The organism is Metabacillus rhizolycopersici, from assembly GCF_020075705.1.
The window spans coordinates 1-57671 of sequence record NZ_JAIQUM010000023.1 but is presented as its reverse complement, the minus strand read 5'-3'; the positions used below and the strand labels follow the sequence as shown (position 1 = coordinate 57671).

Below are 57671 nucleotides of genomic sequence, written 5' to 3'. Positions count from 1 at the left end.
CCCTAATTTATAACGATGTTCGTATAATAGCGGGTGAACAGTCGATAAAGCTTTTGTAAGCTCACTCACTTTTTCATCCTGGCATTCATAATAATAAAATACCAACAAATTACAATACGCATGTAAATTTCCAGGATTACGTTGAAGAACGGATTGCAAAAATTCCTTGGCTTTATCAATTTCCCCTACGTAAAAATAAGCTAGCGATAAGTTATTATGTGCTGACCAAAATTCAGGGTATTCTACGACAATTTCTTCAAGTAATATAATTGCTTCTTCAAACTGACTATTTTCCAAAAGTGATTTTGCCGCGTCCTGTTTGATAATCAAATCATCTGGATCCTTTAAGAATGGTTCATCACCGTCATCTTCCATTGTAAGAAGGTCAATAAGATCTTCGTTATCCTCTATAAATTCACCGAATGGCTCTTTGTTTGCATATTCTTTAGCACACTTGTATGCTTCATGGAATAATCCAAGATGTGCGAAATTGTTCGCCATAAAGTAGTGACACTCCGTCATTTCTTCATCAACTTCGGCAAGTATATATGAAAGCAATTCATTTGCTTGGCTATACTTTCCCATATCTGTATAAATTGTCGCGAGCTGGGATAGTTTAACTGAGTCTTTCGGATCTAACTCAACTGCTCGTTGCAAATATTTAATCGCTTTTTGATAATTTTGTTCACGATAAGCCTTGAGGCCCCTAGTATAATAATATTGTCCATCTTGGAGAAACGGGACAACCTGTGCTTTTGGTTGTTTTTTGCTCAATTGTTTTCCCACTGAAATCCTCCATTTCATTCATTTCACCGTACGTAAGTATACCATAAGATATGTGTCAACAATAGTGGTTATAACAAAGTAGCAGAACTAGTAAAATGGGGTCGCGGCGAAGTTTGGCGAGTATTTGGCACGTTTTAGCGAGTAATCAATAGGACGGGGCTCTGAAACTGGATAATTCTCGAAGACAAAACTTATAAATTCTGGTGATATCAAAAGGCTGTTTTCGCAAACTTTGTTGCTATTGTCATATAGAATGCCATCAACAGTGACCAGCTCGGCTCCAAATTTCAGAAATCGGGCACGAAAATCCATTATTGTCCGCTTTTGCTTTTTTTCCTTAATTAGGGCTTCTCCCCCACAAAAAACAACAATCATTTAGAAAACAGCCTTTCTAAAAAATTGTTGTTTTTAAATATATATCACTTAAAATCAGACACAGATTCGGACAAAAAATCTCGAATATGGACTATTCATCTTTTCGAGTGCTGGAGCCGGACTTAGATAACAAAGTAAAAAAATATCCCATTAGACCATTTTACTAAGACCAAAAAATCGAAAGGGCAACAAAGCACCTTTCGATTTCCCCTTTACGGATGAGAGATAATCATTTCCGCTGACCCTTCTATGTGAAATTCTCCTAAACCACTTGGTAAAATAAAATGACTTCCCTTCTCGAATGAATAGCTACCCTCGTCTGTCACGATTTCACCAGTTCCAGATATAACACTTCCTATTAAAAATGGTTTATCTTGCGTAAAAGTAGCAGCTGTCTTGATATCCCATTTGTAGACAGAGAAATACTCACTCTGAATGAATGTTGTAATCGTACCACCAGTCATTTCTTCTGTAATAGGTTTTACAGAAATATTCCTATGTGGTATAGTTGTAACATCGATTGACTTTTTAATATGTAAGTCTCTCTTGTTACCTTGTTGGTCAACACGGTCATAATCATATACACGATATGTTGTGTCTGAGCTCTGCTGCGTCTCTAATATAAGAACGCCCGAGCATAATGCATGGATTGTTCCACTTGGTACATAGAAAAAATCACCTGGTTTTACTTTTATACGATGCAGTAGGTCATTCCATTCGTTGTTATTAATCATCTCAACAAACTGCTCTGTTGAAATTGCATTATGCCCAAAGATTATTTCAGCATTTTCTTCACAGTTAATCACATACCAGCATTCTGTTTTACCAAGTTCTCCATTTTCATTTTTATTGGCATATTCATCATTAGGATGTACTTGAACAGAAAGGTCATTATTTGCATCTAAAATCTTTGTCAGTAACGGAAATACTTCACCTTCGAGACTCCCGAATAGTTCTCGATTTTCTGACCAAAGTCTCTCAAGTGTCTTCCCTTTAATAGGACCATCACTTACTGTACTTTGACCATTAGGATGTGCAGATACTGCCCAACACTCCCCAGTCAAATTAGACTCGATATCATAATGAAATTCTGTTTTAAGCTTTTCTCCCCCCCAAATTCTTTCTTGAAAAACTGGAAGTAAAAATATCGGTTGCTTCAATTAAGACACTCCCTTTGTGATCGAATTATTTTAAGAAAAAGTTCATACACTTTTGACAGGTTTTACATAGAAAATTGAATGTACACTAACAATCTTTCTTTTTAGGTAAAATTCTACTAATTTATTATTCTTTCAATTAACAATTATGAAAGTGATAGAGTGCACCGATTTGCCCTGCAAGATTTTTAAATTTACATACATCAATCTCAGTCATTTCAACGATTTCTGGACGAATTTTCTTTAGACGTTCGTTGATATGATTTGTGAATCCTGATTGCTCACTTATTCCACCACCATACAAAACTTTTTCTGGTGCTAATGTATGTATTAAATTAGCAGTTCCTATTGCAATTGCATCAAAAAATGCTTCTACTTCACCTTGTACGCAATTATCTTTTTTATGATAGTGATCGAATAATTCTTCACCGGTCAGTTCTTCACCTGTTTTAAGAAATACTCGATTAAGTAAATTCCAAGTGGATCCTAATCTACTAAACGTACTCGTTTCAACAAGAGTATCTAATGATTCGGTTGAATTCATGATCATGAGTCCAACTTCACCAGCCATTCCCTTTTTTCCACGTCTCAATTTCCCGTCTAAGAATATTCCTCCACCTATACCAGTTCCTATTGTCACACATATGAAACTATTACATTCTTGTGCATTTCCTTTCCACTTCTCGGCTAAAGTTGCACAATTCGCATCATTTTCTAGCTCAATTGGTAAGCCAATATCAGCTAGTTCTTCCTTGATACTTCTTCCAATAAAATCAGTTACTTGACCAGCATAATGAACATAACCACTTTTTACATCAACAGCACCTGGTACACTTAATGCAACTCCATTAAGCTCCCATTTGTTTTTATACTTTGTCGTTGTATCAATGATAAATCTAAATATTTGCCCTTCTCCTTGTGGTGGTGTGGGGCTTGAAGAGCTCTCTAAAACATTAGCATGTTCATCCATAACTGAATATTTTACTGATGTTCCGCCAACGTCATAGACTAGATACCTTTTCATCACATACTCCTCTTTTCTAAAACCCATTACTTTCCACTAACTTCTTGAACCAATAACCACTTTTCTTAATCGTTCGCTTATAGTCATTCTGTAAGTCTACTGAAATCAAACCATACCGATTTTTATAGCTGTTTAACCAGGACCAGTTATCCATGAAGGTCCATACATGATATCCTTTTACATTGGCACCTTCGTTTAATGCTTTATGGATCCACTTTAAATGATCTTCGTAAAAGGTAATTCGATAATCATCTTGAATCATTCCGTTCGCATCCTTAAAGCGTTCTTCTGATTCAACTCCCATACCATTTTCCGAAATGAAGCATTCAATATTCCCATAGTTTTCTTGGATGTTTTTTAAAATATCGTAGACACCCTTTTCATAAATCTCCCAACCTCTGTATGGATTCACCTTTTTCCCTGGCATGTCATAATGATCAAAGTATCGTTCTGGCATGAACGGAGCATTCGGATTTGGCATATTTTCCTTTGCCTTAACTCTTCGTGGTTGATAGTAATTAATCCCTAATAGATCAACTGTATTTTCACGGATAATATCCAAATCTTCAGCTTCATACTTCGGTAAAAAGTTTTCTTCCCGCAACATGTCAATTAGCTTCTCAGGAAACGTGCCTTTGACTGATGGATCTAGAAAGGAACGGTTAAATAGCAAATCCGCTTTTTCAGCAGCAGCTAAGTCAGCAGGGTGATTACTCCTTGGATAAGATGGAGTAACATTCAATATAATTCCAATTTTTCCTCCAAGCTCTTTATCATGGTATGCCTTAATTGCTTTCGCAGAGGCTAATACAGAATGGAACGCAACTTGAACAGCTTTTTCAAAATCACAAAGTGCTGGATAATGATGTCCATATAAATAACCGCATTCTACAGGTACGATTGGCTCATTATGTGTGAACCATTTCATGACTCGATCTCCAAAATTCTCAAAGCAAGTAGAAGCATATTCCACATACGCATCAACGACAGAGCGACTTTCCCAACCACCCTCTTCTTGCATAGCCATAGGCATGTCAAAATGATAGAGATTCACAAAAGGCTCTATCTCATTTTCTAGTAAGGTGTTAATGATGGTATTATAAAAGTCAATCGCCTTCTGATTTACTTCTCCACGCCCCTTTGGAAACATGCGGGACCATGAGATAGAAAAGCGAAAACTGTTATGGCCCGTTTCTTTCATGAGCAAAATATCTTCAACAAATTTCGTATAAAACAGTGAAGTGTTATCAGGTCCAATCCCTTGATAAAAACGATTCGGTTCTGCTTCATACCAGTAGTCCCATATATTCTGCCCTTTACCATCCGCTCCCGAAAACCCTTCCATTTGTGTTGCAGATGAAGCAGATCCCCACCAGAAGTCTTTAGGAAACACGTATTTATTCTTTTCTATTTCTGTACTCATTTTTAACCCTGCCTTTCCTTAAAAAGAAAGCAAGTCGGAAAAATAGATTTCCGACTTTACCTCCTTTGTTAATTGATTGAATCTATTAGTTGTTTTTCTTCCACTCATCATATTGTTTTTGCATTTCTTCAAGCACTTTATCTAATCCTGCTTCTTTAAACTTCTTATTTGCTTTTGGTAGATATACCTCAGGGTCAACACTACCAGTTAAGAGAGGAGGTGCGAATTCACTTGCAACGTTTGAAATTGCTGCGATTTCTGTACGAACTGGATTCGTATCAAAATAGAAACCTACTGTTGGTGCTTTTACAGAAGCATCATTGAATTTTTTGAACACTTCCCATTTATCTTGAGGATCATTTTCATATAGCTTAAGAATGAAATGATTTCCTAGAGAGAAACTTGGCATGTTGTAGTTATCTACACGAGCTGGAAGGTCTTTAATTGTACCGTTATCAACCTCTTCGTAATGTACACCTTCAATGCCTCTATCAATTAAGTTACGAAGATATGGATCTGTATTCAATAGATTTAAGAACTCCATAGCTTTCTCTGGATTTTTTGAAGTTGCTGAGATTGCTTGGATCGCCCCTGTTACAGAGTTGTTAAATGTAATCGGATCATGCATTGGTTGAACCGCTACATCATAACCTGCTGAACGAGACCAGATTAATTCCGCATATGGCTGATACATCTCTTTACGTACGAACCAGTTTTGTACTTCTAACGGCCATGGATCTGTACTTGTTGCTGCATCTGCTTTGATATAACCAGCTTTATAGAATTCATGCATTGTTTTCAACGTTTTCATCATTTCATCTGATTCAAAGATATTAATTACCTTACTTGTATCTCCTTCTAAAGGAAATGCAAACGGCAATTCATCTTCTAATACGTAATCAAATGGTAAATGTGGTTTAAAAGTTGCAATCGGTGTGAAGTCTGGCTCATTTTCTTTCACTGTTTGCAATAATGGCTTTAAATCTTCTAACGATTTAACGCTTGAAATATCCATATTGTATTTATCAACGATATTTTTATTAAATACGTACACACTTTGCTGACCTACTTCTTTGTTAGAAGGAATACCGTAAAGCTTTCCATCAATTTTTGCACCTTCTATGAATGCTGGATCAAGTGCTGCTTTTAATTCTTTTCCATGTGTATCAAGAAGGTCATTTAAGTCTTTAAATGCTCCCTTTTGTGCATTTAACACATAGTTTCCACCTTGAGTATAAGCAATATCAAAAGATTCACCTGAAGCAATCATAACTTGCATTTTTTGATCATAATCGCCCCAGTCAATTTGTCTCATTTTAACAGTTGCGTTAATTTTCTCTTTCGTGTATTTATTTACTTCTTTCATTACTTTATCAACATCTTTTTGAGGTGTCCCAATTGTGTACCAAGTAATTTCATATGGTTTATCTCCATCAGCTTTACCACTCGTTTTATCCGCTTTCCCACCACTACATGCAGATAAAAAGGTAGATAAACTTAACAATAGTACTAGAAAAATTGCCAGCTTCTTATTCATTGTAAAACCTCCCTTTTATTTATCTATTTCAAAAAACATTTATTCCTTAACGCCACCAATTGTCAATCCACTAACAAAGTATTTCTGGAAAATTGGATATGCAATCGCTATCGGCAAAGTTGAAATAACAACCATTGCCATTTTTGCAGCATCTTGAGGTATTGCACTTAATAAATCATTTTGTATACCGCCTGCTAACGAATTTTGCGTTAAAAATTCTATGTTGTTTTCAATTTTCATCAACATTGACTGCAGCGGCACCAAGTGCGGTTCATCAATGAACAACAGTGCATTAAACCAATCATTCCAGTAACCCAATGTACTAAAAAGGGCAATGGTTGCAAGACCTGGTAATGAAAGTGGAACAACCATTTGGACAAAGATTCGTAATTCACTTGCTCCATCAATTCTAGCCGATTCCAAAATGGATTCAGGTACAGACCTTTGGAAAAAGGTTCTCATAATTAAGATATAGAATGCGTTCATTGCAAGTGGTAATATCAATGCCCAAATAGAGTTACGTAAATGTAAAAACTGTGTTGCTACTATATAGAAAGGAATTAACCCTCCACTAAAAAGCATGGTAAAGAATGCCATAAAAGTAAAGAAACCGCGGTATTTAAATTGCTTTCTAGAAATAGCATAGGCATATAAAGCAATCATTACTACACTGAAGAGTGTTCCAAGTACAGTTACAAAAATCGTAATCGTATAAGATTGAAGTAATTGATCCTTCATTTGCCACAAGTATCGATATGCTTCTAAACTCCAAACTTCAGGTATAATCTGATATCCATTTCGCGCTAATGTTTTCTCATCCGTTAAAGAGATGACGATTACATATAGAAATGGAAAGACACACATGATAGAAAACGATCCTAACAAAATATTCATCAAAACATTAGGAAACCCCGTTAGACCATGAGGTGTGTACTTTTTCTTACGTTTACTTTTTTTGTTCGGTTGGTTCGGTTGGTTCGGTTGATTCACTTGTTTTTGCACATTCACTTTGTTTAAAGGAGTAGGTTGGGAGCTTTTTGGATTTGGTATCATTGTCATTTGCCACAAAACTGTGGACGCCCTCCTTTCACTCTCAATTTTTTAAAATAGGGCATATTCTTTCTCAACCTTCTTAACAAGGTAATTTGTCAGCATGACTAATGTAAACCCAACAACTGATTGGTAAAGACCAGCTGCAGTACTCATACTAATGTCCCCCATTGTCGTTAACCCTCTGTATACATACGTATCTATAACGTTTGTTACTGAATATAACGTACCGGAATCACGAGGAACTTGATAAAACAGACCAAAGTCTGCACTAAAAATTCTACCAATGTTTAAAATCGTTAAAATAACAATCAGCGGTGTTATCATCGGAATCGTAATATTACGGATTTGTTGCCACTTATTTGCACCATCGATCATAGCAGCTTCGTAATAGTTTTTATCAATCCCAACTATGGCAGCTAAATAAACAATACTTCCATAACCAATACCCTTCCACATACTTGTTAGAACGATAATAAAAGGCCAATATTTCGCTTCGTTATACCACGATATCGGGTCTTCTACGCCAAACCATACGAGTATATTATTAACCAGACCTCTATCCACGCTTAGGAACGTGAATACGAAATAACTAACAACAACCCATGATAAAAAGTGTGGAAACAGCATTCCTGTTTGATAAATTTTTGACAGTCTCTTATTTGCCAGCTCACTTAGAACAATTGCTACAAACACTGCTAATATAAGCCCTAAAACAATAAAGACTAAATTATAAAGAATCGTATTTCTTGTAATGATCCAGGCGTCATTTGTAGTAAATAAAAACTTGAAGTTTTCAAAGCCAACCCAATCACTATTTAGGATACTTGCAAAAAATCCATTCGGATCATATCGAAAATTTTTAAAGGCAATGACAGTTCCAAACATAGGAAGATATGCAAATAACAATAGCCAAATGGTTCCCGGTAGAACCATGAATAGCCACATACGATTTTTATAAACATCTTGGAAAAAACTCTTGATACGACTCATACAGACCCCCCTCTCTCAATTTGAAAACCCTTACAACTATAGTTTAAGAAAAAATGGAAAATGTATAAAGTCAACAATATTAAGATTTACTGTACTTATTAAATATTCGATCGTAAATATAGCCTTTTTTATCATTATGTTGATTCTTTCGGGCTTAAAGACTCACCTCTAAAACAGAAAAAATCCCGAATAACGGGATATCAAGAATTGATATTCATTGCTTTCCAAGCCGAGGGAGTAATCCCCACAACCTTCTTAAACTGTTTATAAAAATAAGCCGAATCCGAATAACCCACTTGTTTTCCAATTACTCCAGCCTTTAAGTGTGTCTCTTTCAACAATTGTTTTGCTTTTTCGAGTCTTAAATGATTCATGTACTCAGAGAATACTAAGCCAGTTTCTTTCTGGAATAGTTGGCCTAAGTAAATCGAATTTATATGAAATTTATAGCTTAATGTTTTCAAAGAGAGTTCTTCATGAAAATGTTCTTGAATATATTGCACAACACTGTGAATAATCGGACTTCTCTGCTCAGATTTTTGCTCTAATGCTCTAAAAGTTCCTTCAATAAAATCAATAAGAATATCCACTAAAAGTTCAATTGAATACGCCTCTAAGATTCGTTTCACAATACCAACTGTTTGATCATTGGCATGTGACAATACTTCTTTTTGGATAGACGTAACAATTTCAATAGCAAACCCTCTAATCCTAGTTGGAGCAACCTTTTTAGTAGATTTATTAATCTCAGCAAAGGAATCTTTGATCCACAAAAAAGCCTTTTCTTGTTCTGAACCAACAATATATCTCTTTAGATCATCCAATTTATACGAAGTAGACAGACTTGCTTGCATATACTGCTTTGTTAATTCATCTGTTATGAGTCCACTTTCTTTAACTACTAATCGAAAGCTAGATAACTCTTTAGCACGTTGGTAGCTCTTATACAATTCATTTGTGGAGCAAACAGATGATCCAACACTAATATGATACTTTCCAGAAACATATCCAGCAAAAAGCACATTCAATTCATCTAGTTTTTTCTTAAAGTCATCTTCACAATTAGACGAAACTAAAAGGATAAGTTCGCCATCTGGATTAATAATACAGACAGACTGAAATAACTCCTCTACTCTTCTTCGGAAAAAGGAAATGTTTTCATGTTCTATCTCACTTGATATTTGCATTAAAACAACAGCTAGCTTCTGGCTATCAAACTCCAAACTGTATAACTCTACTCTTTCACGCCATTCTTTTGCATCGATGTCTTGATTCAGGCTTCGCCAAATTGTATTATCTCTTAAAATAGTATACGCTTCTTCATCATTTGTAGATTTCTCAATTTTCTCAACACTATTTTCCAATGTTGAAATGAGTTCTTGCTCATTGACTGGTTTTAATAGATAATTTTCAATTCCTAGCTTCATTCCTTTTTTCACATAGTCAAATTCTTCGTATCCAGATAAAACGATACATTTTGTATTAGGTTGACGTTCTTTCAATGTACCAATTAACTCTAATCCATCCATTATAGGCATCGTTATATCAGTTAATACTATATCAACATGGCACGTTTCTAACTTTTTAAGAGCTTCACTACCATTAGAAGCTTCGCCAACAACTTTAAGTCCATAATCTTCCCATGGTACCAGCGCTTTCATACCTTCAATAATAAATGGTTCATCATCTACTAAAAATACGTTATACATGTTGTATCTGCTCCCTCCTTGCTGCCGGAATTCTAACGTCTACTCTAGTACCTTCTCCTTCAATACTATTAATCTGAATTCCATACTCTTGTCCATATTTTAATTGTATTCTTTGATGAACATTACTCAGCCCTATGGAGCCCTCAGAGGTGGTAGCTCCTTCTACTAATTTCGTTTGAATAGCCAATAGTTTATCTAGTGGAATACCGTTCCCATTGTCTTCTATTACAATTTCAATGTCCTGATGAATTCTTTGAACTTTTATTAGTAATTCATTATGATTTGTTTCTTTTTGGAAGCCATGAATTAAATAATTTTCAACAAGCGGTTGAAGTGTAAATTTGAGAATTTTTCCGTCTAAACAAGTTTCTGGAATCTCGTACGTAACGTTTAAGCGATTAGGATATCTAATCTGATTTAAACCTATATACTCCTTAACATGTTGGATTTCATCAGAAATTTGAACGATTTCTTTACTACTTAAAGAATAACGAAATAGTTGACCTAAACTATAAATCATATTACTAGTTGGTTTAGATCCGTCAGCTATAGACTTCATGCGAATAGCTTCTAATGTATTATATAAAAAATGTGGCTGGATTTGCGACTGAAGCGCTTTCATTTCAGCCTCTCTTTGGCGAATATTTAATACATATACGTCTTTAATGTACATATTTAAGTCGTCTAACATATCATTGAAACTTTCTGATATAGTCGTTAACTCGTCTTTTTCTCTACTATCTGGTATTCTAATTTGCAAGTTTCCTCCTTGAACTTCGTGAATGGCCGTTTCTATTTTATTAATTCTTCTAGAATAAGATCTCATGGCAAAATAGGTTACAGCAATGGCAATACAGGAAAGTAAGACTGTAGATAAGAACATATACTTATGAACAATTGTGGCTTTCTTAATATCATTCTCGGGGATGAAACCTACATATAAGTAACCCATGTAGTCATCAGCCACTGTATTAATATAGTAGTTTTTCCCATTCCACTTTACTTTCTTAAAGTTCGTTTCAAATGCTAAATTTTTCAATGGTTCTGGAACGGTACTATTACCATTGTCTGACGAATAAAGATAATTCCCATCACGCTGAAAAATATGGACTGTTCCTTTAAATTGGGATTTCCTCAAACGAATCAAATCTTGCATCCCCGCTATATCATAAAAAACCGTCAGATCCCCTAATTTTTTAAGGGTCGTGGGATCATTAATGGCACGAGATATTTGAATATTGTTGAAGGTACTTTTTTCTTGCTCCCACTTAACTTGCTGAAGCTGTAAATCATCAAGATGACCAGTTAGATTTTCTTTCTCTGGCATTTTCTTATCCATATATTTATTCCACTTATAGTGGTTATAAATATATACATACTCTGTATCAGAGCTTGTACTTTTTAAACTCACTGCATTGATATCAGAGTCTTGACTAAAATACGCTTGAAAAAATGTATTAAGGTTGTTTGGAACAAAAGAAGAGTTCTCACTGTACATATCTAGTCGATACGATAAATAGGTATCATAATCAGACTGCAATGCAAATGCAATATCATTAAAAATCAGATCTCTGGTTAAATATAATTCTTGCATAACATTTTTTATATGCTCATCTTTTCTCTGGAGATAATATTCAACCCGTTCTAGTGTTCGTGTACTTGCGTCCATTTCTTTCTGAATGATAACTTCTGTATAATAGCGTGATAATACAAGTAGTAACACAAACATTGTAAGAAGGATCGTTGCGGAATAAGTGATCAAAATTTTGCTGAACACTTTATTCGTTAGCTTCTTCATAAGATTACTCAAAAACATTCCTTCTATCCTCCCATGCAGACTACTAACTCAACCACTATTCTACTATATTTTCTGTTGGAAAGTGAAGTTAATTCACTTCCCAACAGAGGGATATATAGTTTATAAAAGATTATCTTATTTCATCATGGAAATAGACTACTATTGTTTTAATTTCATACGGTTTAATTTCTAAGTCGATATGTCCAGTTTGTTTCTCGCTCTCAACTTGTTCCATTAAGTTTGTTTCATACCATTTTTTAACGTTTCTTGGGAATTCAATTGAGACATTTCCTCGTTGTCCTTCATACTCATGAAGGCGAATAATTACTGAGTCATCACTCTCATTTTTCTTGATCGCATCGACTTTAACATGATCGTTATTAAGATACATAAACGAGCTTTCTTCTGGTAAAAATCCACCCTGTACTACTTTCAATGGATTATTTAAAAACCAAGCTTGCTTGACTGTTTGCCCAACTCTCCAATCTCCTTGATGAGGTAGCAATGAATACGTAAACTCGTGTTCTCCTTGATCTGCAGTTGGATCAGGGTAGGTTGCTGCTTTTAGCAAGGATAATCGAATCGTTTGGTCTTTAATGTCATACCCATATTTGCAATCATTTAACAAACTCACTCCGTACCCTGTTTCAGAAAGATCTGCCCACTGGTGTCCAACTGTTTCAAATCGTGCCATATCCCAGCTCGTATTCCAATGTGTCGGTCTCTTAACATTACCAAATTGTATATCATACGTTGCTTCGATTGAACGAATATCAACTGGGAATGCTACTTTCATTAACTTACGTTGTTCATGCCAATCCACTTTTGTTTTATAATCAATACGTCTATTTTGAGCATAGAAAATCATATCTTGTTCAATTAAAGAACTTTGATACTTCCATTTCGTCCGAATGACAATACGAAGTGGACCGTTTTCAACAACTTCACTTGATACTACTTCACTGATTTCCTCCATTTTTTCTTGGTAATACAAATCAATATCCCACGCATCGTGTGCCAATGGTTTATCTTCGAAAATTTGGAGGACATTCCCTTTTTCCTGTTGTGCTAATACTTCACGATTAGCTTCTTTATCAAAGATACGAGTCAGTTGAAGAGAGTCATTCCATTCAACTAGATAAAAAGGTGTTTCTAGCAACTTTTCATTAATAACAAATGGTGTATTATTTTCTACGATAGGATCTTGTTTGAATTGGATTTCTACTGCACCAAATTGTTTAGTCTTATCTAATTCTACTAACCAACCATTTTCAGTTCGTTGACAATTTAGATTTTCACCTGAACCTGAAGTCCATCCTCCAACCACATCATTCGTTTGATCGTATGGGATGAAAATAGTTTGTTGATCTTGCCAACTTGTTGCATTAAAGACTGTATACGTTCCATGCTTAGGTTCAATAAACTCATTGAAATTATTTTGATCAATTTCGAGTTGAATATCTTCTGCTTGTTGATATTCCACTTTTGCATCTTCATATACTTCCTTAATCGATGAACCAGGAATAATATCATGGAATTGATTTCGTAAAATAATCTTCCAACCTTCATCAAGCTGTTGCTTCGGATATTTCTCCCATGAAGATAAAAGAGAGTTCCACACAGACAACCACTCTGATTCTCTATAACTCAACTCGAGTTTTCGATTCATTCGCTTTACGTATGCTTGACTCGTATAAGTTCCTCTGTGATATTCAAGGTACAATTCTCCATCCCAAGTGTGAACATACTCATTTGTATTCGCAATATTTTCGTGTAATTTTTCGAAGAACTCTCCGGCTTTTGTCGTTTTTACTTTTGGTAGTCCTGGCATATTTTCGAATCTGCGACGAAGCTCAATCATCTCTCGATTGACTCCTCCACCACCATCACCATATCCATATGAAAGAAGTAAATCTTGGTTAAGATCTTTATTTCGGTATGAATTCCATGCACCGTTTACAGTTTTTGCAGTAATCAGCCCATTATATGTGTAAAACCATGAATCATCCGAATTCCAAGGTTCCGGAGTGGTTACAAAATGAGTTAGGATTTCTGTCCCATCAATTCCACGCCATTGGAATGTATCATTTGGCATACGATTGTACTGATTCCAGCTTATTTTAGTAGTCATAAATGTATCGATTCCTGATTTTTTCAAGATTTGTGGAAGTGCCCAGCTATACCCAAATACATCTGGCAGCCATAAATATTGGCAATCTACATCAAATTCCTTCTTGAAAAATTCTTTTCCATACAAAATTTGTCTTACTAGTGATTCCCCACTAGGAATATTACAATCTGCTTCTAACCACATTCCACCTTCAGTTTCCCAACGGCCTTCTTTTACACGTTTCTTAATTGATTCATAGATTTCTGGATAGTCTTCTTTAATATATTCATATAACTGTGGCTGTGTTTGAAGGAAGTAATATTCAGGATATTGTTCCATTAATCTTAAAACAGTAGAAAAAGATCGAGCAGCCTTTTCACGTGTATGTTTTAAGCGCCATAGCCAAGCAACATCAATATGTGTATGACCAACACAATGAATGGTCACAGGATGATGTTTTTCGATTTCATTAAGACTTTTATTCAATTCCTCGCTAGCAATCTCACAACTACGATAAAATACTTCATTACCTGGTTTACTCCAATTAATTTTCAAAAAGGCTTGATTCAATGCTTTTATAATTTCATGCTTTTCTGGTCGGTCATCACCAAGTTCTTTAATTGTTTGCCACGCTGCTAGAGATGTATAATATAAATCATCTACAGCCTCGTCTAACCAAGCAACTTGAGCCACCTCAAGTGTATATGTTTGCTCCCTCGGCTCTCCACCGCCTTCAAGTCCAGACCAAAGTCTGAAATCTAATTGAACAGTGCTTCCTATTTCAGTTGGTGGGAAAAATACTTCTTGATGGTTAGAATCAACACCTTGGTATGGATTTCCATTTAAGTATAATAATGATTCGAAGCCAGAATTGTTTCCTCCACCTGTACGTCCAAAGTCAAATAAACCAACTACTTTTCTATCAGTCCATTCTGCCGGAATTTGAACATCTGCATGTAGCCAAAGATAGCGGTCTCTCCCCGTCCATTGGTCTCTTATTTGTAAAGTTGATTCACCCATTTCCTTAGGAGGATATGTACCTACTTCACCCTCATCCTCAATTGTACGAAACGGACCAATCTCAATTCCATCACGATAGCGGTACTGCGCCAATTCTTGTATTCTTGCTTCTAGCTTTCTTTCTACTAAAAACATATAAATCCCCCATTCGTATATTAATTTATACTTTCATTGATCTCCATTTGTTTATTTACTTGTAAATGTTGCTGTTCTAAAGTTTTAAACCTTTTTATACACACATTCATAATCCAATATGCAGGTAGGACACCTAAAATAAAAGGTATAAGCCCCGGCATATTCGTGATTAAATAGCCAATAAAATACAAACCGATACCAATCAATAATGTGGATAAAGGACTAATAAGTGAAATAATAAATGATTGTTTTAAGTACTCCTTTATTGAGTATTGATAATGTACATAGATAGGAAAAAAGTGCACAATAGCATTCAAATATAAAAGAATGATAAAGCTAATAAAAACATAAAGGATAACGGAGAACGTTCCTTCCATAGCTTCAGCAATTCTTAAATCGATATATAAGAGAAAGCCAATCGCTGCAAAAATCAGCCCAATACAATTTGAACGGACAAACTCTTTTTTAAAGGTTTCTTTAAATGTTTTCCATATGGAAACATCTAGATCCCCCGTCTTCCACTTTCGTGTAACTGCAAATAAAGCAACAGTCGCAGGCATCATACCAAAAACACCTAGTCCAGCCACAATAAATACAAACCAAAGAATATTTGTCCATACTAACCTAACAATCCATTCACTTACTTCTTGTAACATTTGTCCCATGTTTTTCATCCCCAATTATTTTGGTAAGAAAAGGGGATAAAATCCCCTTCCCGATTCTACTACTGCTTAATATCCATATGCTTCGACTTCAAATATTCTAGTTGCTTGGTCCCCACCTTGCGTTGGTTGTTGGACAGAAAAGCGAATATATTGAGCTTCTGTCGTTGTAATGGGATGTTCTGAGATAGCAGCTGTATTATTTGTGACATTCACGGCTTTCGTCCAATTCTCACCATCAAGACTTACCTCAATCGTGAATGCCTTCGTATTAAAGGCTGCTGGCTCGCCGCCTGCTTCAGCATGTTTGACAACAAATTTTGATAGATTAAATGCCTCACCTAAATCGACTTTTAACCAATGATTTGCACCAATGGCACACCATTTACTATTATTCGTCACGATTCCATCAATCGCGTACTTTGCTCCTTCAGATGAAGAGCATTGTCCACTAGCAGTTGCGGTTTTGTTCTGTGCAACATTCGTAATGTTTTTTGCATCCTTTGAAACTGTAATAAAGCCTTCTTTTGTAAGAACATCCTCTCCCTCGCTATTTTTAGCGATTAGGGTAACTGAGTATATTCCTTCTTCTTCATACGTGACAATTGGATTATTCTCCGTACTTACTGTCGGTGTACCACCTTCAATTTGCCATTGAACTTTCTCTGTCGCTTCAGATGAATTGTTGAAAAATTGGATCTTTTCACCTGGTGCTACAACTGTTTGATTTACACTAAAGTCTGCCTTTGGTTGTGGGTACGCAGGCCATTTAAACATTACCTTCGCAGCTCCGCCTCGAACAAAATCAGTCGTTACAGCTACAACTTCTAGAGAAGTTTCTTTTTCCTTACCGCTTCTTCGTAAGTTAGAGATGTAGTACGCATTGTTTGGAACAGCTCCGATAAATTCCTTTTTTCCATTAGGAAGTTTACGATAAATCTCATAATGCAGAATATCTTCTTCCACTGACTTCCATGATAATTCTAAATCAGCATATAGCCCCTCTGTGAAAATTGGATTTTTCACATTAGCTTTCTTTGGTACATCTGGGATTTCTTTATCGCTATGTTTATTTGTAACTTTAATTTCTCCAATGTTGATTTGATAATCTTCAATTGCTTTATCACTCTCGAAGAATAGAGAAATCGTTGCAATTTGTTTTCCCTTATACTTGTTTAATTTCACTGTTTCTTTCATCCATTGATTTCGGCTCTTTTTCTTAACATCAAAAAACACAAAATCATCAGGCTGATCTACAAAGCTTACACCAAGCTTCATATTAGGATCTTTCACATCAGTTTTGTAAGTTACAGAGATCTCTGTATCCTTTTCAACTGGTAGATTCGTTTTATAAAGCTTCACATGTGTCGCATTTTCTTTCGTTAAATTTCCAGAAACCTTCAAAGAACTTCCACCGTAAAATGCTGTCTCCCAATCGAAGTCAACATCTAGAGGCTCTCCTTCGCTATCCTTTAACCAGCGCCATGTAGGTAAAATATCTTGTAAACTACGATTATTCCATTCTTCTTTACTTTGTATAGCACCATCTACTGCAAAGAATTTCCCACTACCTGTATTAAAATGGGTCACAAACGGAAGCTCCTGAATGGCCGTTTTTGTATCAAAATAGTGAGCCATTCCTTTCCAGTCTCCATTTTCACCAGTCTTGCGAGGATCTCCAGCTTTTCCAGTCCAGAATTCCTGTTCTTTTTGATAGAATGCTTCCATTGTTTCAGTTGTTTTAAAAGCCCAGTCTGGACGGTAAATCCCTAATGAAGTCAATGGTTTTTGTCCTTCTGGGAAAATGCCTTTCCATGGAATGTTTGTGTCCGTTCCATTTGCCTCGACATCAATGCCAGTATATAGTTCATATGGACTTCTACCAATTTCTAGTGCCTTATCATGAGAAGACTGTTGATTCGTCCACCAGAAATTTAAAAACATACTGTCGGAAATTTTGTCATTACCATCTTGTAAAAACATTTTATTACGATCTGTTAAGTGATTTTGCCAACTAATTGCTCCGCTTTCAACCATTGAGTCATACCACATAATGTGCATGTCTTTTTTCTTATTGTCTTGAAGATATTTTAAAAACTGTTTTGTTTTTTGAGCAGTTTCTCTATTTCCACCTGCTGTTTCTTGGTTGATAAACCAGCCATCAAATCCGTAATATTCAGCAACCTCTAACAGTTTGTCAGCAGCAGGAAATGATCCATCCTCACGCTGTACAAGCATTTGGTCTACCCATTGTGCTTGTCCCCCGTAAGCTGTTGGGGGAAAGAAAACATTTCCTAAGATTGGAACGCCATTTTTATGAGAAGCATCAATTACATCAGCACTTGGAGGAGTAATAATTCCTTCTCCAGCAGAACCTGCCCAATACACCATTAAATCAACATACTGCCAGTAGCTAAAAGTATTGGCAAAAAATTCATTTCCACCTTGAGATGGAACCCCACTCGTGTTGGGATTTAATGCCGATAATGCAACCAATTTTGCTTCTGACTGTGACGTTTCATTTACACTGAAAACAACTTCTCTATCAGCTAATGGCACAGTACTTTTGTTATATACAGCGTCAGGATCACTTTTTGGACTCCATTTTAATAATGTTTCAGGATACCAATAAGATGATTCCGGCTGTTTTGCAAAACCTGTAATCGGAAGTACACAAACGATAAGCAAACTTAAGAACGCAGTGATAAGACCATATCTAATTTTCAACAAATTTCCACTCCTGTTATTAAGATCATTTTCTCCAACCTCTGTAACAACCAAGATGCGGTAATGTTTCTTAACTTAGATGCTGTTTTCTTGTAGCTTTTTATAAAGCGGACTACCTTTAACTGCAAAACCACATAAACTTAATACAAATTCACTAAACATCGAATTTGCCCATGAGAACCACTCTCTCGTAAATTCTTCTGGTTGATCTGCATTAAAGCCCTCATGCATAAATCCAGTTCCACCATCTGACTGCTTCATCATCTCCAAAATTCTCTTTTTATCAGAAGCATCTGTAGATGTCATCCCCTCAATTGCTAATGCAATATGCCAAATATAATGATCTGGTGTATGGGGACTTCCAATTCCATTGGCCACTTTTCCTTCATAAAAGTATGGATTATCCCTACTTAATAAAAAGCTACGAGTATTCTGATAGGTTTTATCATCAAATTGGCACCAGCCAAGATATGGAGCTGCTAGTAAACTAGGAACGTTCGCATCATCCATAAGATTACATCTACCCATTCCATCTGTTTCATAGACATATAAATCTCCATAAATCGGATGATCTAACACTGCAAATTTTTCTATTCCTTCTTTTATCTCAGAAGCTAGTTGCTCACATTGCTTTGCAAGACCTTCGTCTTTTAAAACTTCTTTACAAATCTCTGACGCATAACCTAGTACTACTACCGCAAACATATTTGCAGGTACTAAATAACCATATAGACAAGCATCATCACTTGGTCTAAATCCACTCCAAGTCATTCCTGTTCTCGCAGTTTTAGATCCTTTTCCATCTCTGTTCAGAGTATCTGATTGTCTTACATCCATTCTTTCAAAGCTATATGATGATTCATCCTCATGATTTTGTTCTACTTTCCAAACACGCAAAATCTGATTTAATGCTTTAATAAATGTGTCATCAAAGTAGGACGTTCTTCCAGTTGACTTCCATAAAAGATAAGCAAGTTGAATCGGATAGCAAAGTGAGTCAATTTCATACTTACGTTCCCATGTCATTGGTGACATATCCGTTTTATCCTCTTGATGGCCTTTTCCATTAGCGATTTCATTGAAAGCATTTGCATATGGGTCATGAACGATATAGTTCATTTGACGACGGACAACACCTTCAATTAGTTTCGCCATTTCTTCGTCTTCTTCAGCAGCAAGTAGATATGGACGTACTTGGGCAGCAGAATCTCTTAACCACATTGCTGGAATATCACCTGTAATAACAAATGTTGTTCCATCCTCTTGTGGCTTTAATGTTGTTTCATACGTATTAACAAAACATTGTTCAAACATTTCCTGAAGTTTTTTATCTTCAGGAAAATGCTCCTTCACCTTTTCAATTAAACGTGATAATGATTGTGGGATTGTTGTTTCAGTGTTCATTACCTTCACTCCTTCACTTGCCATCCAAGGCTAATAATTTCAAATGGTTTTACTTTTTCTTGAATTTGCGTATTTTCATACTGCTCTTTCACACTCTCAATGATCGTACTCTTATAACTAGTTGTACCTTGCATTGGTTGAGCAATTATCATTGTTTCTTTTTCAGATGTGTTAAACCAACGAGCAATTACATCATCTCTTTCCTCCGCTAATTTAATAGAAGAGATTGCTAACGATTTACCTTCCCAAGTGAAAAATGTCTTTTCGGTTGGAAGTATCCCCTCATGCACATCTGTTTGTACAGCAATCACAGGTACTTGGAAGTCATACGCCTCTTTGAACGCCTCTGACTCAACCACAGTCCCCTCGTGAGGGATAACCATCCATTCTGCTTGGTACGTTCCAATACATTGAGCCTCTGGTGTCGGAAATAGACCCCAATCCCCTAACTCAGAAGTTGAACGTAGAATCGTAACGGCGATTGTTTGTTGTTCCTCAAGGATTTCATACTCATGCAATCCTTTATTTGCAATTGTCATCCCATGCTTACCATCTGTTACACTTACAAAAGCCTGTTGATGATGATCGAAGCTCGGATTCTCCCACTCTCTTTCAGGAGTATTAGGACGTTTTACTACTTCAAAAATACTATCTGCGTAGTGTTCATTCGTAGTTAAATTCGTTGGGAAAAGAACACGTAAACGATGATCCTTTGCTTGGTTTTCAATTGTAACCTTAACAGAAGGTCCCTTCGCTTTTTGATCTAACTGAATATGTGTAGTTAAACGAATGGTTACATTTTCAGAAGATCGACCTGATTGTCTGTCCTTATGCCAAACTAATCGTTCCTTTTCTTGTTGAAATTGTTCATCGGCTTCTTTTGGAATCTCCCACTCATGAACAAGTTCTATAACGGAACGTAATGAATGGTCTTCAACTACTCTTATCTCTGCCTTCAAATCTTTCGTAGTAAGTGGAACTTCACCATTCGGCTTTCTAAACATATATTCGTTACCAATGTCACCGCTATTTTCATAGATTCCTAAACCTTCAAAAGTTTTCCCAGTCTGTTTGTCAGTCAATGTATACGAACCATTTTCATGAATCAATAAATGGACATATTCATTCTCCATTTCATGAGCACCTCGATTAATCGATGGCTGTTCATTCAAGTTCGTTTCCGTGGCAAGTTTAATATAATATGTTTTATACCCATAGCCCGGAAGAGATTCAGCTAGGAATGTTAATTTGATCGTTCTTGCATAATATGGACGTCGGAAACCATCCTCAGGTAGGTCATATCCAAACCGAATACCAAGATCCTCTGTTTTACAGACATGTTCCGTGCCATTCTTATCAACCAAATGAATACTAGGTAAATCCTTCGAACGAAGAAAATCTGGAATCTCTGAAAAAGGCATCTCTGAAAAATAGACTTTTTCTAGTTCAACTTCCTTTTCGATAACCACATCTCGTGTATTTCCTGATGTGTTAAAAACGACAACTGGAATCATATCCTCATCAATACCACTTTGTTTCGTTGAAATATGAGATACAACTTCATTGGCTTTTTCCTCGATAATAGTTTCTGCAGTCTGCTGAACCTTCTCAAAACGGGTTACCATTTCTCGGTGTACTTCATCTACACTACAACCGCAAATACTGTCATGTGGATGATTTTCCATCAAAGTTTTCCATGCATAACGTAAATAATCACGTGGATATTCATGACCAAGTAAATATGAAAACACAGATAGTGGCTCAGCCACTTTTTCTAATAGTGTTTGACTCTCTTGATTCATCTGCTTTAAATAAATGCGAGCAGAGGCTGTATTTACAAGCGTTGACCACCCATCTGTCAGTTGATTTCGCAATTCACCTGTTACCGTCTGGAGTTGTTCTGGTAATGAGTGCTGAAGTGCTTCTAAATATTCATCAAAACTAGAATGTATAAACGTAGTATCTGGGAAAAGTTCTTCAGCCACTTTGATTGCTTCACCTATATCCACTTGAACTGGTTGATGATCACACCCATTCATGAAAAGAAGATGTGGTGTTGAAGAATATTTCTTAGCATCAGCTAGCTTTGTTTCCCAATACGTTTTAGCACTCTCTTTATCTACAGGTACTTCATTGCCGTTTGAATACCAATTCGCAAACAATACTCCAAGCACCGCCGAACCATCTGGCGACTCCCACTTAAGTTCTGAATATGGCGATTCAAATGTTTTCGTATCGCTCACCATATTATTAAAGCCTGTTGGTTTTACACCTCTCCCAAACGCAGCAGTTTTAATATCAGCTTGCAGAAGCAATTGAGGTGCTTGTCCGTAAATACCAAATGTATCCGGGAAGTACCCTAACTTTGACACAGCACCGTATTCCTTCGCATCTTGTAAACCGTACAACATATTTCTGACATTCGCTTCAGAGCTTGTTAAAAATGCGTCTTGTAACACATACCAAGGACCAATATGAAGCTTTTTTTCTTGTATTAACTTCTTAACTATTTCTTTTTTATCAGGACGAATTTGGAAATAATCTTCTAAAATAATCGTTTGTCCATCCAAGTGAAAACTCTGAAAATCTTCTCCCTTTTCAAACAAATCGATTAGTGTATCCATTAACTTTACTAAGTAGTAACGATGTTTTTCAAAAGACATATACCATTCCCGATCCCAGTGGGAGTGAGAAATAATATGCGCAGTAGTCTTAGATTCCATTTTGTTTCCCTCCTATATCTTCATCCTTAGATAGGATAATAGCCGCAGCTCCCATTACTCCCGCCAATGTACCATGCCTAGCTTTTTCTATCGTTAGTAATTGGCTATGTTGGTCTAAAAGATAACTTGGTAGTTTTTCATAAACCATTTCATAAAATGACGGCTGTCCGATGATGACACCACCACCTAATATTAGCAACTCAGGATTCAATGCTTGAATTACTTGACTGAGACCCAATGCTAAATGAGTGGAAGCCTCCTCAACAACCGATTGGGCAATAGGATCATTTTTATCGAAGTGAGCAAAGAGATCTTTACTATTCCAATTTGGGTCTACTGGTTTTCCTACTGCTGCCATTCTTTCTTTCCAAATACGGTTCAAAGCAGTCCCAGACGCAAGTGCCTCCAAACACCCCTGTTTCCCGCAACCACAGACAGGACCTTCCCTCTGTACTACACTATGCCCAATTTCACCAGCTCCAGATAAGGCACCCTCATATAATGAACTATTTATAATAATTCCCCCACCAACACCAGTACTGACGGTTACATAGAGGACGTGTTTATATGTGTCTCTAAATGTAAAAAAATACTCTCCAAATGTTGCAGCATCTGCATCATTCAACATTTTCACCGGCACTCGGAAAGCGCTCCCAATTCTTCGCGCTAACGGATAGCCATGCCATGATTTTAAATTGGGTGGATTTAGTACCTTTCCTTGTTTCGAATCTAGAGGACCCGGAGCACCTATACCGATTCCTGTGACCGTTGGGAATTGTTGCATGAATTCTTCTACACACGAAACAATCAAGTCAGTAGCATAGTCTGGACCATATTCTACTCTGGTCGGAAATTCATTTGTTGCTAAGACTTTCCCATCTTCTTGTACAACGCCAATCGCTATTTTCGTTCCCCCAATATCAATGCCAATAGCAGTTTTCATATTCAATAGCCTCCTTCCACTTTTCTTCACATTAACGATAAGTTTCAACAAGTCAATAGTCAACGTTTCTAGGGGAAGTGATAAGCTTTTTCCATATAATCTAAAATTTATCCATACTTTTTAGATGGTGATTTTTTTAATTTTAGAGCTTGTTCAAATAGGTGGACAAAAAGAGTCGAACAGATCAATACAACGAAAATTACAGTAGTGGAGCGTATGCTAATTAATTAGGTGAGTAACGGATAAACAAATTAACTTAGTGATGTGAAAGCTATTTTTCCCGGACTTTTTGAACGTCCTTCTATAACAGCTTTTATTTTCAACTTTTGTGAGAGGAATGATTCTTGCTATTTATGAGCTAAAGAATCGTGTGCACCAATTGTTAAAGGACTACGTTCGTTAGTTTACCAACATCATTTTTTGTAACCGAATAGATTCATGTCCATTTTGGACATATCCAAAAATTCATAACCTACTAGTGACAGGAGGGAATGAATTTTCAGAGATTAATGATGAATCAATTTGTCAACAGTTTGCAAAAATTATCGGTGGTCAAGAGGGATTCGCCGGTGGAAAATACGTGGCAACAATAAATCGAGATGAAATAGATGTAACTATATTGAAAAAACGTTTTAGAGTAACAACTTCTTTTTCAGTCGAATCAAGAGATAATTCTGGAAGAGCCTTGTGTCTAGGTAGGATAGCACTCTTGCAAAAAGAAGTAGATGGATTTGTTGCTGCGATTCTTAATCAAGGAATAAAAACGACAAAAGCAGTGAAAATAAATTTCACTGCTTTTTTAATATCAATATCATTTTAATGTCGAGATACTTTTTATTTAAGCTGAGGATAAGGATACGAATTAAAGTTTTCTACTTCATAACCGAATCCGTTACCCATTTTGGGCCTTTATCTTAAAAGTTAATCCTTCGATAAATGTCTTTTCTCCAACACGTTTAACACTTCATCTAATGGCAGTTTCTGCTCTCTCAATAAAACCATTAAGTGGAACAGTAAATCGGCTACTTCCCATTTTAGTTCTTCTTGGTCTCTATTTTTTGAAGCGATAATAACTTCGGCAGCTTCTTCGCCAACCTTTTTAAGAATTTTATCGACACCTTCATTAAATAGATATGTGGTATAAGAACCTTCTGGAAGTTCGCTTTCACGTTCGGCAATTGTTTTTTCAAGTGTGTTTAAGATCTCGAAACGATTTTGCGCGGTCTCTACTTCTTGGCGGTCAATCGTTTCATTAAAGCATGTGTACGCGCCTGTGTGACACGCTGGACCTGCAGGCTGAACAAGTACTAAAATAGCATCCTGATCACAGTCAAATCTCATTTCAACAACAGTTTGCGTATTTCCAGATGTAGCACCTTTGTGCCAAAGCTCTTGTCTTGAACGACTATAGAACCAGGTTTCCTTTGTTTCTATCGTTCTTTTCAACGATTCCTCATTCATATACGCTAATGTTAGTACTTCTTTACTCACTGCATCCTGTACGATTGCTGGGACGAGCCCGTTTTGATCAAATTTAATGTTTTCAATCATCGCACATTCACCCCCTGTTTGTCTAAGTAATCCTTCACTTCTTTGACAGATGTTTCTTTATAGTGGAAAATCGATGCTGCTAGTGCTGCATCTGCTTTTCCTTCTTGAAAGGCTTGTAAAAAGTGTTCGGCATTTCCTGCTCCACCTGAGGCAATCACAGGAACCGATACTGCTTCACTTACTGCTTTATTTAATGCAAGATTAAAGCCGTTTTTCTCGCCATCACTGTCCATACTTGTTAGTAGGATTTCACCAGCACCGCGGTTAACAGCCTCCTGTGCCCACTGGACAACTTCCCATTCTGTCGCTTTTCTGCCACCATGAGTGTACACGCGCCAGCTACCTAATTCTTCATCATACTTCGCATCAATCGCCACAACGATACATTGAGAACCGAAAAAGCCTGCTCCCTCTGAAATAAGCTCGGGATTTAGTAAGGCTGCTGTATTTAACGAAACCTTATCTGCACCCGCACGGAGAATTCGTTTCATATCCTCAAGTGAATTGATGCCGCCACCAACCGTAAACGGAATCGCAAGCTGTGCTGCTACCTGCTCGACGACGTCAACCATCGTTTTTCGACCTTCATGTGACGCAGAAATATCAAGAAAAACGAGCTCATCTGCACCTTCCTGATCATAAAATGTCGCAAGCTCCACAGGATCTCCAGCATCTCTTAACCCTAAAAACTGAATCCCTTTGACAACTCGTCCATCTTTTACATCTAAGCATGGAATAATCCGTTTTGTGATCATGATCCACTTCCTACCTTCAATGCCTCTGTTAAACTGAACTGATTCGTATATAGCGCCTTTCCGACAATTGCGCCAGCTACTCCGTCTTGTTCATATTCAGACAGCGTTTCTAAATCCTTTAACGAGCTTACACCACCAGATGCAATCACTTGCTTCTTCGTTGCTTTTGCCATTTCAACAATGGCTTCAACGTTTGGTCCAGAAAGCATACCATCTGTCGCGATATCAGTGAAAATAAATACCTCGGCACCTGCATCTGCAAGCTCTTTACCGAGTTCAGTCGCCTTCACATTTGATGTATTTAACCAACCTTCTGTTGAAACATAGCCATCCTTCGCGTCAATACCAATTGCAATTTTCTCACCATATGTCGCAAGCATTTTTTTGACGAATTCTGGATTTGAGATTGCTGCACTACCTAAAATAACACGATCAACACCTTTTGATAAATAGAACTCAACATCTGCTTCCGTACGGATTCCACCACCGATTTGGATTTTAGCTGCTAGCTTTGTTGCCGCATCAATGACATACTGATGATTCACGAGCTTTCCTGCTTTTGCGCCATCAAGATCAACCATATGGATCCAGCTAGCCCCTTGATCATCAAAAGTCTTCGCCATCTCAAAAGGAGAATCGCCGTATACCGTTTCTTTGTTATAGTCACCTTGAAGCAATCGTACGCATTTGCCGCCGCGCATATCGATTGCAGGATAGATAATAAATTGGCTCATCTTCATTCTCCTTCTACAATGTTAATATAATTTTTTAAAATGTCTAACCCGAGCTCACTACTTTTTTCAGGGTGAAATTGGGTGCCATAGACATTGCCTTTTCCAACAACAGCTGGAACATCAACTCCGTAATCAGCCGTTGCTAATAGCGAGTCGCTTTGTTCTGAATCAACATAATAAGAGTGAACAAAGTAAGCATATCCGCCATTTATCTCTGAAAGCAACGGACTTTGATTCTGGATTTGCAACTCATTCCAGCCCATATGTGGTACTTTAAGTGTGCTTCCATTTGTTGTTTCTGGGATTTTTACAACCTTACCTGATAAAAGCGATAAACCTTTCGTTACTCCGTTTTCCTCACTTTCATCAAATAAAAGCTGCATGCCAAGGCAAATTCCTAAAAGCGGCTTACCGTCTGCAACGATTTTCTGAATAAAGGTTGTTAGCCCTGACTCATTTAAAATCGCCATTGCATCTTTAAACGCGCCGACTCCCGGCAAGATATAGCCATCTGCTTTTTCGAGCACTGCTTCTTCATTCGATACAATATAATCAACATTCATCCGCTCGAGTGCTTTACTGACACTATATAAATTGCCCATTCCATAATCGATAATGGCGATCATCCTATAACATTCCTTTCGTAGAAGGAAGTTCCCCTTCAATACGTGGGTCAATCATTGTCGCTTCATCCAATGCTCTTGCTAACGCTTTAAAGATTCCCTCGATCATATGATGCGTGTTATGTCCATAATGAACGATGACATGAAGGTTTATGCGCGCTTCAAGGGCAAACTTCCATAAAAACTCATACACATTTTCAGTATCAAACGTACCAACCTTTTGACTTGGAAATTCCCCTTTAAACTCAAAATGTGGACGATTACTTAAATCAACAACGACTTGTGCAAGCGTCTCATCCATCGGGACAAACGCATTGCCATACCGTTTAATTCCTCGTTTATCACCTAAAGCTTCACGAAGTGCCTGTCCTAAACAAATGCCAATATCCTCAGTCGTGTGATGGTCATCAATTTCAATATCGCCATTTGCATTGACGGTTAAATCAAATTGACCGTGCTTCGAAAACAAATCAAGCATGTGATCCATAAATGGAACATCTGTCTTAAGTGAAGACTGACCCTTTCCATCTACATTTAATGATAAAGATATTTGCGTTTCTTTTGTATTCCGTTCAATCGATGCTGTTCTTGTCATAAATTCGTCCTCCTATTTAAGCCTTTCTTCCATGGCACGAGCATGCGCTTCTAAGCCTTCAAGGCGCGCTAATTTTGCCACCTTCGCATAATTGTTCTGGAATGCTCGTTCACTATACGAAATAATGCTTGATTTCTTCATAAAGTCATCCACATTTAGTGGACTTGAAAACCTCGCTGTTCCATTTGTCGGTAACACGTGGTTAGGACCTGCAAAATAGTCGCCAACTGGTTCAGAACTATAACGCCCAAGAAAAATGGCTCCCGCATGCCTAATTTCATTTAAAAGAGCTAACGGATTTTCTGTTAACACTTCAAGATGTTCTGGTGCAAGCTCGTTCACTACCGCGATCGCCGTTTCAAGATCAGCTGCCACATAAATATGTCCGTATGTTTCAATTGACGCTTTTGCAATCTCTTTTCTTGGTAATGTCGCAACTTGTTTTTCCACTTCGGCTTTTACTTCTTCAGCCTGCTTCATTGACGTTGTGACTAGAATACTCGATGAGTTTTTGTCATGTTCTGCTTGTGATAATAAGTCAGCGGCAATTTCATTTGCTCTCGCCGTTTCATCACTTAACACAACAATTTCACTAGGACCTGCAATCATATCGATATCAACAATCCCGAACACTTCACGTTTTGCTAACGCGACAAAGATATTTCCTGGCCCCATGATTTTATCGACTGAGGCAATTGTTTCTGTTCCATAAGCTAACGCTGCGATCGCTTGGGCACCACCAACTTTATAAATTTCCGCAATGCCAAGCTCCTTAGCCGCAACTAAAACGCCAGCCGGTAGAGTCCCCTGTTGATTTGGAGGAGAAGTAATGACGATCCGCTTTACACCAGCAACCTGTGCAGGTATCACATTCATTAAAACGGAGGATGGATAGGCCGCTGTTCCACCTGGTACGTATACGCCGACTGCATCTATGGCAGTTATTTTTTGCCCGAGCATTGTTCCTTCATCATTATAGCTAATCCATGTTTCACGCTTCTGCTTTTCATGGAAAGAACGAATGTTAGCTGCAGCTTCGCGAATGATATTGACCAATTCATCGTCAAGCGCTTCATACGCTGCCGTAAATTCCTCTTCTGTAACCTTTAAGTCTGATAAGGATACCTGGTCGAAGGTTTCTGTATAAGAAAAAAGCGCTTTGTCTCCTTCTTCACGAACCGTTGAAATAATCGATTGCACGATTGAACGTTGCTCCTCAGTACCTGTATCAATTGTTCGTCTTAACGAGACATTTTTATCAGTAATACGAGTAATTTTCATCCGATTAACCTCCAATTACTTTCGATAGCCGTTCTACTAGCTCATCAATCGGCTCATCTTTCATGCGATAGCTAACAGGGTTAACGATCAGACGAGATGTTATATCACATATATGCTCTAATTCAACTAAGCCATTTTCCTTCAGCGTTCTTCCAGTTGAGACAATATCAACAATCCGATCAGCTAATCCAATGAGTGGTGCGAGCTCAATTGAACCATTTAATTTAATGATTTCGACCTGTTCTCCTTGTTCACGGAAATAGCTTGATGCGACTGTTGGATATTTTGTTGCAACCTTAGGCGCTACATCCGATAGCTTGACATTCGGTAGACCAGCAACGGCTAAATAGCATGCACTAATTTTCAAGTCAAGAACCTCGTACACATCACGTTCTTCTTCCAGCATAACATCCTTGCCAGCAATTCCGACATCTGCAACACCATGTTCTACATAGGTCACGACATCCATTGGCTTCGCTAAAATAAACCGAATGTTCTCGTTTGGTACATCTAAAATCAACTTTCTTGATTCATCAAATTCTGGAGGAAGCTGATAATTGGCTTTGCGAAGCATGTCTGCCGCTTCTTCAAAAATTCTTCCTTTTGGCATCGCAATTGTTAACATGTTTTTCACCTTACAGCTCCCCCTTTCGAGATCCGATAAAATAGACAACTTCTTCAAAATGCTTGGTAAATACGTCAACATCTTTAATTCCGCTTATATCCTGCATGACAACGCGTTTATTGCTGGCACGAAGTTTTGTCGCGTGAGCAATCGCCTCTAAACGACGTTCTTGACTATAAATGACACATTCAAGCTTCTGTTCATCGGTCATTTTAAGCGCCTCAATTAGGCGATCTATTCGAAGGCCAAACCCGGTTGCAGGTGCAGCACGATTAAATTTTTCAAAAAGGTGATCATACCTTCCACCGCTTCCGATTAAAAAACCAACGTTGTCTGCATGTACTTCAAATAAAATGCCCGTATAATAACTCATATGACTAACAATGTTTAAATCTAATTGTAAATAATCGGTTACTTGCAACTCCTCTAGGATCGACCAAAGCTGACTAATTTCTTCTAACGAGTCACGTGCTTGCGAAGATGTGACAATATCCTGCGCTTCTCCTACTTTATCAATGTCTCCACGGAGCTTTAATAAAGTGAATAGTCGTTCTTTATCAATTGAGGATAACGGTAAGCTCTTCACATGTTCTTTATAGCCAACATAATTCTTTTCATAAAGGAAGCGTCTTAATACATCCACCCGTTCTTGGCTTCCTAAAACTTCTTTAAACAAAGCATTTGCATAGCCAATATGTCCGATCGCGATTTTAAAATTCTCGAGTCCAGCTTCCTTTAAAGTGGCAACCATTAATGCAATGACTTCCGCATCAGCACTCGTTGTACCATCGCCGATTAATTCAACACCGACTTGTTCAAACTCTGCTGGACGTCCACCTTCCCGCTGTTGGGCCCGAAAAACATTTGCCGAATAGGCAAGGCGTAATGGATAGAGGTCATTATATAATTTAGATGCAGCAACACGTGCAATCGGTGCTGTCATTTCTGGTCTAAGCACCAATGTATGCCCCTGAGCATCCAATAATTTAAACAACTGTTGATCAAGAATCGCTGATTGAACCCCAACCGTTTCGTAGTATTCAAGTGTTGGTGTTTCAATAAACTGAAATCCCCACTGTTCAATCACATTCGTCATCGCGTGACGTGTCTTCTTTTTCACTTCATATAAATTCGGTAATGTATCTACCATTCCAAGCGGTTTCTCAAACATAAACATGTGTCTGTACCCCCGTCAATGTCTCATTAATTATTATTTTCAGAATCCTTTACCTCGCTAATATGTTAATATACTACCAAAATGAAGGAACTTTTACAAGTACTATTTCTTTGTCATTTCCTCTCTATTCGCCTTTTATTCAGGCTTACAACAGTTTAATGAACACCCACAGTCTTAAGACTCGTTTCTTCATTTATTTTTTTATCCAAAAGAAAGGGCGCTTCCAATTTTCATTTAAAAAATGGCTACTAGTTTTCACTAGCAGCCACTAATTCTTCCCTTTTTACCAATTCTTCCTTTGTATAAATCACTTGCATTGGATTTCCACCCACAAACGCTCCTGCAGGTACATCCTTGTGGACAAGCGTCCCTGCTGAAATGATGGCACCATCACCGATCACAACACCTGGTAAGATTGTTGAATTGGCACCAATCAATACCTCGTTACCGATTTTCACATCTCCAAGGCGATATTCCTTTATTAAATATTCATGAGCCAGTATCGTTGTATTATAGCCAATGACCGTATTTTTCCCTACCGATATTTTTTCAGGAAACATCACATCAAGCATCACCATTAATGCAAACGAGGCTTGCTCTCCTACTTCCATCCGTAAAAACGTTTTGTAAAGCCAGTTCTTTACCGCTAAAAATGGCATATACCGTGCGAGCTGTATGACGATAAAATTGCGCACAACCTTCCAAAATGGCACGGTTTTATACACATGCCATAATGAATTCGCCCCCGAAACTGGATACCTAGTTGTTCTTCTCACTCATTTCGCTCCAACTATTTTCAACAAATCGCTCATTGTATCAAGTAAGTAGTCAGGGTTAAGACTACTCATATAGTCTCTTCCCTTCGCACTCCAGGCAACACCCGCTGTTTTCGTTCCAGCACTTTTGCCTGCTCCAACATCATGATGATTATCGCCTACCATAATCGCATCCTCAGGTGAAGAATTAAGTTGCTCTAACGCCATTAAGACTGGTTGAGGATGTGGCTTCGCATGTTCAACATCATCAATTGTGACAATCACATCAAAAAATTGGTCAAGCTTCGATAGCTTTAATCCCATATTAACCGTAGTACGAATCTTCGTTGTGACAATCGCCAGCTTAAAGCCTTGTTCGTGAAGAGTTTTAACCGTGTCAAATACGGTTTCAAATTCGGTTACAAGGTTATCGTGCTGTTCATGGTTAAACTTGCGATACATCTTGATCATGTCCTCTGTCTTGTCTGGATCAATGCTATCAAACGCTTCTTGGAGAGTCGGTCCCATAAATGGTAATACATCTTCACGCTTGTATTTGTTTGGATAATATGAATTTAGTGTATGAAGATATGATTCAATGATGAGCTCGTTTGTATCAATTAATGTTCCATCTAAGTCGAATAATACTGTATTAATTTTCATAAGATGCTTCCTTTCTATTTGGTGCAGCTTCAAGCTTACGCCAAATCGCTGCGATGATTATTGTTAAAGTAATTGCTACCGTTAGGCGGATAATCAGTAATGGTAAAACTGGAATTCCTAATGGAATAAAAACAAGTGTATCTTCAACAACTGCATGACAGGCAACGAGAAAAATAAATGCTAACGTTAAATCTTTATGACTAACATTGTCCTCTTCTACCGCCTTAATCATGACACCTGCTCCAAATGCCAAACCGATTGTCAGACCCGCAACTAGAGTCATCGATGTATTTTCCTTCATCCCTAACAGACGTGTAACAGGTGCCATCCAGCGTGTAAAAACAGTTAGCACTCCAAAATCCTTTAAACATTGAATCACAATCATCAATGGAATAACAATCAATGCAAGTTGGATCACACCTAATCCTGCCTTTTGTACAGATAAGCCAATGATTTCTAACCAGCCATTCGGTATCACGGCTGTGTTACTGACAAATCCGTATTGAGCCATTTCACTGCCACCTTGCCAGACAAGATTTACAACGATAGCAGATCCGAATGCAAGTCCAAGCCTTACAAGTAAAATGATCCATATCTTTAGTCCAACTTTTGCCGCTACAGTTGACTCAATAAGTAAATTATGTGAAAAAGATAGCATTAAAGCTAGGATAAAAACCTCTTTCACAGTTAAATCAAGCGATAAGATAGCCCCAATCCCAGCGTAAAGATTCAGGAAATTTCCAATAACTAATGGGATGGCTGCTTCACCCGATAATCCGAATATCCCCATAATTGGTGTAATGAGCTTTGTTATCCAACCCAATACAGGTGTATACTGCAGCAGGCTGACAATCAATGTAATCGGGAAGATCACCTTCCCTAATGTCCAAGTTGTCTGAATCCCCGCTTGAAAGCCTTTTTTCAAACTACTGCGCACCGTTTATCCTCTCCTTGATGAATATGACGAAACATTCTATACTCTATTCTCGTCACCATTTAAAATAAGAAAAGCGCAAGCGCCTTGTTCAGCCTCGGGCAAATAAGACGCTCAGGAATAGAAGGTGTTCTTTGCCTTCAATTCCTGAGTGGCTTAGACCCAAGAGGGGCTAGGCGCTGGAGCTGGACACTAAAACTAAGTCAAAAGATTTATACTTTCTTAACCTTTGAAAAGGAAATTAGATTTCCTACTAAAGCACACTTCAATATGGTGGCGAGAACGAAGCAAGTTGTCACATCATCGATTGTATCTATTTTGAAGTTTAATCGTTATTTTAAGCAAATTGCGGAGTTCCGTTCCTATATCCTCCTCGCAATCGCGTCAACGATTATTTACTTGTGTCTAAATATCTCTCTTTCGAATATCCTGCCACGCGTCGATAAATAAGCGTAGCAACTGCGATTATAACTAAAACGATTGAGATCACCTGAGCAACCCGTAAATACTCCGTTAACATCAAGCTATCTGTTCGGAGTCCTTCGATAAAGAAACGACCAACAGAATACCAGATGACATAGGTTAAAAAGAGCTCCCCACGTCTAAAATTAGCTTTTCTTAACAAAAGTAACCCGATAAATCCAACCAAATTCCACAATGATTCATATAAGAACGTAGGATGATAATATTGTCCATTAATATACATTTGATTGACGATAAAATCTGGTAATAATAATCCTTCTAAAAACTCCCTCGTCACAGGACCACCATGTGCTTCTTGGTTTATAAAATTTCCCCAACGACCAATCGCCTGACCGAGAATAATACTTGGTGCAGCAATGTCAGCAAGCTTCCAGAACGATATTTTTTTTACTCGCGCAAAAATTGCACCCGTTATTAACGCTGCAATAAGTCCTCCGTGGATCGCGAGGCCACCGTTCCAGATTTTAATGATATCACCAGGATTTTGCGAATAATAATCCCACTGAAAAATGACATAATATGCTCTCGCTCCAATAATAGCCATCGGAATGGCAAATAGTACAACATCCACAAATGTGTCTTTATGTAATCCTCGTCTCTCACTTTCCCTTACAGCTAGTAAAAGTCCAAGTAATGCACCTACACCGATAATGACGCCGTACCAATGAATTTGCAAAGGACCTAATTCAAGAAATATGGGATCAAGCGGCCTTAGACCTTCTTCCATTTGTTCATCTCCCTACTAAAATATTTTTATCCTATTCTTACCAGGCAGTCCCCACCTACCCTATATTCAAGAGCAAAAGGGAAGGCAGGCGGGAGCTTACTCTGCCTGTAAAGAGTTAGGTAAGTCGTGCTTTATGTATGTGATAATTCTCTATATGATTTTCATTTTAAGAAGTACTTTTATCATGGTCGAACCCGCCCCAACAACAATTATTGCTCGAACCTTCATCGTCTAAGCGGTCTGACCGTTTCATGACTATTCGTCCTCACGATCCCCTTCTTTAATGACACCAGCAAGTTTGCTTGTAAATTGTTCAGCTGCATTAACACCCATTCGTTTTAAACGATGGTTCATTGCAGCTACCTCAATGATAACGGATAAGTTTCGTCCAGGGCGAACCGGAACGGTTAGCTTCGTAATATCTGTATCAATAATTCTCATTTTTTCTTCATCAAGACCAAGGCGATCATATTGTTTATTTTTATCCCACAGCTCAAGATCAATTACTAGTGTAATCCGCTTAAAGCTTCGAACAGCACCCGCACCAAATAGTGTCATGACATTGATAATACCCAACCCACGAATTTCTAATAGATGCTCAATCAGTTCAGGTGCACTCCCGATTAACGTATCTTGATCTTCCTGACGAATTTCAACACAATCATCAGCAACAAGGCGGTGACCACGCTTGACTAATTCTAAAGCTGTTTCACTTTTACCTACACCACTTTTACCTACAATCAGCACACCTACACCATAAATATCGACTAATACACCATGTATCGCCGTTGTAGGCGCAAGCTTTCCTTCCAAGAAGTTTGTTAAATGACTTGATAATCGCGTCGTCTTCATTGGAGAACGCAAAACAGGAACACCTTCACGCTCCGATGCCTCGATTAGTTCAGCTGGTGCCTCCATCTCTCTCGTAAGGACGATAGCAGGCGTAACATCTGTACAAAGCTCGTCCATGCGATGCTTTTTCTCTTGAGGTGTAAGTTGATGAAAAAATGAAAGCTCTGTTTTACCGAGCAACTGCACTCTTTCCTTCGGATAATATGTAAAAAACCCAGCCATCTCAATACCTGGACGGGATAAATCACTTGTTGTAATTGATCGATTAACTCCCTCTTCTCCACTAATTACCTCAAATTTAAATTTATCAATAAGATCCTGTGTGCGAACTTTAACCACAATATATCCTCCCCTATGACATGACTTTCCTTACATAACAGGTTTCATGCAAAATTTTAGTCTTCCTATTCTAGCAACTAACACTCTTTTCATTTTAGCATTAGTGCGATATTTTCCAAAATATAAAATTATCCAAGATAAACATGTTACCTTCTTACCGAATCATTCGCGGCGTAAAACTTGCCAATCTTCATCTGTAAAAAAACAAGGCGGTTTTCGCAAACTTTGTTGCTATTGTTATATAGAATGCCATCAACAGGGCCCGCTTTGGATCCTGTTTCCCGAATTGGGCACGTAACTACTTTATTCGTGACTGGTTTGACCTCTCGTTATTCGTTTGCAAGAAAAACAACGTTATCGTCACTAATTTGCTTATAGACATTCACTTCAACATAACGTGTCGCCACCATTTTCTCTGTTCTTCTCACATCAATATCCATTGTAAATTGGTCTTTGCCAGGGTATTTATCTGGATTATAGTAATGGTAGCGATCTAAATAGGGTGAGTACGTTTGCACATCAATCGAATTCGTTTCCTCATCAACGTGCAGAAGACGAATGAAGCCACTTCCACCTTCAGGCCCCTTTTGATAATCTGCCAGTAGCTGATAAACCTTTCGATCTACGATGCCATCTAGATTATCATCCAGATCATCGACTAATAGCTTACTACTATGATAATGACCGCTAAGAACTGCAACGACATGATGGTTAGGCACAACAATCTTTTCAAAAATGGCATTTCCTTGTTGACTTCGTTTACCGTTTTTCTTTAAGTATTCATGAAACACTAAAATGGCTGTTCGATCTTTGAAATCGGCTAGCACTTGATTCATCCACTCGATATCAACAGCTTTCACATCCCCGCCCATATAAACAAAAAGATAATCTTTCCCATTCACAGAGATGAGATCATAATGTCCACGATTATTTTGATAAGAATCCCCATAATAATGTTTTTTTCGAAAACGATTCTCCCCAAAATATTGCTGATACAACTTAAAATGATCACCTACATCATGATTTCCAGGAAGAACACCATATGGAATCTTCGCGACATCAAGTGTATTCATATACGAGTCAGCACGTTGCCACTGGTTTATATCTTGACCCTTGTTAACGATGTCACCTGTATGGACAACATATTTTATGTTCATGACGGCTTTATGCTGTGAAATCCATTCTGTTAACGTCTTAAAAATGGCTGGATGATCTTGGGCATAGTATTGTGTATCAGACATCCAAACAAACGAATAGTCATAGCTTTTTGATTGAATGGAAACTTGATCTTGGACAATAACACTTAATTTATTATTTTCCACGTATTCTTCTGCAGTAATGGTTCCGTTAAGTTCAAAATCATTTTCACCAGCCAATTTCCGTTCTAGCCCTACCCATTTTTCATCTTGAATATTCCAGACATACATCGTCACCTGTCTACCAGGTAACGATTTCCCTTCCCAATGAATCGTTACTTTATCTGAAGGTTTAACATCTTTATCTACCTTGACATCAAAGCGATGGTACGGGAATTTCGTGATTGAACGAGTCTCATTCGCCTCGCTATCTTTTTCTTTTAAAGAAAGATATTTTTTAGTAGAGAACTCTTTTTCACCTTTTGGTTTATATCCATTTGGTGGTTCATTGCTGGTGGCGTTATCGCTTACCATCACATGATTAGCTGTGACCGACGTATATTGATGAGCATGGTAAAAATTATTTGAAGCACTTTTTTCGACAGGAGAAGAATGACCCGAATGATTTACATAATACGAAGGAAGGAAAAGAGACACAAGCAACGCCATCCATATCAAACTGACAACATGGTTAAATTTGTACATACTATTCACCCAGTAGTAGTATGTGCAAATTTTGGTTTTTTTACCAATAGGGGATAAATAAAAGCATAAGCGCCTTGATCAGCCTCGGGCAAATAAGACGCTTTTGAATAGAAGGCGTACTTTGCCTTCAATTCAAAAGTGGCTTAGACCCAAGAGGGGCTAGGCGCTGGAGCTGGATATCGTGCGCTTATCCACAGTACAAGAATTTTATAAGTTCCTAAACGTAAAAAAGAGAAATCAGCAACATTTCTCCTCTTAAACAACGTTTATTTTGTTTTTTTATATGGTTCAACAATGCCCTTTTGAATCATTAAATTGAGCAATGACATCACGATTGCTGCTAAAATAGCTGCCCCGAAATGATCGATATTAAAGGCGTCGCCCATGAGACCTTCTGTAATCATTAATGTGATCGCATTGATCACAAAGAGAAATAATCCTAAAGTAAGGACCGTTACCGGCAGTGTCAATATAATCAAAAATGGTTTCACAAGAACGTTTAACACTGATAATATGAAGCTTGCCCCTAAGGCCGCACCGATTCCACTCAAATAAAATGAATCAAAGAAGCCAGCAACAACAATTAAAATTAACGCATTCACAAGAATACTGACTAACCATCTCATCATCATCTTACAGGACGTCCGATTCTTCTGGTACGATAAAAATACACGCCAGATAAGTAATTCCTAAAGGAAAAAATCCTGTGAAAATGAATAGGATAAAAAATAATATTCTAAGCATTGAAGCATCAATTCCCAAATAATCTGATAAGCCCCCGAGAACACCAGAAAGCTTTCGATTATTGCGAGATCGATAGAGTCTTTTCATTTTCTTCCACCTTTACGTAGTTTTCTTCTACCTTCCCCGACTGCTTCCTTTATGTCTAAGTTAAAGAAACGCTCCAGGAAAGGACTGATGTACACCTCAAATCTTTTGTCTCATTTTACCATAAGTAAAACTCCTACCAAAAAGATACAATTAGATAACTGCTCGTACTGAATAAGCTAGGGCAGTGAGGAAGAAAAAATTCCCCACTGCCTTAAGGCTCGCTTAGAGATGAACCATTACTTAATAGCAATCGACCCTGTTTTGGAGTCTGCGAATAAAGATAGCTTTGGTTCTTGTGCAGTTTTAAACTTAAGCTCTTTTTGGATCGCTTCATTTTTCTCAGATGTTATATTGACATCTTGAAGGCGCGCAGATAACGAACCTAAATTAGATTTCAACTCACCAATGACCTCGCTGCCCTCTGGCATGTTTATAACAATATTCCCCGTTGTTGTTTTCGCATATAATTCTTCACATGCTTTGTCAGCAAATTTTAGCATAAGGTTTCCATTAAAGCTTTGGACATCAACTTTTTCCGCTGATCCATTAAATTGAACGATCCCGCTAATCGTTTCCGCTTCAAGCTTTCCATAGCTTGAGTTCGTAAGCTTAATTTGCCCATTTGCTGTTTCAAATTCACCATTTATTGCATTGATTGCAGAAAAGGAAACAAGACCGTTTGCTGTCTTTACTTTCAGATTGTCTACTTTTAAATCTTCTCCTCTAATTGGGCCATTAAACAGTTTAATCTTAATATGTTCATATTCTTGCTCTGGGATGAACATTGTCACAGTGATTTTCATTGTCTTTTTATCTGTCCGCAGAACAAATTGATTTTCTTCGACAAAGCATTCCAATTCTGTTAAGAACGTCTGCCTTGCCTGGGCCATATTCTCTGCGCGATACACCTTTGCATCACATTCAACGCGAATATCATTCTCATTCCATGGTTGCAGATTCACGCTACCATTTGGAAGGATAATATCAATACCCTGGAACGGAGAGTCTTGAAATTGAAAAATATGTTTTACATCAATTGATTTTCCAAAGTTTAAATCAAGATCAAGTTCTTTAACTCTTTTTACTGCTGTATCGACCCAATCCATGAGCATAGCTCCTAATGACGATTGTTTCTCATTAGACTGATCTGTTTTTTCCTCATAGGGATCACCAATGACCTCTGTTGATAAGGCATTCATTTTCTTTTCTTTTAATTGTTCGTCACTTTCTAATGTTTCTAGTAATATAATAGCCTCATCTGCAGAAAGTTTTCCTTCTTCGACTAGCTTTAAAATTCGTTTTCTTTGTTCTTCCATGTTAATCCTCCCCAATCTCAACGTTTTTTTATAAAAGTAAGGAGACTGAACCTGCTTACTTCCTTTTGTTGACAAATACTGTGAATAGATTAGTATGCAACAGCTATCTGGTGTAGAGTTTACTCTCACCATCCCTCAAGTAAGGGTTATACCTTTCTCCTTCCTTTTAGATGGTGGTGTATCCGTGGATTTTACGACCCGTTCATGCGGGATAAAGCGAGACTTACTTAAGTGGGGGTTTACTGGCCGCTCATGCGGAATACAAAGGGACAATGTGAGAAAAAGATGCCTTTTTCGCAAACTGTTTTACTTTCATGTAACCGAGGATACAGTGAGAATTTCCAGAAATTTTACTGGTCGTTATCCCATGCTTTACTTCTTTCATCTACTATAAGCTTTTTTAGATCTTGAGTTCTACTGCTCATTACGAATCGAATAAGGTGCCACAATTGAAAGTAGGAACAGAGCAAAAAACACATTAAAAAAGTATAAAGATGTGAGTAGTTTAGCACGATGAGCTCATTTCTTTTTCACTTCTTATCTTTCATACGTATGAAAAGAAAAGAAGTTTCATGATTTTGATTCGTAAAAACATGTAGGATGCCGATGTTGGACTTTGACGAGATGACTAAATATAGCGTGTAATCACGATGATGAGGCATTTTTGATTGCGTATCTCTAAGAAGTAATGGTGAATCTGTTTGTATTTCTTATTCTATCATTTTTTCAATAGTAAATTCATTAAAAATGCCCACTTTATTTATATATGTGAGAGAGTAGTGACTTCATTCATTTTTCTGCAAGTGTTTAGCTAATTTTTCAAAAACATGGTGTTCGTTCATCACGCTACAATCAGCTTGCTCGGCAAACAGATCGACTTCTTTGACATTTCTATTGTTGAAAAGCAATTTCGAATAGGTCATAACTAAACATTTCTAGCCACTCTAAAATGTATGAATGTGACTATAATTGTATCGGAATATTCAATTTAATACATGAAAACATTTACATTTTTAGCCATACTAACGAAAAATAAGTAAATAGAATTAGGTGAATCAGGTCATAACTACCAGTTTTCAGAGCAGTGCTATGATCGCTAAAGCACATAGATTTCTGGATTCATTTGAAAAGAGCATCGTAAGGTTCGATGCTCTCTATAAAGTGAGACTTCCATCAGTGGGGGTTTTCTTCATCCCCCACTGATGGTTAGCGAGACTTATCACGCTCAGGAACGCCACATCCTATGGCTTCGCCTGACTTGGACGTCCTGTCCTTCGTCGGATCTTTACGGGCAGTTATCTCCCACTTATCTTCTTTGCTTCTCTTGAATCTTGAAATGGGAGTTTTACTGCCCGTTAAGGTGGGATAAATAAAAAGATTCTACTGGACAATTTCCTCTTTTTCTTTGATCCGTTTTTTCATCCGATCAAGGTCACGTTCAATGACAGGTTTTAAATATTTCCCTGTGTAGGATTGTTCATTGTTCATAATGTCTTCAGGTGTTCCGACGCCGACGATTTGACCGCCTTTGTCCCCACCTTCAGGACCTAAATCAACAAGGTAATCTGCTGTTTTAATGACGTCTAGATTATGTTCAATGACTAAGACGGTATCACCATTTTCCACTAATCTTTGCAGCACCTTTAACAGACGAGCGATGTCATCAACATGAAGACCTGTTGTTGGCTCATCGAGAATGTATAAGGAACGGCCGTTAGATCGTCTATGTAATTCTGAAGCCAGCTTTACCCTTTGTGCTTCTCCACCAGAAAGCGTTGTTGCTGGCTGTCCGAGTGTGATATACCCTAAACCAACGTCAAAGACCGTTTGGAGCTTTCGTTTAATTTTAGGGATATTTTCGAAAAATACGAGGGCATCCTCTACGGTCATTTCAAGAATATCTGAAATGTTTTTCCCTTTATAGACTACCTCTAGTGTTTCACGATTATAGCGTTTCCCATGACAGACTTCACAAGGAACGTACACATCGGGAAGAAAGTGCATTTCAATTTTAATAATTCCGTCGCCACGACATGCTTCACATCGGCCACCCTTTACATTAAAACTAAAGCGGCCTTTTTTATAGCCACGTACCTTCGCTTCATTTGTTGTTGCAAACACATCGCGGATATCATCGAACACACCCGTATAGGTAGCTGGATTCGACCTTGGCGTTCGGCCAATTGGAGATTGATCGATATCGATGACCTTTTCTAGGTGTTCAATTCCTTTTACTTCTTTATGCTCACCAGGCTTGGTTTTTGCTTTATGGAGCTTTTGAGCAAGTGTTTTATGAAGGATTTCATTGACTAGTGTACTTTTCCCAGAACCTGATACACCAGTTACTGCAATAAATGTCCCGAGCGGAAATTTCACACTCACGTTTTTGAGATTATTTTCCTTGGCACCTTTTATTTCAATAAATCGGCCATCAGGCTTTCTCCGTTCAGCCGGAAGTGGGATAAACTTCTTCCCGACTAAATATTGACCTGTTAGTGAGTTTTCATCATTCATCACCTCTTCAGGGGTACCTGCGGAAATGATTTTTCCACCATGAATCCCTGCTCCTGGTCCAATATCAATTAAATAATCTGCTGCAATCATCGTGTCTTCATCATGTTCAACAACGATTAATGTGTTGCCAATATCACGCATACTTTGCATCGTTTGAATAAGCCGATCGTTATCACGTTGATGTAAACCAATCGAAGGCTCATCTAATATGTAAAGAACGCCTGTTAATCGCGACCCAATTTGTGTTGCAAGCCGAATCCGCTGTGCTTCACCACCAGATAGCGTACCTGCAGCACGATTAAGTGTTAAATAATCGAGTCCCACATTATTTAAAAATCCTAAACGCTCACTTATTTCCTTTAAAATCAAGTTAGCAATCGTCATTTCTTTTTCCGATAACGCGATCGAGTCAAAAAAGGCTAAAGACTCTTGCACAGAAAGCTTGGTAATTTCACCGATATGGTTTCCAGCTACTAGAACAGCAAGTGTTTCTTTCTTCAAACGATATCCTTTACAAGCTGGACAATTTTGGTGACCCATGTACTTCTCCATTTGCTCGCGGATAAAGTCTGAACTTGTTTCCTTATAGCGGCGGGCAACATTATGAACGACGCCTTCAAATTGAATATAATTTTCTCTAATTTGCCCAAAATCATTTTCATAGCGGAAGTAAATCTCTTCGCCATCACTACCAAACAAGATTTTATCAAGCATCGGCTTCGGAATATCCTTGACAGGTATATCCATATCAATTCCATAATGTGTACAGATGGCATTAAGTAGCTGCGGATAATATTGGGAGCTTGTCGATTCCCAAGGTGCAATCGCATTTTGATGAAGAGATAGGTCTTTATTTGGAATAACAAGCTCTAAATCAACCTCTAGCTTTGATCCAAGGCCGTCACAGCTCGGGCATGCACCAAATGGACTATTAAAGGAAAACATTCTTGGTTCAAGTTCACCAATGGAAAAACCACAATGTGGGCAGGCATGATGCTCACTAAACAGTAGCTCCTCTTCCCCGATAACGTCGATAATTACGCGACCCTCACCTAGTCTTAACGCTGATTCAAGTGAATCGGCTAAGCGAGACGCCACACCTTCTTTAACAACAATTCGGTCAATTACAACTTCAATTGAATGCTTTTTGTTTTTCTCTAATTCTATTTCATCAGATAGCTCCTGCATCTGGCCATCGACACGAACCCGCACATATCCTTGCTTTTTAATGTCCTCAAATACCTTTACGTGCGTCCCTTTTCTTCCTGAGACAACAGGTGCGAGAACTTGTAGCTTTGTACGCTCAGGATATTCTAAAATTCGATCGACCATTTGTTCAATCGTTTGCGATGAAATTTCGATCCCATGTGTTGGACAGATTGGTCGACCTACTCTTGCATATAAAAGACGTAAGTAATCATAGATTTCTGTTACCGTTCCTACTGTTGAACGGGGATTTCTACTTGTTGTTTTTTGATCAATTGAAATCGCTGGTGACAATCCTTCAATAGCATCGACATCAGGCTTATCCATTTGTCCTAAAAATTGGCGCGCATATGCTGATAACGATTCAACATAACGGCGTTGTCCTTCCGCATAAATGGTGTCAAAGGCTAGGGAGGATTTTCCCGAACCTGATAGCCCAGTTAACACAACAAGCTTATCCCGCGGAATGGTCACATCAATATTTTTTAAGTTGTGAGCACGTGCTCCTTTCACAACGATATGTTCCATTGCCATACTCGTTTCACCCTTCCGCTTTTAGCTCTAAAATTAAATCGCGCAATTCAGCTGCACGTTCGAAGTTCAATGCCTTCGCCGCTTCCTTCATTTCGCTTTCCATGTCTAAAATGACTTTGTCTCGTTCTTTTTTCGTCATTTTTGACAGTTTCTTCGTTACGGATGTACTGTAATCTTCTTGCTCCTCTGCCGCCATCGTCGCACGGATCACATCGCGAATTTCTTTTTGAATCGTTTGTGGTGTGATGCCATGTTTTTCGTTATAGGCCTGTTGGATTTCACGACGCCTTTTTGTTTCATTAATGGCGAGCTCCATTGAGTTTGTCATCTTATCTGCATACATAATCACATGGCCTTCCGCATTACGTGCTGCACGACCCATTGTTTGAATAAGCGAACGTTCTGATCGTAAAAATCCTTCTTTATCAGCATCAAGTATTGCCACTAATGAGACTTCTGGAATATCTAATCCTTCCCTTAAGAGGTTAATTCCAACAAGCACGTCATATGTTCCCATTCGGAGCTCTCGTAAAATTTCAATCCGCTCTAGTGTTTTGATTTCGGAATGCAAATAATTTACCTTTATCCCAATTTCTTTTAAATAATCCGTCAAATCTTCAGACATTTTTTTCGTTAACGTCGTAATGAGTACGCGTTGATTTTTTTCTACCCGAGCTTGGATTTCCCCAATTAAATCATCGATTTGTCCTTCAATTGGACGGACGTCAATCGTTGGGTCTAGCAAACCTGTTGGTCGAATAATTTGCTCAATCATCTCTGGCGTATGTTCCATTTCATACGGTCCAGGTGTAGCAGAAACAAAGACAATGTTTTCAATATGGCTTTCAAATTCCGCAAAACGGAGCGGACGATTATCCAATGCTGATGGCAAACGAAAACCATGATCGACTAATACCTGTTTACGCGCCTGGTCACCATTAAACATCCCCCTAATTTGCGGGATTGTCACATGCGACTCATCTACGACAATTAAAGAATCGTCTGGAAAATAATCGAGCAATGTATAGGGTGTTGATCCAGGTGGACGCAGGGTTAGATGACGTGAATAGTTTTCAATTCCCGAACAAAAGCCCATCTCTCTCATCATCTCTAAATCATATCTCGTTCTTTGCTCAAGACGCTGCGCTTCAAGAAGCTTGCCCTTTTCACGCATTTCCGCTAATTGCACCTCAAGCTCTGCTTCAATGTTAGTAATCGCAATTTCCATCTTTTCTTCTCTCGTTACGAAGTGGGATGCAGGGAAAATCGCCACATGCTCGCGCTCAGCTAAAATCTCACCTGTTAACGCATCAACCTCACGAATCCGATCGATTTCATCACCAAAAAACTCGACACGAATGCATTGCTCATCTCGAGAAGCAGGGAAGATCTCAACAACATCACCGCGTACACGGAATGTTCCTCTTCGGAAGTCGATATCATTTCGTTCATATTGAACGTCTACTAGTTTTCTTAATAATTGGTTACGCTCAATTTCCATGCCTGTTCTCAAGCTGACAACAAGCTCTTTATATTCCTCTGGAGAACCGAGGCCATAGATACAAGAAACACTAGCTATGACAATGACGTCATTACGCTCGAACAAAGACGATGTAGCTGAGTGACGAAGCTTATCGATTTCATCATTAATGCTTGCGTCTTTTTCAATAAATGTATCCGTTTGTGGAACATATGCCTCTGGCTGAAAATAATCGTAATAACTAACGAAATACTCAACCGCATTATTCGGGAAAAAATCTTTAAACTCACTATATAGCTGTCCCGCTAACGTTTTATTATGTGCAATAACCAAGGTCGGTTTATTTACTTGTTTTATCAAATTTGAAACAGTAAAGGTTTTACCTGTTCCAGTTGCACCTAGCAATGTTTGCTGTTTCTTTCCTTGCTGGATTCCTTCGACCAGTGCCTCGATTGCTTTAGGTTGATCACCTTGTGGCTTGTATTTTGAGATCAATTCAAATTGCTCACTCACATATAAACCTCCATTCAGAGAGTTTTCCTATAAATAGTTTACCACATTTCAATAGAACATTACCAAAAATACGAACTATAGTTCGTGTTTTTTTACATTATGATGAAAGCCCGCCTAAAAAACAGGGCAAATCCTCTGATAAATATGAGGTTTTTAAAATAATCTAGCAACTTTGGGGCTTAATCTTGCAACTTTGGATAAAAATCTAGCAACTTCACAAGATAATCTTGCAACTCTCATCTTTCTAGTAATATACCTACTTTTTCAGGCACTCAAATCTCTTACGCAAAAAAGGCTAACTCCGAAGAATTAGCCTTTCCATTATCTTTATGATGTAACACCTTGATAGTCGTTTTCCTCTAAAAGGTCGACTAGTTCGATTTCCTTTTGATTTTCCAAGAAGTATCTTAATGTGAATTCATTTTCGAATAGCACGGCATACGCACCATAGCGGTCACGAACGAGCATGCTTCTTGAATCAAAGAATCGTTTTTCAAATTTTTCGCTTTTAATCCAACGTGGAATTCTTTCCCCAAGAGCTGTGAATTCAATGTCAACATTGTATTCAGCCTTCATTCGGTACTCAAATACTTCAAACTGAAGCTGACCAACTGCACCAAGGATCATCGAATCATTTAGTTCCTGTCTAAATAACTGAATCGCACCTTCTTGCACAAGTTGTTCGATTCCTTTTCTAAATTGCTTCGACTTCATGACGTTTTTCGCTTGAACTCGTTTGAATAGTTCTGGCGGGAATTGTGGAAGCTCTTCGTAGTGATACTGAGCTTTTCCTTCAACTAATGTATCACCGATTTGATAAATATTTGGATCATAGATACCGATGATATCGCCTGGATAGGCTACGTCCACGGTATCGCGATCCTTCGCCATGAAGGCTTGCGTTTGGTTAAGCTTAATTGTTTTATTCGTGCGACTAAGGTTCACACTCATTCCACGCTCAAACTTTCCTGAACACACACGGAAAAAAGCAATCCGGTCACGGTGTGCTGGATTCATATTTGCTTGAATTTTGAAGATATAACCTGAGAATTGATCCTTCTCTGGCTCTACCAGGCCTTGATCTGTTTTACGTGGCTGTGGTTGTGCCGCAAATTGGAGGAACGTATCAAAAAAAGTCTGAACCCCGAAATTTGCTAGAGCACTACCAAAAAATACAGGAGTTAGTTCCCCATTTTTTACACGTTCAGGTGAAAATTCATTTCCAGCCTCTTCAAGAAGTTCAATTTCACCTAATGTATCTTGGTAGACAGGTTCATCTTCTAACCCATGGTTTGCGATTTCACTAATCGGGAAAATTTCTTCTTCCTCATCACCTTTAAAACGGACAAATTGATCATTAAAACGATCGTAAATACCTAAAAATCGTTTTCCGCTACCAACTGGCCAATTCATTGGGTATGACTCGATCCCAAGCACTTCTTCAATTTCTGCAAGTAGTTCTAGTGGATCTCTACCTTCACGATCTAATTTATTGATAAATGTAAAAATTGGAATACCTCTCATGCGACACACTTTAAAAAGCTTGATCGTTTGTGGCTCTACACCTTTTGTTGAATCGATAATCATCACAACACTATCAACCGCTGTTAATGTTCGATACGTGTCTTCACTAAAATCTTCATGTCCAGGTGTATCCAAAATATTGACATGAAATTCATGATATGGGAAGCTCATGACACTAGACGTAACAGAAATTCCCCGTTTTTTCTCAATCTCCATCCAGTCTGACGCGGCAAATTTACCTGATTTTTTTCCTTTTACAGTCCCTGTCGAACGAATAATTTGTCCGAAATATAATAGCTTTTCTGTTAACGTAGTTTTACCAGCATCAGGGTGGGAGATGATGGCAAACGTACGACGTTTATTTATTTCCTGTTGTAAGCTCATTAGCAATAACCTCTTTTTATAGAATTCGTGTTCTAAATATACTATAAAGACGACGAAAGAACAATTTGTTATCTCTAGGTTTATATATATTCCATCCCTATTTAGAATGGTCAAATTTTTTCGCGAATTATGTGTATAGCTCGTGTGACAGCAATAGTATTTGCAATCGTGCCCGCAAGCAATCACCTTTACGACGTAAACATTCACCGAGGTCGGTTCATCCAAATATTTCAACTCAACTAGTAAATGCCCTAATAAAAAAACAGGAGTCCAAGTCGACCCCTGTTTTTCATCTTCAAGTTCGTTTCAATTTACGGCTCCGGTCATTCATTCTCTCCTCAGAATAGACCATTTCCCATGTACTTTTGTAACGATATTTCTTTCCCCATATTTGAATAAGCATCTTAAATCCAATAATAAGGCTTAATAATAAAAGAACAACAATTAGAAATAATAGATTACTCATGACCTTTCCCCCAATCTTCCTTGTACATATATGTATATGCCCATTCAAAGGAAACATGCGCGTCATTTCGTTAATCTGGGCTCAAGTTACAATTGTTCTTGATTAAAATAATGAACGAAAGGGACCTGACTTATTAAAGTCAGATCCCCATCTTGATAGCTTATTCTTCTTCAACTAATGATTTTTTTCGACGAAGCTTACTTATTAACTCATAAACAATCGGTACGATCACTAGTGTTAAGAGCGTTGAACTGACTAGACCACCAATAACGGTTACTCCAAGCCCTTTAGAAATCATCCCACTGCCTTCAAGACCTAATGCTAATGGAATTAATGCGCCAATTGTTGCAAGAGCTGTCATTAGAATTGGGCGAAGACGGGTTGTTCCAGCTTCTAATAATGCTTCACGCGTACTTAGACCTTGTTTTTCCATATTGATGACACGGTCAATTAACACAATCGCGTTCGTAACAACGATACCGATTAGCATTAATGCACCCATCATCGCATTGACACTCAATGTTTCACCTGCGATCCATAAACCAACAAGCGCACCGATAATCGTGAATGGTAATGAGAACAGAATCGCAAATGGTGCCAAGCCACCACCAAATGTAACAACAAGAATGAAATACACAATCGCGATAGCTGCTAACATCGCAAGACCTAACTGTGTGAATGATTCTTGAATATCCTCTGTTACTCCACCCATATTGACTTCAATTGAAGATGGCACATCTAAATCATCCACTTCTGCTTGAACATCTGTTGATACTTTCGCAACATCATCAGTCTTAATGTTTCCTGAAACCTGAACGTAGATTTTGCCGTCACGTCTTGTAACAGTATTAGATGTTTCACCTTCGTTAACATCGACAACGTCCTTAATCTTCACTTCTGTTCCAAGTGGTGATTGAATCGTTTTATCTGTTAAATCAGTTAAAGTATCAATTGACTCTTCCACTTGAAGGTACACATTAAGTTCTTTTCCATCCTTTTCAACCTTTGTTAAAATAGGACGTTCTCTCGTTGGACTTAGCTCCATCCCGATTTGTGCTGCCGATAATCCAAGCTTACTTAGCTTTTCTTGATCTGCCACAAATGTAAATTCATCATATGTTTCCGATATACTTGACTCGACTTTTTCAAGTGAATCATGACTCTCCATGATTTTTTGAATGTCTTTTACAACAGGTTCAATTTCTTCCATGCTATTTCCATAAACATACATCGTAATTGCGTTACTTGAGCCTGTAGACATAAAGTCTTGTGATTTCCACTCACCGCCACCACTTACGGTAGCTTTCAAATCTTCAATAACCTTTTCCTTTTCTTCACCAAAGTTTGGTGTATCATCCTCATATTCTATAAAGAAAACGGCACTATTTGTATCACCAGGATTCATTGGATTTTCACTACCTAATGAATACTGAACTGTTTTTACATTTTCTCTCTCGATAAAGAAATCTTCGGCAATTTCTGTCTGTTTTTCAGCTTGTTCCCTCGTTTCACCGGGTTCTGGTGAATAAGTAACCATCAACATTTTTTCTTCATCAGACGATAGGAAGCTTACCCCAATAACCGGAATAAGGAATAAACTACCGACTAACATGACGATTGCAATCGCTGATGTAATGAATTTATGATTTAACGACCAGTTTAAAATGGAACGATATGCCCCAGTAAACTTCCCTGGTTTGTGTGCATCGTGTTTCACTTTCATGCCTTCACCATAGAGGTTTTTCTTAAATAAACTGTGCGCCATCATCGGCACAATCGTAACCGCTACTAATAATGATGCTAAAAGCGCAAATACCATCGTTAACGCGAATGGTAAGAATAATTCACCAATCATACCTTTAACAAGTGCTAACGGTAAGAATACCGCAATCGTAACAATTGTAGATGACATAATCGGTATAAACATTTCCTTTGTTGCCTCACGAACCAACACTTTTCCTTTTAAAGGTTCTCCCTTAAGAGCCATTCTTCGGTAAATGTTTTCAATAACAACGATGGAATCATCAACGACACGACCAATGGCAACTGTCATTGCGCCTAACGTCATCATGTTAAGTGTAATATCCATTTGATTTAAGATGATAATCGCAATTAATAAAGATAATGGGATTGAAATAATCGATATTAATGTTGATTTAATATCTCTTAAAAATAAGAGAATAATCACAACGGCGAAAAGTGCTCCAAACACAGCTTTACTCAGCATTGTGTGGACAGACTCTTCAATTGGTGTTGCTTGATCGAGTGTATAAACAACATCTAAGCCTTTTATTTCATCTTCAAACGTAGCTAATTCTTCCTTTACTCCATTTGCTACATCAACAGTATTCGCATCTGCTGCTTTCACAATTTGAATACCAATTGCTTTTTTACCATTTGTTTTTGAAATCGACTCAGCTTTTCCGACTAATTTGATCTCAGCAATTTCTGATAGCTTTATAGTCGGAAGTTCAAGTGCTTGACTACCAGCCGCACCCTGACCTGACTGTGGAGTCATATTAGCAGCTTGATTTCCTTGCATTGCCTCTTGACCTGCTCCTGTATTAGCAGGCATTACTGGAATTTCTAAATTTTTCAAATCATCGATTGTTACGATGTTACCATCAACAACAACTGATTTCTCTGTATCATCTAATGTGAATACGCCTAGTGGGAATGTCACGTCAGCACCCTTAATCAGGTTTTGCACGGTTTCCTTATCCAGCCCATATTCCTTCATTTTTTCATCATTAAATGTAAATTCTACTTCCTCAATTTGTTGTCCAGCTATTTGAACAGACGCTACACCATCGACACCTTTCAAAGCGGGAAGAATTTGTTCTTCAACAGTTGAGGTAAGTTCTGTCAATGATTGATCGTCATTTGCGATACTAAGGGCAAGAATTGGAAAGGCATTTAAGCTTATTCTTGTAACAGAAGGCTCATTTGCTCCTTCAGGTAATTCAATGTTTTCTATTGCACGTTTTAGTTCGTCCTCTGCTTTATCCATATTTTTTTCGAAACCATATTCTATCTGAATGGATGACGCATTTTGTAAGGAGTTTGAGCTTACAACATTAACTCCATTTAGATTTTGAACGACTTGCTCAATTGGCTCTGAAACATGCTCTGCTACATCTTCAGGTGTTGCCCCTGGATATACTGTTGTTATTGATATAATAGGAGTCGTAATATTCGGTATCGTCTCCTGCTTCATTGTTAATCCAGCATACAATCCAGCTATCGTTATAATAATCGTCAGAAGCCATACTGCAAACTTGTTTCGTAAGACAAAATTAATTATGCTATTCATATTATCCCCCAACTCATTTAAGTTCAATTGACTTATCGGTCACAATAATTAACAATATAAATGACCATGCGTTCATAGTCAACATTTTCGAAAATTATATGATATTAATTTTTTGTAAATGTGAACAGGTGATGATAATAGGATAGTATTCCCAGCTAATGAACTTTCATTTACTATCGATTACTACATGAGAGCTTCATTCGTTGAACAATAAAAATAGATAAAAAACTCTAAAAGGTGATAAAGATGAAGGAAAAAGAAAAGAAGATTATTGAGGCGGGAATCAGTCTTTTTGCTAAAAAAGGCTATTCATCGACTTCAATTCAAGAAATTGTTGATTCTTGTGGAATGTCAAAGGGTGCATTTTATCTTTATTTTAAATCAAAAGAGTCGTTATTGCTTGCAGCCTTTAAATATCAATTCCAATCCATACAATTTACACTAGACTCACTATTAACAAAAGATTTAACACCACGAGAAATGTTTATAGCCCAGTTAGAAATGCAATTTAACCAAATTCACAAAAACAAAGACTTTATTATTATGTTAACTCGTGAACAAACGATTCCGCTTAATCCTGAAATTGAGGAGTTCATTCGAAAAATTAATCATGAGATGGGAAGCTCATATCAGACGTCACTACTAAATATGTATGGCGATAAAAAAATTGATCATTATTTTTATGACTTAAACATGATTCTTCAAGGAATTGTTCAAGCCTATATAAAGCTGGTCATCTTTGATAAAGTAAACATTGATTTCCACAAACTATCAGTATTTATTTTAAAAAGAATCGACGACTTAGTTACAGGTTTTACACAGTCAACCGAAGAACCTATCTTAACAAATGATTTTGTTAATAAAATGTCTGAACTTTACCCAGAACCTACTAAAGAGGATATAATAAGACAAATAAAAATCGCCAAAAATAAAGGCGAGCATGAGGACATCATCGTTACACTTGATGTATTAATTGAAGAAATTGAAATGGATGCACCTAGAATTCCAGTTATACAGGGCATGCTAGGTAATTTAAAGGATGAACCTACTCTGCAATATTTGAAAACCATGATCGAGACGTTTTTTAATCGTGTAAAGGATTAGCTTTGATTATTAGGTATTCCAAAATTAAGAATTACTATTTCACACACTTTCATCAACAGAACATATATTCGTATGATAGTATTGTAACAAAAAAGTATCTTATGTACCAGATGTGAACGAAAACTTTTCCGGAAAAATATCTTTCTTCCCCCACCTAGCCGCTATCACGTCTTAAGGATGGGGGATTTTCTCCATTCCTATCTTTGAGAATCTCTTGACGATTAAAAAACATTCTTGCTATTCTAAGTCCATTGCTGAGTACCGTCATTTGGCGAGACTCCTGTGCTTTACACACTCTGTTCCCCAGAACAATGCACTTTTTTTAAATATCAATTCGTTTTTGCAATCAATAAATCTAAAATTTTATACACTTTGTTCCATCCTAATCGTTGGAGGGTTTTATTTGAATGTTATAGTAAACAAATTTAAGAAAATGACTTACAAACAAATGATTTTGTACTTCATAATAGCACTTTGTTTTGCCGTCTCTGTTTTTTTTGTTAATCACAATTACTCATTCTATGAACGTTCAATAGCTGAAGTAATCAAAACAAATCTGGAAGATACTACTGAAATTACTGATATATATGATAATGAAGATCATCTATTCACTCAGCATATAATAGCCAAATTAAAAAATGGAGAAGAAAAAGGACAGCTTATCCATTTAACTAATAAGTATTCATCATCCGGAGCTTATGATCAAGAATACCGTGTTGGAAATGAATTGTTTGTTTTAATAGATACAAACACAGAGGAAAGTACAGTTTTAACTGGTACCATAAAAGACGTAAAACGCGATAAACAAGTTTTGATTATCGCGTGGATTTTTATCTTTACTTTACTTATCGTTGGAAAAAAACAAGGACTGTTTTCTATTATAAGTTTGGCAGTCAATGGCGTTTTGTTGTCATATGCATTAGATGTGTTTATTAATAAATCAAACATAAGTTTGTTATTGATATGCAGTATCAGTGTTATTATCTTCACTGTCATTTCTTTGTTACTCGTTAACGGTTTGAATGAAAAAACATATGCAGCTATTGTTGCGACCATTTTAGGAACGTTTATTTCACTATTAATTACCTATCTTGTTATGTGGTTAACTGCAGAAAAAGGCCTTCGATATGAAGAAATGCAATTTCTAACTCGTCCTTATCAAATGGTGTTTATGGCAGGTGTATTACTCGGATCTTTAGGAGCCGTAATGGATGTGGCTATTACAATGTCTTCTTCTATCTTTGGGTTGTATGAAAATAATAGCAACATACCAGTAAAAGCACTCAAAGCTTCAGGATTGGATATTGGAAAAGATATTATGGGAACCATGACAAATATTTTGTTTTTTGCCTATATAAGTGGTTCCATTCCTATGCTTGTTTTGTATTTGAAGAATGGTTCTCCATTGGCGTATACCCTTTCCATGAACCTTTCATTGGAATTAGCTCGAGCCTTAGCTGGTGGTATTGGAATCGTGTTAACGATACCGATTGGTCTATATACGACTATCTTTTTTGTTAATCGAAAGAGGGCAAGAACATGAATGTATTAGTGATACTGGGAGCGATTTTATTTATATTGATGATCCTTATTGGTGGAAAAAAAGGAGCACGGTCTTTTATTGCTCTATTCTTAAACTTTGGTGTACTCTTTCTTACCATACTTTTTATGACAGATCCAACTGTTGATCCGATTGTCTTAACATTGATTGCATCTATAGTGATTAGCTGTATTACGCTATTTTATATTAATGAAGTGAACCGCAAAACAATAACAGCATTCATTTCTACTATGATCACAATTGTTATTTTACTCCTTTTTATTCTCATCATGACAGAAAATGCTATGATTCAGGGATTTGGTGAAGAAGAAGCAGAAGAGCTTAGTATCTTTTCCCTTTATATTGGAGTGGATTTTGTTAAAATTGGAGCTGCCGTGATTATTATGAGTACAATCGGTGCAATTACTGATGTTGCGATTGCCATTGCATCTCCCATGCGCGAAATATTGAATCATAATCCACTTATTAGCAGGAAAGAATTATTTAAATTTGGATTAAGTATTGGGAAGGATATTTTAGGAACAAATACGAATACGTTATTTTTTGCTTTCTTTGGAGGCTATTTAGGGTTACTGATATGGTTTAAAGATTTATCTTATCCTATTGGAACCATCGTAAATTCAAAAGTATTTAGTGCTGAAATGATCACGATATTTTGTGCCGGAATTGGTATAGCTCTGATTATTCCAATTACTTCTTGGATAACTGCCTATTTTTTTGTAAAAGCAAGAGACAATAACGTTGAATAAGCTTTATGACAGTAAAGCGAAAACAACTTTGTTTACATTTTTGAATATAACTAAAATAATGAGTCGAGTATTGGATTTCAATGCTCGACTCATTATTCTTCGCACGCGATTCGTTATAAGTATAAACCATCCACTATATCGGCCAATTTCCTAGAAAAAAGCACTGTGACAATAACATCGCCACCTTCCAGTAACTGAATCTCTTTAATTTTCTGCTTACTTAGAATAGAGGTACATTACTTTAGAAAAGCGCCGAATTATTGAACAAGAAAAGCATATTTTTTCTTTATGAGTTATCTTAAGGGCGAGTTCTTATTAGTAATTTCCTTATTTGACAAATGATGTATTTGATAATTTAAATTAACAAAAACACCTTATGTTGCCATGTAAGGCTATAAACATAAGGTGTTCTTAGAATAACTTTAGATAGTAACAACAATAATTTCTACATGGTACCAAAAAATTATAGTCAAGGCTTCTAAGTATCATTGTTAATATTATTTTAAATAATTTATCACCAAATCATAAACCTTTGATTCAATATCTGTAAGATGATTTTCCTCAAGTTTATTTTTGGGGTGTGGATTAAACCATTGGATTTCTCCATTATGGAAAAGTCCTTGATAGTCGTATCCATGTATTTTCAGTTTAAACTGATGACGTTCATGAATTTGTCCCTCAAATAAAGATTTTACTTTAAAATCTTGCTGTAAGTGATTTGTCATCAAGTCACTTACCTTTGATTCAATATCTACAAGGTGATCTTTCTTAAGTTTATTTTTAGGTGTGGATTAAACCATTGGATTTCTTCATCATGGAAAAGACCTTGGTAATGATACCCATGTATTTTTAGCTTAAACTGATGACGTTCATGAACTTGCCCTTCAAACAATGGTTTTACTTCAAATTTTGCAAACATCATAACAACCTCCCAAAATTCACTTAAGATTTGTCTTAAATTTTCATTTATGGTTCGTTGTTTATAATGATAACTATAATAAATGAAAATTCAGTTACACCAATGTTAAAATTTGATGAGAATAACCTACATTGTTCTCTCAGTCTCACTTAAACTTATTTACTTATACAGTAATTATATAAAACTACTAATGTAAATCTAATTCACATAATGATGCTAGTATATTTTCAGTTAACCTAATCAGATATTATAAGAACGGAAACCAATTCATCAAAAATTCAGGACTAAAAAATAGTGCTTATGGATGTTGGGTTAAAAATACTATTTTGGTAATATTTAATATATAAAGCGAGACTTCCATCAGTGGGGGTTTTCCTTATCCCCCACTGATGGATAGCGAGACTTATCGGGCTTTTACGGGCAGTTATCCCCCACCTTCGCCTCTTTGTGATTCACTCAAGCTTAGATGTGGGGATATTACTACCCGTTAATGCGGGATAAAACATCTTTAGTTCCCCTCATATTAAACGTACAAATATAAATAATATTCTAACAAGGAGAAATACTAATGAATCGCAGAAAATTTTACTATTCTTTTTTATCAGCATCATTATGTCTTACATTAGCTGCATGTTCGACTGGAAATACACAAACACTAGTTCAGGAATCAAAGGAAACGAAACCTGTAGCTGAGAATCATCAAACTCACTGGTCCTACGAAGGAAAAACAGGACCTGAACATTGGGGAGAACTTGATCCGGCTTTTTCTGCATGTGTAAATGGAGCAGAACAATCTCCAATTAATATTGAGATTTCTCAAATAAATCCAAACAAAGAATTGGATAAAATCGACATTAATTATCAACCGACTAAATTCACTTTAATGAATAACGGACATACGATTCAGGCGAATTTTAAAGCTGAAAATAATTCTATTATATTGGATGGAACTACATATAATCTCGTTCAATTTCATTTTCATACTCCAAGTGAACACCAATTCAATGGGAAAAACTTCGATATGGAACTTCACTTAGTACATAAAAATGATACAGGGAATCTTGCTGTTCTAGGGATTATGATCAAAGAAGGAAAAGAAAACGAAGCGTTATCGAATATATGGTCGAACCTTCCGGAAAAAGAAACAGAAAAAGATATAGAATTAAATACAACGGTGAATTTACCTAGTTTACTTCCTAACGATCAGAAATCGTTTATTTACAACGGATCTTTAACAACTCCGCCTTGTACGGAAGAAGTAAAATGGATTGTATTGGAGCAGCCAATCGAAATGGCTAGAGAACAAATAGATGCTTTCCAAAAAATTTTCTCTGATAATCATCGTCCAGTCCAACCATTGAATGACCGTGAAGTAACTAAACAATAAAGTGAGACTTCCATCAGTGGGGGTTTTCTTTATCCCCCACTGATGGTTAGCGAGACTTATCGGATCTTTACGGGCAGTTATCTCCCTCTCCCACTTATCTTCTTTGCTTCTCTCGAATCTTGAAGTCGGAGTTTTACTGCCCGTTAAGGTGGGATAAAAGTAACTGAGCCTAAAGTATCGGGATCAATACTCTATACAAACCTAGTTAACACAATCACAATTATAGACAATAAAAACATTCATGATCTCTCGCTCTCAACCTAGGAATGAAAATAGGTTCTTCATTCCATAATGTAGATACCGCAGATAGTGAGTATATAACGTATCCTTTATTGGTGGTTTTACCCTGTACTGAAAAC

The 57671-nt window shown here is 37.3% G+C and carries 43 protein-coding genes and 1 pseudogene (1 of these 44 running past the window's edge); 5 read left to right on the top strand and 39 right to left on the bottom strand.

The window, feature by feature from the left end:
- The 15 genes from K9V48_RS12050 to K9V48_RS11980 all read right to left on the bottom strand — a co-directional run.
- Positions 1 to 786 carry the 5' portion of a tetratricopeptide repeat protein gene (locus K9V48_RS12050; RefSeq protein ID WP_224139242.1) on the bottom strand. It extends 666 nt beyond the left edge of the window, so 786 of the gene's 1452 nt are visible here — the first part of the coding sequence; it begins with the start codon at positions 784 to 786; its stop codon lies beyond the left edge, outside the window.
- A 587-nt stretch (positions 787 to 1373) separates the two neighbouring features.
- Complete coding sequence (manA, locus tag K9V48_RS12045; protein ID WP_224139241.1) at positions 1374 to 2321, bottom strand: mannose-6-phosphate isomerase, class I; 948 nt, start codon at positions 2319 to 2321, stop codon at positions 1374 to 1376.
- Positions 2322 to 2457: 136 nt separating this feature from the next.
- Positions 2458 to 3342, bottom strand: a complete 885-nt coding sequence (locus K9V48_RS12040; protein WP_224139240.1) for an ROK family protein — start codon at positions 3340 to 3342, stop codon at positions 2458 to 2460.
- Between the two features lie 16 nt (positions 3343 to 3358).
- Positions 3359 to 4765, bottom strand: coding sequence for a glycoside hydrolase family 1 protein (locus K9V48_RS12035; RefSeq protein WP_224139239.1), 1407 nt, complete (start codon positions 4763 to 4765; stop codon positions 3359 to 3361).
- Between the two features lie 85 nt (positions 4766 to 4850).
- Positions 4851 to 6302 (bottom strand): ABC transporter substrate-binding protein, encoded by a 1452-nt coding sequence (locus K9V48_RS12030; protein WP_224139238.1) that lies wholly within the window; start codon positions 6300 to 6302, stop codon positions 4851 to 4853.
- Positions 6303 to 6341: 39 nt separating this feature from the next.
- Complete coding sequence (locus K9V48_RS12025) at positions 6342 to 7196, bottom strand: carbohydrate ABC transporter permease (RefSeq protein WP_224139250.1); 855 nt, start codon at positions 7194 to 7196, stop codon at positions 6342 to 6344.
- Between the two features lie 207 nt (positions 7197 to 7403).
- On the bottom strand, positions 7404 to 8345 hold the full coding sequence (locus K9V48_RS12020; protein ID WP_224139237.1) for an ABC transporter permease: 942 nt from the start codon (positions 8343 to 8345) through the stop codon (positions 7404 to 7406).
- A 200-nt stretch (positions 8346 to 8545) separates the two neighbouring features.
- The gene (locus tag K9V48_RS12015; RefSeq protein ID WP_224139236.1) at positions 8546 to 10054 is read right to left on the bottom strand and encodes a response regulator transcription factor; all 1509 of its coding nucleotides are present in this window, start codon (positions 10052 to 10054) and stop codon (positions 8546 to 8548) included.
- The gene (locus K9V48_RS12010; protein WP_224139235.1) at positions 10047 to 11870 is read right to left on the bottom strand and encodes a sensor histidine kinase; all 1824 of its coding nucleotides are present in this window, start codon (positions 11868 to 11870) and stop codon (positions 10047 to 10049) included. Before K9V48_RS12010 ends, K9V48_RS12015 begins: the two co-directional genes overlap by 8 nt.
- A 112-nt stretch (positions 11871 to 11982) precedes the next feature.
- Positions 11983 to 15117, bottom strand: a complete 3135-nt coding sequence (locus tag K9V48_RS12005) for an alpha-mannosidase (RefSeq protein ID WP_224139234.1) — start codon at positions 15115 to 15117, stop codon at positions 11983 to 11985.
- Positions 15118 to 15137: 20 nt separating this feature from the next.
- On the bottom strand, positions 15138 to 15782 hold the full coding sequence (locus K9V48_RS12000) for a YesL family protein (protein ID WP_224139233.1): 645 nt from the start codon (positions 15780 to 15782) through the stop codon (positions 15138 to 15140).
- A gap of 66 nt (positions 15783 to 15848) precedes the next feature.
- Positions 15849 to 18506: an endo-beta-N-acetylglucosaminidase gene (locus tag K9V48_RS11995; protein ID WP_224139232.1), complete on the bottom strand. Its 2658-nt coding sequence runs from the start codon at positions 18504 to 18506 to the stop codon at positions 15849 to 15851.
- Positions 18507 to 18581: 75 nt separating this feature from the next.
- Positions 18582 to 19910 carry a glycoside hydrolase family 125 protein gene (locus tag K9V48_RS11990; protein WP_224139231.1) on the bottom strand — a complete coding sequence of 443 codons (1329 nt, stop codon included), beginning with the start codon at positions 19908 to 19910 and terminating at the stop codon, positions 18582 to 18584.
- Between the two features lie 5 nt (positions 19911 to 19915).
- Positions 19916 to 22633, bottom strand: coding sequence for an alpha-mannosidase (locus tag K9V48_RS11985; protein ID WP_224139230.1), 2718 nt, complete (start codon positions 22631 to 22633; stop codon positions 19916 to 19918).
- Positions 22623 to 23576 (bottom strand): ROK family protein, encoded by a 954-nt coding sequence (locus K9V48_RS11980; protein ID WP_224139229.1) that lies wholly within the window; start codon positions 23574 to 23576, stop codon positions 22623 to 22625. The genes K9V48_RS11985 and K9V48_RS11980 overlap by 11 nt, the downstream gene beginning before the upstream one ends.
- A gap of 505 nt (positions 23577 to 24081) precedes the next feature.
- Between K9V48_RS11980 and K9V48_RS11975 the strand changes: the two are divergent.
- Positions 24082 to 24336: pseudogene (locus tag K9V48_RS11975) on the top strand (DUF1259 domain-containing protein); the annotation flags it as partial.
- Positions 24337 to 24497: 161 nt separating this feature from the next.
- Here K9V48_RS11975 and hisIE read toward each other — a convergent pair.
- The 22 genes from hisIE to K9V48_RS11865 all read right to left on the bottom strand — a co-directional run bounded on the left by hisIE (position 24498) and on the right by K9V48_RS11865 (position 51592).
- Positions 24498 to 25127 (bottom strand): bifunctional phosphoribosyl-AMP cyclohydrolase/phosphoribosyl-ATP diphosphatase HisIE, encoded by a 630-nt coding sequence (gene hisIE, locus K9V48_RS11970; protein WP_224139228.1) that lies wholly within the window; start codon positions 25125 to 25127, stop codon positions 24498 to 24500.
- A complete protein-coding gene (hisF, locus tag K9V48_RS11965) occupies positions 25124 to 25882 on the bottom strand; it encodes an imidazole glycerol phosphate synthase subunit HisF (RefSeq protein ID WP_224139227.1) in 759 nt (252 codons plus the stop codon). Before hisF ends, hisIE begins: the two co-directional genes overlap by 4 nt.
- The gene (gene hisA, locus K9V48_RS11960; protein WP_224139226.1) at positions 25879 to 26616 is read right to left on the bottom strand and encodes a 1-(5-phosphoribosyl)-5-[(5-phosphoribosylamino)methylideneamino]imidazole-4-carboxamide isomerase; all 738 of its coding nucleotides are present in this window, start codon (positions 26614 to 26616) and stop codon (positions 25879 to 25881) included. The genes hisF and hisA overlap by 4 nt, the downstream gene beginning before the upstream one ends.
- Positions 26617 to 26618: 2 nt before the next feature.
- Positions 26619 to 27242 carry an imidazole glycerol phosphate synthase subunit HisH gene (gene hisH / locus K9V48_RS11955; protein ID WP_224139225.1) on the bottom strand — a complete coding sequence of 208 codons (624 nt, stop codon included), beginning with the start codon at positions 27240 to 27242 and terminating at the stop codon, positions 26619 to 26621.
- A gap of 1 nt (position 27243) precedes the next feature.
- Positions 27244 to 27834 (bottom strand): imidazoleglycerol-phosphate dehydratase HisB, encoded by a 591-nt coding sequence (hisB, locus tag K9V48_RS11950; protein ID WP_224139224.1) that lies wholly within the window; start codon positions 27832 to 27834, stop codon positions 27244 to 27246.
- Between the two features lie 12 nt (positions 27835 to 27846).
- The gene (hisD, locus tag K9V48_RS11945; protein ID WP_224139223.1) at positions 27847 to 29115 is read right to left on the bottom strand and encodes a histidinol dehydrogenase; all 1269 of its coding nucleotides are present in this window, start codon (positions 29113 to 29115) and stop codon (positions 27847 to 27849) included.
- Positions 29116 to 29119: 4 nt separating this feature from the next.
- Positions 29120 to 29740 carry an ATP phosphoribosyltransferase gene (gene hisG / locus K9V48_RS11940; RefSeq protein WP_263432812.1) on the bottom strand — a complete coding sequence of 207 codons (621 nt, stop codon included), beginning with the start codon at positions 29738 to 29740 and terminating at the stop codon, positions 29120 to 29122.
- 10 nt (positions 29741 to 29750) lie between these two features.
- Positions 29751 to 30917 (bottom strand): ATP phosphoribosyltransferase regulatory subunit, encoded by a 1167-nt coding sequence (locus K9V48_RS11935; RefSeq protein ID WP_224139221.1) that lies wholly within the window; start codon positions 30915 to 30917, stop codon positions 29751 to 29753.
- Between the two features lie 248 nt (positions 30918 to 31165).
- Entirely contained in the window at positions 31166 to 31693 is a 528-nt protein-coding gene (locus K9V48_RS11930; protein ID WP_224139220.1) for an acyltransferase, read from the bottom strand.
- Entirely contained in the window at positions 31694 to 32335 is a 642-nt protein-coding gene (gene ppaX / locus K9V48_RS11925) for a pyrophosphatase PpaX (RefSeq protein WP_224139219.1), read from the bottom strand.
- The gene (locus tag K9V48_RS11920; protein WP_224139218.1) at positions 32325 to 33272 is read right to left on the bottom strand and encodes a nucleoside recognition domain-containing protein; all 948 of its coding nucleotides are present in this window, start codon (positions 33270 to 33272) and stop codon (positions 32325 to 32327) included. Before K9V48_RS11920 ends, ppaX begins: the two co-directional genes overlap by 11 nt.
- A 388-nt stretch (positions 33273 to 33660) precedes the next feature.
- Positions 33661 to 34479: a prolipoprotein diacylglyceryl transferase gene (gene lgt / locus K9V48_RS11915; RefSeq protein ID WP_224139217.1), complete on the bottom strand. Its 819-nt coding sequence runs from the start codon at positions 34477 to 34479 to the stop codon at positions 33661 to 33663.
- Between the two features lie 255 nt (positions 34480 to 34734).
- Positions 34735 to 35670, bottom strand: a complete 936-nt coding sequence (gene hprK / locus K9V48_RS11910) for an HPr(Ser) kinase/phosphatase (RefSeq protein ID WP_224139216.1) — start codon at positions 35668 to 35670, stop codon at positions 34735 to 34737.
- A 329-nt stretch (positions 35671 to 35999) separates the two neighbouring features.
- Entirely contained in the window at positions 36000 to 37511 is a 1512-nt protein-coding gene (locus K9V48_RS11905) for a metallophosphoesterase (protein WP_224139215.1), read from the bottom strand.
- A 266-nt stretch (positions 37512 to 37777) separates the two neighbouring features.
- Entirely contained in the window at positions 37778 to 38140 is a 363-nt protein-coding gene (locus K9V48_RS11900; RefSeq protein ID WP_224139249.1) for a phage holin family protein, read from the bottom strand.
- Positions 38141 to 38144: 4 nt separating this feature from the next.
- A complete protein-coding gene (locus K9V48_RS11895; RefSeq protein ID WP_224139214.1) occupies positions 38145 to 38342 on the bottom strand; it encodes a PspC domain-containing protein in 198 nt (65 codons plus the stop codon).
- A gap of 236 nt (positions 38343 to 38578) precedes the next feature.
- Entirely contained in the window at positions 38579 to 39658 is a 1080-nt protein-coding gene (locus K9V48_RS11890) for a DUF4097 family beta strand repeat-containing protein (protein WP_224139213.1), read from the bottom strand.
- A gap of 1380 nt (positions 39659 to 41038) precedes the next feature.
- On the bottom strand, positions 41039 to 43912 hold the full coding sequence (uvrA, locus tag K9V48_RS11885; RefSeq protein WP_224139212.1) for an excinuclease ABC subunit UvrA: 2874 nt from the start codon (positions 43910 to 43912) through the stop codon (positions 41039 to 41041).
- A 7-nt stretch (positions 43913 to 43919) separates the two neighbouring features.
- Positions 43920 to 45905 carry an excinuclease ABC subunit UvrB gene (gene uvrB / locus K9V48_RS11880; protein WP_224139211.1) on the bottom strand — a complete coding sequence of 662 codons (1986 nt, stop codon included), beginning with the start codon at positions 45903 to 45905 and terminating at the stop codon, positions 43920 to 43922.
- A gap of 327 nt (positions 45906 to 46232) precedes the next feature.
- On the bottom strand, positions 46233 to 47813 hold the full coding sequence (locus tag K9V48_RS11875) for a peptide chain release factor 3 (protein WP_224139210.1): 1581 nt from the start codon (positions 47811 to 47813) through the stop codon (positions 46233 to 46235).
- Between the two features lie 295 nt (positions 47814 to 48108).
- Complete coding sequence (locus K9V48_RS11870) at positions 48109 to 48279, bottom strand: hypothetical protein (RefSeq protein ID WP_224139209.1); 171 nt, start codon at positions 48277 to 48279, stop codon at positions 48109 to 48111.
- Positions 48280 to 48439: 160 nt separating this feature from the next.
- Positions 48440 to 51592 carry an efflux RND transporter permease subunit gene (locus K9V48_RS11865; protein ID WP_224139208.1) on the bottom strand — a complete coding sequence of 1051 codons (3153 nt, stop codon included), beginning with the start codon at positions 51590 to 51592 and terminating at the stop codon, positions 48440 to 48442.
- Between the two features lie 246 nt (positions 51593 to 51838).
- Here K9V48_RS11865 and K9V48_RS11860 point away from each other — a divergent pair, with 246 nt between their 5' ends.
- The 3 genes from K9V48_RS11860 to K9V48_RS11850 all read left to right on the top strand — a co-directional run bounded on the left by K9V48_RS11860 (position 51839) and on the right by K9V48_RS11850 (position 55006).
- On the top strand, positions 51839 to 52696 hold the full coding sequence (locus tag K9V48_RS11860) for a TetR/AcrR family transcriptional regulator (RefSeq protein WP_224139207.1): 858 nt from the start codon (positions 51839 to 51841) through the stop codon (positions 52694 to 52696).
- 403 nt (positions 52697 to 53099) lie between these two features.
- A complete protein-coding gene (locus K9V48_RS11855; protein ID WP_410429697.1) occupies positions 53100 to 54239 on the top strand; it encodes a YibE/F family protein in 1140 nt (379 codons plus the stop codon).
- Positions 54236 to 55006 (top strand): YibE/F family protein, encoded by a 771-nt coding sequence (locus K9V48_RS11850; RefSeq protein WP_224139206.1) that lies wholly within the window; start codon positions 54236 to 54238, stop codon positions 55004 to 55006. Before K9V48_RS11855 ends, K9V48_RS11850 begins: the two co-directional genes overlap by 4 nt.
- 497 nt (positions 55007 to 55503) lie before the next feature.
- On the opposite strand, the gene K9V48_RS11845 is transcribed toward K9V48_RS11850, so the two are convergent.
- Together K9V48_RS11845 and K9V48_RS11840 are read right to left on the bottom strand one after the other, a co-directional pair.
- A complete protein-coding gene (locus K9V48_RS11845; RefSeq protein WP_224139205.1) occupies positions 55504 to 55731 on the bottom strand; it encodes a hypothetical protein in 228 nt (75 codons plus the stop codon).
- A gap of 26 nt (positions 55732 to 55757) precedes the next feature.
- Positions 55758 to 55925: a hypothetical protein gene (locus tag K9V48_RS11840; RefSeq protein WP_224139204.1), complete on the bottom strand. Its 168-nt coding sequence runs from the start codon at positions 55923 to 55925 to the stop codon at positions 55758 to 55760.
- A 568-nt stretch (positions 55926 to 56493) separates the two neighbouring features.
- Between K9V48_RS11840 and K9V48_RS11835 the strand changes: the two genes are divergently transcribed.
- Positions 56494 to 57312, top strand: a complete 819-nt coding sequence (locus tag K9V48_RS11835; RefSeq protein ID WP_224139203.1) for a carbonic anhydrase — start codon at positions 56494 to 56496, stop codon at positions 57310 to 57312.
- Positions 57313 to 57671 lie beyond the last annotated feature (359 nt).

Coding starts and splice junctions, on each gene's coding strand:
- K9V48_RS12040 (WP_224139240.1), bottom strand. CDS start 3,342: ATGAAAAGGTATCTAGTCTATGACGTTGGCGGAACATCAGTAAAATAT.
- K9V48_RS12035 (WP_224139239.1), bottom strand. CDS start 4,765: ATGAGTACAGAAATAGAAAAGAATAAATACGTGTTTCCTAAAGACTTC.
- K9V48_RS12030 (WP_224139238.1), bottom strand. CDS start 6,302: ATGAATAAGAAGCTGGCAATTTTTCTAGTACTATTGTTAAGTTTATCT.
- K9V48_RS12025 (WP_224139250.1), bottom strand. CDS start 7,196: ATGAATATTTTGTTAGGATCGTTTTCTATCATGTGTGTCTTTCCATTT.
- K9V48_RS12020 (WP_224139237.1), bottom strand. CDS start 8,345: ATGAGTCGTATCAAGAGTTTTTTCCAAGATGTTTATAAAAATCGTATG.
- K9V48_RS12015 (WP_224139236.1), bottom strand. CDS start 10,054: ATGTATAACGTATTTTTAGTAGATGATGAACCATTTATTATTGAAGGT.
- K9V48_RS12010 (WP_224139235.1), bottom strand. CDS start 11,870: ATGTTTTTGAGTAATCTTATGAAGAAGCTAACGAATAAAGTGTTCAGC.
- K9V48_RS12005 (WP_224139234.1), bottom strand. CDS start 15,117: ATGTTTTTAGTAGAAAGAAAGCTAGAAGCAAGAATACAAGAATTGGCG.
- K9V48_RS12000 (WP_224139233.1), bottom strand. CDS start 15,782: ATGGGACAAATGTTACAAGAAGTAAGTGAATGGATTGTTAGGTTAGTA.
- K9V48_RS11990 (WP_224139231.1), bottom strand. CDS start 19,910: ATGAACACTGAAACAACAATCCCACAATCATTATCACGTTTAATTGAA.
- K9V48_RS11985 (WP_224139230.1), bottom strand. CDS start 22,633: ATGGAATCTAAGACTACTGCGCATATTATTTCTCACTCCCACTGGGAT.
- K9V48_RS11980 (WP_224139229.1), bottom strand. CDS start 23,576: ATGAAAACTGCTATTGGCATTGATATTGGGGGAACGAAAATAGCGATT.
- hisIE (WP_224139228.1), bottom strand. CDS start 25,127: ATGATTGAAAACATTAAATTTGATCAAAACGGGCTCGTCCCAGCAATC.
- hisF (WP_224139227.1), bottom strand. CDS start 25,882: ATGATCACAAAACGGATTATTCCATGCTTAGATGTAAAAGATGGACGA.
- hisA (WP_224139226.1), bottom strand. CDS start 26,616: ATGAGCCAATTTATTATCTATCCTGCAATCGATATGCGCGGCGGCAAA.
- hisH (WP_224139225.1), bottom strand. CDS start 27,242: ATGATCGCCATTATCGATTATGGAATGGGCAATTTATATAGTGTCAGT.
- hisB (WP_224139224.1), bottom strand. CDS start 27,834: ATGACAAGAACAGCATCGATTGAACGGAATACAAAAGAAACGCAAATA.
- hisD (WP_224139223.1), bottom strand. CDS start 29,115: ATGAAAATTACTCGTATTACTGATAAAAATGTCTCGTTAAGACGAACA.
- hisG (WP_263432812.1), bottom strand. CDS start 29,740: ATGTTAACAATTGCGATGCCAAAAGGAAGAATTTTTGAAGAAGCGGCA.
- K9V48_RS11935 (WP_224139221.1), bottom strand. CDS start 30,917: ATGTTTATGTTTGAGAAACCGCTTGGAATGGTAGATACATTACCGAAT.
- ppaX (WP_224139219.1), bottom strand. CDS start 32,335: ATGAAAATTAATACAGTATTATTCGACTTAGATGGAACATTAATTGAT.
- lgt (WP_224139217.1), bottom strand. CDS start 34,479: ATGGAAGAAGGTCTAAGGCCGCTTGATCCCATATTTCTTGAATTAGGT.
- K9V48_RS11905 (WP_224139215.1), bottom strand. CDS start 37,511: ATGTACAAATTTAACCATGTTGTCAGTTTGATATGGATGGCGTTGCTT.
- K9V48_RS11900 (WP_224139249.1), bottom strand. CDS start 38,140: ATGATGAGATGGTTAGTCAGTATTCTTGTGAATGCGTTAATTTTAATT.
- K9V48_RS11895 (WP_224139214.1), bottom strand. CDS start 38,342: ATGAAAAGACTCTATCGATCTCGCAATAATCGAAAGCTTTCTGGTGTT.
- K9V48_RS11890 (WP_224139213.1), bottom strand. CDS start 39,658: ATGGAAGAACAAAGAAAACGAATTTTAAAGCTAGTCGAAGAAGGAAAA.
- uvrA (WP_224139212.1), bottom strand. CDS start 43,912: ATGGCAATGGAACATATCGTTGTGAAAGGAGCACGTGCTCACAACTTA.
- K9V48_RS11875 (WP_224139210.1), bottom strand. CDS start 47,813: ATGAGCTTACAACAGGAAATAAATAAACGTCGTACGTTTGCCATCATC.
- K9V48_RS11870 (WP_224139209.1), bottom strand. CDS start 48,279: ATGAGTAATCTATTATTTCTAATTGTTGTTCTTTTATTATTAAGCCTT.
- K9V48_RS11865 (WP_224139208.1), bottom strand. CDS start 51,592: ATGAATAGCATAATTAATTTTGTCTTACGAAACAAGTTTGCAGTATGG.
- K9V48_RS11860 (WP_224139207.1), top strand. CDS start 51,839: ATGAAGGAAAAAGAAAAGAAGATTATTGAGGCGGGAATCAGTCTTTTT.
- K9V48_RS11850 (WP_224139206.1), top strand. CDS start 54,236: ATGAATGTATTAGTGATACTGGGAGCGATTTTATTTATATTGATGATC.
- K9V48_RS11845 (WP_224139205.1), bottom strand. CDS start 55,731: ATGACAAATCACTTACAGCAAGATTTTAAAGTAAAATCTTTATTTGAG.
- K9V48_RS11840 (WP_224139204.1), bottom strand. CDS start 55,925: ATGTTTGCAAAATTTGAAGTAAAACCATTGTTTGAAGGGCAAGTTCAT.
- K9V48_RS11835 (WP_224139203.1), top strand. CDS start 56,494: ATGAATCGCAGAAAATTTTACTATTCTTTTTTATCAGCATCATTATGT.